Below are 57671 nucleotides of genomic sequence, written 5' to 3'. Positions count from 1 at the left end.
TATACACGGCGTGGAGAAGCCTTTTATAAAGTGAAAATTATTGAAGCGATTCGTAAAGATACCGTATTCGTTCCGTATCATTTCGGCCATGAGCAGTCGATTAATTTGCTGACGATACCCGCGCTAGATCCTATGTCCAGAATGCCGGAGTTTAAGGTGTGCGCAGCCCAGATTGAGAAGCAACCGGAGAGGGTGAACATCCGATGAAACAACATTTATACATCGAAATGGATAATTGCATCGGCTGTCGAAGCTGTTTGGCTGCCTGTACGCAATGCGGAGGCCACGATGAAAGAAATCGCAACTATGTCTATGATGTTAATCCGCTGGTCACTCGTCAAACCATTCCATTGATGTGTCTCCACTGTGTAAATCCGGCTTGCGCCCGAAGCTGTCCGGCTCAAGCCATTCAGATAACAGAAGAAGGCGCGGTGCTATCGGCCTTGGTCGAGAAATGTATCGGCTGCCAAAATTGTACCATCGCTTGCCCTTATGGCATCCCGAAATTCGATGAAGAGCAGAATCTGATGTACAAATGCGACCTTTGCTATGATCGGACCAAAGACGGCATTCCGCCCATGTGTGCATCCGTTTGCCCAACGAACACGCTTCAATGGCTAACCGAGGAAGAATTGGCGGCGAAGAACGAGCAGCATAAGCTGGGCAAATGGACGGCAAGCCATTCGCCTTTTGACCCATTAGAAGGGGAAACGAATGTCAAGATAAGCCTTCCGGGCATTCTGCAAGGAAAACAAAAATTGTTCTAATTTACTTGTGATGGGGTGAGCCTGTATGGAACAGGACAAGAAGCTGAAGCGTGACAACAATCATAGTCCATTTAAGGAAGACAATTATACGCACAATATCAGGAAAAATGAAGAAAGAAAATTGGATCGGCGAGGCTTTATGAAGACGCTGGTCGGGGCAGCCGGAGTTTTCGCCGTTTCTACGCTTCCATGGGGGACGCTCGCAGCCAAAGAATTGACCGGATTAACGAAAAAAGCGTATCCCCAACTGAAAATCACGGAGGTCAGCTCGCTGCAGGTCGGTGATGCGGTTGAATTTGCCTATCCGGGCGAGCACGATTCCGCGCTGCTGATTCGCCTTGGCGAAAACGAATACAAAGCTTATCAAAATGCGTGTACACACCTCAAATGTCCTGTGTTTTGGAGCAAAGAAAAGGATGAGATGGTTTGTCCTTGTCATCATGGGGTTTTCGATGCCAGAACCGGAGCACCCACAGCAGGGCCGCCAAAGAGACCTTTGCCGGAGATTCTCCTGAAGAAGGAGCAGGGCGCGATCTACGCGACTGGGGTGAAGCGATATGAAACGTAGTTATGTCGGTGTCATTTTATTATGTATCGTGTTGTTTCTTAATATCGTTTTTACCCAGAAAGCAGTGAATGCTTATTTCTTTGATCATTATCGTACAGTGCTAGTTTATGCTGCGTTGAATATTTTACTATTTCCTGCGGCCATCTGGATCTATCGTCGGGAGCGTGACGTCAAATGAATGTGAAAAAACTACAATTGCCTCTCCAAACAGTTTCTCTTGTATTAGGGTTTATGGTATGGGTCATTCTGTCTTCCTTAATGCCATTTATTAAAGAAACAATCAAGCTTACTCCCTCCCAGCTTACGTGGGTAACTGCAATTCCTGTCTTGTTCGGTTCCGTGATGCGTGTGCCTGTCGGGTATTGGACGAATCGATACGGCGCAAGAAAGCTATTCGCGATTTCCTTTATTTTATTGCTTGTGCCTGTATACTGGGTCAGTCAAGCGGATTCCTTCTGGGATCTGATCATTGGGGGATTCTTCCTGGGGATTGGCGGCGCCGTGTTTTCGGTGGGCGTTACCTCCTTGCCGAAATATTATCCCAAAGAACGCCATGGCTTCGTCAACGGGATTTATGGAATCGGGAATTTGGGAACCGCACTCTCTACGTTTGGAGCGCCCGTAATTGCCAATCATATTGGGTGGTCCAAGACGGTATTGTTGTACAGCATTTTACTGATTGTTATGGCTGTATTGAACTTTTTCGCGGGTGATCGCAAAGAGACGCCTGTACGAACATCGCTCGTCGAGCAAATCAAAGGAGTTTCAGGCAATTCCAAGCTCTGGTTCTTATGCTTGTTTTACTTTTTGACTTTCGGCTCTTTTGTCGCATTCACCGTGTATTTGCCGAATTTCATGGTAAGCAGCTTTCATTTATCGAAAGTAGATGCCGGCATGCGTACGGCTGGATTCATTGTGCTGGCAACGGCGATGAGACCAATCGGGGGTTACCTCGGGGATAAATTCAACCCGTTCAAAATTCTGATGTTCGTCTTCGCCGGCTTGACGGCTGCGGGAGTTCTGTTATCCTTTGCGCCGTCGATGACCTGGTACACGGTAGGCTGTTTAACGATTGCATTTTGTGCAGGTACCGGCAATGGCACGATCTTTAAATTGGTTCCCATGTATTTTACGAAGCAAGCGGGTATCGCGAACGGAATTATCTCAGCAATGGGCGGATTAGGCGGATTTTTCCCGCCGCTGCTGCTAACGTTCCTGTTCAAGCTCACAGGTCATTACGCCATTGGCTTCATGGCTTTATCAGAAGTCGCTTTAGCCAGCTTAATACTCATCGTTTGGATGTTCTATCAGGAGAAATTAGGCCTGTCGTCCAAAATTATTGAAAACACGGTAGAAGGCATTATGGTCACGGATACGAATGGCAAGATTCAATCGGTTAACGCTGCGTTCACGGAGCTGACGGGTTATGACGCCAAAGAAGTCATGGGACTAACGCCAAGCTTGTTGAAATCGGGCAAACAGGATCGCAGTTTCTACGATGCCATGTGGGATAAAATTCGCAATCAGGGCTTCTGGCAGGGCGAAATCTGGAATCGCAAAAAGAACGGCGATGTGTATCTGGAATGGCTTACGATCAGCGCAGTCAAGAATGACGCCGGAGATGTCGTCTACTATTCAGGAATGTTTAGCGATATTACGAAACAAAGAGGCTTTAAGTAGGAGGCAGATGAACCATGCTGAGTGAGTTTACGCTGGATTTATGTTTTATTCGCGAGCACGCCGAGTCGCCCTTCGATGCAAGGATCGAACAACTATTGGAGGCGCTTTTCGCCGGGAAAGGAACCTGGTATATCGATTCGCGGGTAGAAGAGGGACTTGATATCGCCGTCGCCGAGGTCAAGGGCATGGCGAGTTGGCAAAATGAAGATGAGCTTCTTCATTACATCGAAGAGTCCGCAGCGTCTGATCCAGCCTCTGGCTCCGATTGCTGGGACTCGCTTCAGGGCTACCAGGTGAAGGTAACGCCAAAAGAAGATGCTGGCTGCTGCAGCCTGAAGAAGGAGGCCACCGCATGAAATGGGAAGAATTATTATCGCAATGGATCGGCTCTCAGATTGAGGTGCACATTGAGGATCAGGCAGGGCTTGACCCGCTGGCGCCCCCGAAGAAAATGAAGCTGGAGAAGATACGTATTTCCGAAGATCGGGACTACATGCAAATGTATATGAATGAGCATCAATTCTTGGCCATTCCTCTGAGGGGAGAAGAGCATACGAGTCTCATCCATTCGGAGAATGGAGCGATTCTTAGCTCGTCCGACATCCCTGCGCAGCTGGTGTATAAAGTCCATTTCGGTTTATAGTTTTAGGATTAAAAGGGCTCGCCTCTTACAAGGAGTGGCATGAGGCTTGTTGGATCAAGCACTCATGGCCGTCTTGCTGGGCTTGCCCTGTTTTTCTTTTCTTAGTATTCATTTTATCCCTTTCCACCCAGAGTTTGCTGCATACATATTTTCAACCCTGTTGCATGCGTTATATTTAATTAAGTAGATATTACCTAGTTTTTTTCAAACTACGGAGTGTACTTTTTTTAGAATTCTGTGTATACTAATTATGTCGACAACTTCAGGTTGTCTGTCCGATTACGCGGATGTGGCACTCGCGCGTACCCGCTTGGGGGCACCTTAGGGTGAAAAAATTATACCATTCCTATCCCACAGGGAGATGATCTCTGTCGCTGCCAACTTATATGGATTAATTAATCGGGTCGACCTTGGCATACAAGGTCGATTCTTTATTTAGGGAGAACTATGCCATTAAGCATTCAAGAACTATTAAATCTCAAGGAGTTACCTTCAGAGGAAGAACTAAGTCTACAAATACTTGCTGAATTTTATGAACAGCTTCTTTGTAATCGAATTTTCCATTACAAAGTGAGGCATAAGGTCGGAGAGATCAAGTTGCATTTCAAGACCTCGGATCTACCGCATTTGCTTGGCATTCATAAAATAAAAACGGGTTCTACTCATCGAGGGAAACGTGGGTTTCCGGCACTAAAAAGCGGAAATTTAACCTTGCTGGATCTTAAACGAGCGAATGAAGGTAATTACGTAAGAATAATCTACCGTATCTTACATTTCCCTTTTATCAATCAACTTATGTATGATCCGGAAGCCATAATATTTAGACCAGATCTGGCACAAAGCACAATAGATGCTGAATTTATGTTTTACAATACATACAGCGGCCGCGTTCTCCATTTGGGAATTAAGAGAGAAACATCTACGGACTTATATATTCCAGTTACTTTCCTAGAAAGAAAAAATCCTTACTCCAACATGACCAAAGTACTTATAGACAAGATCCAAGTATATACCGAAGGTCAAAATCTTGAATTAATAAATTCGCCTACGCTGGCTGATAATATACAAATAAAAAGAGGCCTCTAGATTTTTGAAAAAATCGATTTTAAGCATTTGCGCCTTACGCTATAGTACCTCATCGCTCGCGGTACGCCTTTGATTTCCAAGGATCCATTGTAGACAAGCTGCCTTAACCGGTATTCAAAATAGCTATCACCAATGTATTGATCACAGTATCCGAGTGCTTCACCTATTACCCTTGCAGCCTTAATAAAATCATTATTTGACCTGCAGGTATGCAGTTTCTCAACAGTCTCCAGCAAATAGGAATCGAAATGCTGTTCTTCGACGTTAAGGATACGTTCACCATCCCATATCCGTAATACATGATATTGTTTCGCAAGCGATAACCATTCCTGTTCCAGCAACTGCCTTGTTTCGCATGTTATAGGCCCACTTTCCTCGGTTTCTCCAAAAACAGACCGAAGCTTCTCTGGAGGGATTTCTCCTGCGTGTAAATAGACGATTGACCGATCAGCAGTATTGAACCTTCTCTCACAAGCTTCTTCTACATTAAAAACAAATAGTTCATTCTGAATCTGAATTTCCCTCAGTAAATAAACGGCATATCGCAATCCAACTTGCTCGTGAGCGTTATTTCCGCTCCATATCACAATGGAAGCTTCAGCCGGAATAGTGGCAATTTGCTCGGTAAGTCTTTGATGATAAGTTTCCTCACCATACTCAGCATCCTCGTCCCCCTTGTTGATGTGGTCTCTGAACCACTCACCTCTATAGGCTCGTCCACCTTTCTCATGAAGTTGCCATAGAGGACCAATCGAATATTGATCCCGAAAACATATCACCTTGTTCGCATCCGCATATCCCATCTGCTTAATGGCCAATTTCAAACTTCCGGCAATAGAATCACCGAAAACTATGTGTACTTTCGTGGCGGCAGCATTCGGTTCCCAGTTCATTGTTCGATTATCTGGAACTAGAAGTTCACCGTAGAGTGCCTTCATGCTTTTATATAGATCTATTTTTGCTTCATTGTTCGCTTCATCTATAATATCCAGTTGAAGCATGATAAGCATGAGGAGCTTCTTTGCTTCTTGCGGGGAAAGTTCATCGATTGCCTTACGTATTATTGATAGATTGTTCAATTGCTGTAGCCTCCCTTCCACATAAGCATATTTCGCTTACTCTCTCCGATTATGTAATAAGTAATTATTCGAGTTAATGGTTTCTCTTCCCTTTTTTGCAAAAATCTTGACCTTATCGCAACGTCAGCCTTTATTCTATGAGAGAAGTTAAAATGAAGGAGGATACACGATGCCGGACCATACTGACATTTATAAGAATGAGGCAGCGAAGTATGAGCTATTAATTTCCAGACAGCCTAATTTAATCAAAATTATTGAGGAAATCAGGGCAGTAAAAGGATTGGATATAATTGATCTGGGGGCGGGCACAGGTAGATTGACTACTTTACTGGCACAAGAAGCAAAATCAATCATTGCTTTGGATGCTTCAGAAACTATGCTTCAAATAACAGAAAATAAATTAAAGAAGTTGGGCTATTCGAATTTCTTGACTAAGGTAGCTGACAATAGAAAGCTTCCTCTTGAAGATAGAAGTGCCGATGTCGTTGTTGCAGGTTGGACTATTGCCTATTTAGCTAATACAGATGTTCAGGATTGGAAACAAAACATTACTCAAATAATTTCAGAGCTGCAACGAGTTCTTCGCCCGGATGGAACAATTATTATTTTTGAGACAATGGGTACTGGAACGGAGGTGCCTGATCCTCCACATGTTCTAAAAGAATATTATCGAATATTGGTTGAAGAATATGGCTTTAATCACAAGTGGTTAAGGACTGATTACCATTTTGAGAGTATAAATGAAGCTGAGGAATTGACCCGATTTTTCTTTGGGGATGCGCTGGCAAACAAAGTTCGTGATGAAGATCTTGTTTGCTTGCCTGAATGCGCAGGTGTCTGGTGGCTTCAAATATAGACGTTTCGGAAGGGTGTATATTAAAAACAGCCATCAACTTAACGCATGAAAAAGTAGAGTTTGCAAGCAGACTTTACTTTTCCATTTATTTGCACTTGCTATGGCAGTGCTTACTCAGCTCGCAGGCAGCGCATTTACCTTGTTTACTCTTTCGATAATACTTAATAATTGTCCATAACGAATAGCCAAAAATCAACAATCCGGCAGCGATATTCAGCAGCATAATTAGCCCTCCTCCATCCAATCAGGCATACCCAAGCCAAATGCCGATTCTGTAAATGATGAGTGTGACAATGTAGGCCACCATAAACGAATAGGCCACAGCAAACCACGTCCAGCGGATGGAGGCCGTTTCCTTCTTAATGACACCGACAGTGGCTAAGCAGGGTACGTACAGCAGGATAAAGGCCATGAAACAATACGCTTGCAGCGGAGTGAAAAAGCCTGTCAACATATCTTGCAGCTGCGCGTCAGAAGGTGCATTGTAAATAATATTCATCGTGGAAACAACAACCTCCTTAGCGAAAAAACCGCTAACCAAGGACGCGCCTGCCTGCCAGTTGCCGAAACCTAACGGCGCGAGGAGAGGTGCCAGAACACCTCCGATGGCATGTAAAAAGCTTTGTTCCATAGGCAAATTCCACCCGCTCGGCCCCGTATAGCTCAGCAGCCAAATGACCACAGAGCCGCCGAATATGAAGGTGCCGGCCTTTTTGACGAAACCTTTGCCCTTCTCCCAGGTCCCTCGAAATAAGGTCGTCCATTGCGGAAGCCGGTAAGGCGGCAATTCGATCACGAAAATTGATTTCTCTTCTTTGAGTATCGATAATGAGAATACTTTCGCCAGTAAAAAGGCAATCACGATGCCGAGAACATAGAGTGAAAGAACAATGAGGGCTTGATGTTCGTTAAAAAACGTCCCGACAAACAAGCTATACACGGTTAGTCGGGCCGAGCAGGACATAAGCGGCGTAAGCAGTATCGTCATAAGCCGTTCCTTAGGCTGCTCAATGCTTCTTGCCGCCATAATTCCCGGCACATTGCACCCGAAACCAATAATCATGGGAATGAAGGCTTTCCCGTTTAGTCCGGCCATTTCGGCAACTTTATCCATAACAGTAGCCACGCGCGCCATATACCCTGAATCCTCGATAAATGAAATAATGCCAAATAACACAAAAATCTGCGGTACAAATACAAGAACACCCCCGACACCCTGCACAATCCCATTCATTATGACAGCTTGTATGAATTCGGAAGCGCCGATCCTACTCAGAAATTCAATCAATTTTTCATTGAAATAACCATGCAGAAATCCATCCAGAAGATCTGAAAGAGGCCCGCCGATCCATTCGAAAGTTAGCTTGAAGGTCAGATACATCGCAGCAAGAAATAAGGGAATGCCTAGATATCTATTCGTTACAATGCGGTCGATTCGTTCCGAAAAGGGAATAGAGCCATTGTTTTTTTGCATGAAGCATTTACGCAATATCGCGTCTATCGCTTCATTTCGAACATGTTGAATATATTGCCATAGCGATTTGCCGGTTTGTTCCCTTAGGGCTTTCTCGGTAAGCCTGAATAATGTATGCAGCTGATCAGTTGTGATCATCGACTCTAACAAGCGTTGTGCAACCAGATTACCCTCAAAATATTGCAGGACCAACCAACGCTTATACCTGGCTTCCGCCGGCAGTTGATTGGATATGCGTAGGATGGCTTCTTCCAGAATCTGACCATAATGCAGCTGAAGCGAGTGCTGACCATCAAGCCGGCTGCTCGTAAATGTCTGAGAAAGCTCTCTGCACCCTGCACCGGTGCGGGCTACTACGGGAATAATGGGGAGCTGGAGCAGTTCCGACAATGCTTGAACGTCAATCTGCATGCCGCGTCCCTTGGCAACATCCATCATATTTAAAGCAATCAGCAAGGGTTTGCCCATCTCTGCGAGCTGAAAAGTCAAATGCAGATTTCTCTTTAGTTGGCTTGCATCTACCACGTTGAGGATGAACGAGCAATCCTCTTGCGCCAAGAATTGTGTGGTGACGCCCTCGTCTTTCGACAAGGGACTTAAGGAATAAATCCCGGGGAGATCAACTAGTTGACCTTGTTTATTTTTTAAAATGCCGACCTTTTTTTCTACGGTAACACCCGACCAATTCCCAACATACTCGTAGGAGCGGGTCAGTGTGTTGAATAATGAAGTTTTTCCCGTGTTGGGATTGCCAATCAGGGCGATGGTCAGCATACGTCTTCCACCAGAATCCTGTTTGCTTCACGATGTCGGAGAGCTATCCAGAGCCCGCCTGCATCGATCGTGCATGGGCCTTTGAAAGGGAGGTATTTCTTCATGCATACCATAGTACCTTCGATGATGCCAAGATCACTTAAGCGTTTGCGCACCAATGCATGGGCGCCCGCTAAATCGCTGATTCGCACTGTTTGATCAATGCCTGTTTCGGTTAGCCGCATCTCTATCATCCTTTCTCGACTGAAAATGATTATCAATAAGAAGATTATAATCAAAAGAGAGCTTTTGGAATGTGATGTTGATCACAACGCCGCAGGAGTTAATACATACAAAATGTGGATATTTAATTCGCGATTTCCAACTGTGATACGTATAACATTTTCGAGGAAAATCTTAAGCTACACTATAGTTTGAACGTTTGTAAGTGAGCAGAAGGGAGAGGCGGGAATGCTAAAATTCTATACAAAGATGGTTCGAACGTTTGATGATCTGCCTGGTTACACGTCGTTATTGATCCATTCGCTTGCCGGGTGTAATTTACACTGCTGCGGGTGCCATAACTATGCGGAATTGGTTGCCGCAGATCATGATTTTTTTTTGACATCCACCGATATCATCGAGCAGATCAAGAAGAACGGTTATTTATTTGACGCCATTATTATTAGCGGCGGCGAGTTTCTCATGGGCAACCTCACAGAGATTTGCGAATTTCTATCGCTTTTGAAAACCGTGTTTGCGAAGACAATCATCATCAATACGAACGGCACTTTTCCGGAGAAGATCAATGCCTTGTTGGCAAACGATTGGGTCGACGGCATCCATATCGATATGAAAATGCCTTACCATTGTTTTGAACAAAAGCGTGATACGGCTATCTACCAGACGGTTCTGGGAATTGTTCCGACGAAGGAACTGATTCGAAATATGCTGGAATCGCTGCATACGGTCATTAAACATAACAGCCCAGTCAGCCAGGTTCGAACTGTCAAATACCCGGTTTTAAGTGGGGACTATTTTGAACAAATCGAGCACTATGTGAACTTTTTGAATCGCTGCTATAACAGCAAGGTTCCTTACCAACTAAACGAATTTTACTCGGAAAGAGAGATGCACGATGTTTAATCAACTGGAAGAAATCATCGATACGTTTACCTCGGGGGTAGATAACAAAAGATCGGATTACTTAAAGCATGAAAACAGTAATTTTGTGTACTCTTTATCGCTGCTCCGGCACAATCTCACGAATTTCGGCGAAGAGAAATTTTTGCTGTCGCACATTTTACCGCAGAAGCTGACGGAGCTTTATGAAGAAGGCATCGTGTATATTCATGATAAACAGTTGAGTCCTTATTGCATGAGCGTCGGATGTAAGGATATTGCTATGCTCGGAATTCCAAGTCTAGCCAAAAACATGCTGTCCTCCAAACCGGCAAAGAGGCTGGATACGCTGTTAAGACATTTCAGCAACGTGATTGTATTGATGTCGCAGCAAGTGTCAGGTGCGGTTATGTTATCGCAAATGACCACGATTGCGGCTTCCTATTTATACTTTGAGGAAATCGAGCAGGGCCGATTCTATACGGATGAGGAACTGAAGCAGTTGTTTCAAAGCCTGATCTGGGAAATGAACATGCCGCTGAGAGGGGGATCCCAATCAGCTTTCTCCAACATTACGATGGAATTCGGCAAGCCTTCTGAGGAAATCAAAGATGATTTCGCGGTTGTCGGGGGAGAGGCCAAATCGGTCCAATACAAGGACATTCCATCCTCCTATTTCGATCGAATTAACCGAGCGGTTATTGATGTTATGCAGGAGGGGACCGGTTCAGGCATTCCGTTCACCTTCCCTTTAATGACGGTTCAAATTGATGATGCATTTAATTTCGAAAATGAGTTGTTTTTATATATGCTGGAGAAGATGTATTACTGGGGCGGCGTCTATTTCGAGAACTTCCGGACCAAGCCGTTCCTGGATGAAACGTACAGACAGTTCAATCCAATGATTAAACCGCGCGATCCGGAAGTGAGCCGAAGCTTATGCTGCCGCTTGCAGATTGATCTTTCTGTGCTCTCCCAGGTGGGCAGTGGCATATTTGGCAGTTCCACCGGATCGACCGGGGCTGTTCAAGTATTGAATTTAAACCTGAACCGCGTCCTCATGGAGTTCGGCGAGAACGAAGCTCTGTTGCGAGATCAGATGAGAGCCTATCTGGAAATCATGCAGGCAGGACATCAGGCCAAAAGAGCCTGGATTGAGAATAATAAAGAATTGTTCCCGACTTTCTATGCATTCAACAAGGATTTGAAAAATTATTTTAATGTCTTTGCCGTTACGGGGATGCACGAAGGATTACATAATATGGGGTTTGAGGGCGGATTGAATAACAGCGAAGGGAAGGATTTTGCCCATCGTCTTATGCAGTACATGACGGAGATTATTAACGAATTCATCGTCCGCGACGGGGTAGCTTGCGGGATTGAATTTGCCCCAGGGGAGAACGCCGCGATTAAGCTGGCAAGGCATGATGTGAAGTGGGCGGAGCAGCACGGACGCAGCATCTATGTACAAGGCTCCGGCGAGAACGTCTATTTAACATCCGGGTGCATGCTTCCCTTCAGCGAAGACGATTTCATCAGACAGATTGAAAATAGCGCTGAATTTCAAGGATATGCCACGTCGGGCAGCATTCTGCATCATTTTGTGGAAAGCAAAATTGCCCCGAGCCGGCTTGCGCAATATTTGAGCAACATCTTCGAAAAGCCTATCCACTACATTACACTAACGCCCACGATGTCCAGCTGTTTAAGCTGCAGCCGGCAGTTAGTGGCAACGGATGGGAAGAGCATTAAGAATTGCCCGGCTTGCGGAAGCGATGATATCGCAACCTACAGCAGGGTTATCGGGTATGTGAAGATGATTTCAAGAAAGAAAATTAAAGTGGATCAAGACGGTTATTACGGCGGTGAGTATAATTTCTGGAGTAAAGCAAGAAGGTATGATTGGAATACCAGAAAAAGGATGGGTACGTGTGATTTAAGTAACACCGCAAGCTCGGAGCTTCGTGTAAACTAGAGGAGAAAGGTTGTACACGAATAGAAGGTTGAGGCGAAGCGCAATCATGGAACTCTATGAATATATGGGTGGAGAGCAAACAATTAGACAGATCGTGAATACATTTTATCCAAAAGTCCTGGCGCATCCTTTGCTTGCGCCTATTTTTCCAGATGATATGGAACCATTGATGGAAAAGCAGTTTCAATTTCTGACGCAATTTTTTGGAGGGCCTTCCTTGTACACGGACTTACACGGCAATCCCATGATGAGAGCCCGGCATGCGCCTTTTCCGATCACCAGGGAGCGGGCCGAAGCGTGGTTGGCCTGTATGCAAAGCACCCTCGAGGAAGTTGTGCCTTCCAATGAGCTGCGGTTGGTCATTTTGGATCGTTTGAAAGGCCCGGCTTATTTCTTTGTCAATAAAGAAGAGTAGAGTGGGGTGGGGTGGGGTAGGACAGGGTAGAGCAGAGCAGGGCAGGGCAGAGTAGGGTAGGGCACAGGGTAGAGGAGAGTAGGGCAGAACAGAGCAGGGCAGGGCACGGCAGAGCAGAGTAGGTAGATACGAACAGGGGCGTTCCACGATGTGGGCGCTCCTTTTTTGATCTCTTTTGATGCAGGTATTCCTCACCTGTGCGGTGATGAGCGGATCGTGGGTGCCTTATTGGGAGTCATATTCGGCTATTTGGCAATTTCGCGGAACGTCAGTTCGCTATTAGGGGGAAATGATGGGTTTTGGGTGGACTTTTGCATAAATAGCGTACCATAGTTCCGTCTCGTGAATCAAAACGAGCTATTTTTGAGGAATAGCGAACTGTAGTTCCGCATGCAGGGCTCATAGCTCAGCCGAACCGAGTCGGCTGATGGGCGAAGCGGAGCTGGGGCCAGTGCATCCCCGCGCTGCCCGCCAATGAGCTGCGGTTGATCATTTTGGATCGTTTTGAAAGACCTGGCTTATTTCTTTGTCAATAAAGAAGAGTAGAGTGGGGTAGAGTAGGACAGGGCAGAGGAGAGGAGAGGAGAGGAGAGGAGAGGAGAGGAGGGCAGAACAGAACAGAACAGAGCAGGGCAGGGCAGGGCACAGGGTAGAGCAGAGCAGGGAGATACGAACAGGCGAGTACCACGATGTGGGTGCTCCTTTTTTGATCTCTTTCGTTGCAGGAAATTCCTCGCCTGCTCGGTGATAGATGAGCGGATCGTGGGTGCCTTATGGGGAGTCATATTCGGCTATATGGCAATTTAGCGGAACGTCAGTTCGCTATTAGTGGGAAATGATGGGTTTTGGGCGGACTTTTGCTTAAATAGCGCACCGTAGTTCCGTCTCGCGAATCAAAACGAGCTATTTTTGAGGAATAGCGAACTGTAGTTCCGCATGCAGGGCTCATGGCTCAGCCGAACCGAATCGGCTGATGGGCGAAGCGGAGCTGGGGCTGGCTCATTCCAGCCGCCCCGCGCCACCGCTGTCCGAGCTCTGGCCGAGCCGCCCCGGCCGCCCCGCGTATCCGCCGCGCGATCGCAGTCGAGCCACCCGCGCCCCCGCGCCACGCCGCGCGATCGCAGTCGAGCCGCCCGCGCCCCCGCGCCACGCCGCCCGATCGCAGTCGGGCCACCCGCGTTCCCGCGCCCCGCTGCGCGATCGCAGTCGGGCCACCCGCATCCCCGCGCCCCGCTGCGCGATCGCAGTCGGGCCACCCGCGTTCCCGCGCCACGTCGCCCGATCGCAGTCGAGCCGCCCGCGTCCCCGCGCCACGCCGCGCGATCGCAGTCGGCCGCCCGCGCCCCGCTGCGCGATCGCAGTCGGGCCACCCGCGTTCCCGCGCCACGTCGCCCGATCGCAGTCGGGCCACCCGCGTCCCCGCGCCCCCGCTGCCCGAGCTCCGGCCGAGCCGCCCGCGTCCCCGCGCCGCGCCGCCAAAGCCGCGGCTAGTCGGTGCCACAATCCGTTGCGCTTCACCTGGCATGGATTTGCTGAAACAAGCGCTCAGCGGCTTTGCTGCCCTGAGCGATACAATCGGGAATGCCAACGCCGCGGAACGATCTGCCGGCAACGATCATATCCGGGAAATGGGCTTGGAGCTCCTCTTCCATTTCCTGAAGCCGCTCAAGATGACCGACCAAATACTGAGACATGGCCTCTGAGTGTCTTGTGAGTTCTGTGAACAACGGAGTTACCTTCTCTCCGGTGATATGGTTTAAATCCCTGTTTGCGACTTCGATCAGCTCATGATCGGCAAGCTGTTGGTGGGTCTGATCTTTGAAGTGGCCGATGTAGACTCTTACTAAAACTTTTCCTTCTGGCGCGGTATGCTGCCATTTGGCTGAAGTCCATGTGCAAGCTGTGACGTGAAGACCCTCTTGTCTGGGGACGACAACGCCTGAGCCTTGCAGAGGTTTACTGAACTGAGCTTGATCGAAGGCCATGACCACATTGGCGACGGACGCGCTGGGGATTTGTCCCAATTTCCTCGTCAGGCGTTGGGATGCGCCGTGAATCATGTGGACGGCTTGTTCAGCAGGTGCCGCCATAATAATTCCGTCTGCCTGCAACACCTCACCGTCAGCAAGTCGAATTTCATACCCTTCCCATTGCCGTGAAAGGCTCACAACAGATTGGTTAAGGCGTATTCGGACGCCTGATCGCTCCAGTACTTCTTTTAAGCGTTCGACTAACGTGTAAAGTCCTCCCTTATAAGTAAGGAACATGGAGCCGCGCAGATGGGGAGGAAGCTCGACGCCACCAGCATGCGGCGGGGGCGTTTGCTGGTTTTTCCGTGAGGCGAGCATCCCCAGAATGAGGCTGCGGTGCTTATTTTCCATTTCAAGCAATTGGGGAAATGTGGCTGCCGTGCTTAACATATGCAGGTCTCCCGCGTAGATGCCGGCGAGGACAGGGCTGACTAAACGTTCGGTAACCTCTGAACCCAGTCTGCGCTCAATTAAATCGCCGAGGGACTCATCAACGTATACAGGTTTCCTGGGCAAGAAAAAATCCAAAGCTGCTCGGGTTTTTCCTGGTAGCGACAGCAGAGAAGTACTAATGAAAGGTTTAACTTGGGTCGGAATCCCCATGGCCAGCCCTGCAGGCATGGGATGCAGCCGTCCCTTCAAGAAAATAAAGCTTTTTGAAGCCGTTGCGGATAGACGGGTCAAATCACCGAGCAGACCCAGTTCCTTGGACAAGGTTAACACCGAAGGTTTTCGTGACAAGAAAGAATCAGGGCCTTTTTCTATGATAAAGCCGTCACGCTTTGAAGTTTGGATGGCGCCGCCCAATGTAGGGCTCTTTTCGATGAGCGTGATTTGAATGGACTCGTTGGTGGCGGCGAATTGCTTGTGTAATTCGTAAGCGGCTGTTAGCCCTGTAATGCCTCCGCCGATAACCACGATATGATTAGTTTTCATGCGAGAGCCCTCCTGCCTTCATTTTTTCCAATGTAACATGGGCGGGGAACCTAAGATATGACGTAAATCACTCTTGTTTTTTTATAAACGTGATATCCATCACATTCTGCGGCTGCGTCCTCTCGTATACTGAAACTGTGATTGAGAACGAGTCTTCTAGGAGGATGGTTAATGATGGACCAATTCGCAACGATAATCAAAGCTCCCGAGTACCCCCCACAGCTCAAACATAAAGTGATTTTTGAATCCTTCGATCGACTGGCGCCCGGAGAAGCGATGCTGCTCATTAATGATCATGATCCGCGCCCATTGCGCTATCAATTTGAAGCAACACGCCCCGGATCGTTTCAATGGGAGTATTTGGAACAAGGACCTGAAACCTATCAGGTGAAAATCGGGAAGCTCAGCTAAAGGAGGACCGGCAGATGGCAGAAGTGGAAGTTCTTAACCCTACTACACTCCGGATCACAGCAACGTTGGAAGATGCTTTAACGATGATTAATGAGGCATCGGAACATGTGGAACAATACGCCGAAGATATCCTAACCATATGCGATAAGATGCCTGAGTTTGACTACACCTATTTCTGCTTCTATGCCTACGATACAGCCTCTCTGTTTGAGAACATGCTGGGAATTGATCCTAAGCAGTATTTATCTTTTAGCATGAATGCTCCTGATGCGTTCTTCTATACCCTGTATGGAGGTATGCGGGGATTGCATAATCTGGCAAGCCGTTATTTGCAGCAGAAGGAAGCAGTCTAAAGCAAGATATGAGGTGCCGAAATGATGAAAAAAGTGAATATTGTTGAGCTAGAGGTACGCCCTTTTTTGAGGAAAAAGTTGGACCCGTTTAAACTCATTATGGAAGCTGTGGCTTCTCTAAAAGATGAAGATTTGTTTATTTTGCACGTCATGTTCAAGCCAGTTCCTTTATTTGGCGTTATGAAACTCAAGGGGTATGCGCATAAGGCAGAGGAGATCGATGAGCAGTACTGGATTGTCGCTTTTGCCCGCGGCACGCATCTAAAGGCTGAACTGGAGGCTTTGCAGCTGCGAGAGCTTGCCAAACAGGAGGAAGTGGGGGAGCTGGCTCATGAGCAAAAAGGTGATTGAACTTGATAATCGCGGGCTAACGCCTCCTGAACCGATGGTTCGTACAATCCGGGTCCTGGAAGAAAGTGAAGTCGGTGACCAGGTGAAGATCCACAATGATCGGCTGCCGATGTTTCTAATTGAAGAACTGCAGCGATTGGGGTTCCCGTATCAAGTGGAGCACCAGGCTGACGGATCTGCCATAGTCACGATTAACAAGGCCAAATAGGCTGGAAGGATGGAGAGTGATGGTTGTATGGAGTTAACCATTGAGCAAATCCGTGAGCAGTTGAAACGCGTATTGGATCCCGAGCTAGGCGTTAATATCGTAGATTTAGGTCTTATCTATGAGATCGGCCTGAAGGATGGAGACGTCACGATCCGGATGACGCTGACAACGCCCGGCTGTCCTCTGCATGATACGATTGTAGGCGGCGTTCATCGTACGTTGGAAGGCGAGCCGGGGATCGCCAACGTTCAGGTTGAAGTCGTTTGGGAGCCGCAATGGACGCCAGCGTATATGTCGGAGTCGGCTAAAACGCAGTTGAATTATGTTTAAAATGGCAGGTGAGCCGGAGTAAAGTCTGGCTCTTTTTTTGCATGTTATCTACCCAAGACATGAAACGAAAAGAGGAATACGAATGAAAGATAAAAACATAGATGCTGAGGAAATCCTGCGCCAAGTGCCTTTGTTTCGGGATTTGTCTGAGGAAGAACGAGCAGGTCTTAGCAGGATAATGATTCAACGCTCGTACCGCAAGAAAACAATCGTTTTTACGGAAGGCAGTGAAAAAGAAGCTGTTTATTTCATTCAAAATGGCTTCATTAAAACGTATAAGACGGACGAGAATGGCCATCAAAACATTGTGTCCTTTCTGAAAACCGGGGATATGTTCCCTCATACCGGTTTGTTTCATGCGAATCAGTATCCGGCTACCGCAGAGACCATTGTCCCGACGCTGCTGCTTGCAATGCCTATCAAGCCGTTCGAAATGTTTCTCAGTAAAACGCCGGGGATTGCGGTTAAAATTTTACGCGTGATGAGCGAGAAAATTCTTGAACTTCAGGCCAAGCTGCAAGAATTGACGGGACAAGATGTACAAAACAGAGGGCAATTATTTTTGCTCAAGCTCGCAGAAACGAATGGGAAAGTGAAGAACGGGAAGCTGCATATTGAAATACCGATGACGCATCAGGATATCGCCAACGCGATCGGCACGACCAGAGAGACGGTCAATCGTCTGCTGAACCAGCTCCGCAAACAGGGAATCGTAGAGGCAGATCGTTCGGGGTTTGTGATTCACGATATTGAGGCGCTTCGGCATTGGAGAGAGAATTAATGCGGCTGACTCTTCATATCGAGACTTCTTCAGTGGGGAAGGACTGGCTGTTTCTGATACATGGCGGCAAGGCGCATATCGGAGCAATAGCTCTCGCATATCCCCACAAGGATAACATTCATAGCGAATCACTAACTGTCCCGGGACACAGGGAAGAGCAGTTAGCGATGGAAATAGCACGTTATGCCGCTCATGAGCTTAGGCAAGCTGTAACGGTAGTCATGGGAATCCACATTGACGATGCAACAAAAGAAGAGATTGTTGAGATCGTCGAATCCGTGCATCTCGCTATGAAACAAGAGCTTATGCGGATCAAGGCTTGTTGAAGCTCGTCTTCCATCCCAAGATAGCAATTCCCATCAACATTAGCAAACTTGCAGCAAGTAAAGAAATCGAGACGAACGGGAAGCTGCTGGCATACATCCAATTAAACAGCCCATCTAAGAAGAGGATCAGCTCGTTAGTCATAAATCCCGCGATAAACAATACGCATCCAAGGATTTTCAGCCTGGCACGGACATTGAGCCATTGTAGATGAAACGCTATCGCCAACATCGCACAGCTGACAAACCCGAGCAAGACCAAATGGAGATAGCCGATAACGATGCTGCGGGTGGAGAAAACGAGCGCCTCAAGGGCAGGGATGGCCGAGGTGGTCTCCAACACCATTTTGACCGCAAGGGCCATAAGAGCTAAGTGAAGCAAAACTTTGGCGGACCCATCGGTGAACAAGGTGCTGATAAAGGCGCGGGAGCGTATCCACATGATGAAAAATGCTAGCACAGAGGCTAACTGCAAGAGACCGGAAATGACGGCTATGGTGATCCAAAAAGGTGATAGGTTCATCCACAGCAGAGACAGCAAGAAGGAGGGCAGCAAAGATAGCGTGTAACCCCAGTAATGGAAGCTGGTCAATCGTCGAGAGAGTATGATCTGCTTTTGCTCGAGTAAGGCGTACAGCACGGCAAACAAACCGAGCGTAAACCAGCCATTATACTGGCCATGCAGATAAAAGTAGAGCGAAGCGTGATACCACGGGCTTTCTGAAAGATGCTTGGCGCTCAGTACGGCTAGGCACCAAGGTCCAGCAGAGGATAACACCATGAATAACAAACTTGCTTTGGCAAACCGGATGGCTATTGGATAGCAGGTTGTTTTTTTGAATTTTCGCCACATCCAGACAACCTGAACATAGGATAGCAAAATATGTATCGTAGAGAACAAGATGGAGTAGAAGCCATAACCTTGCAAAAGGAAGGCCAGAAACATCAAAACGATGGTGCACTGCGTCAGCAGCCAAATCGTTCGGAACAAGCGAGATCGGAGATCCTCTCGGGACAGAAACAGAGCAGCCAGAAGCAGAATGAGCGCTGAATACCCCCAACCAAGCAGGGCTATGTGGGAATGAGCATGAAGCAGCGGTTCGTATCTGCTTTGCCATGCGGGAAGGAATGCCATTCCTCGCAATACCGCTCCAGCAGCAGCTGTTAGGAGCAAATACAGCATGGGATACCGAAACAAAGCATTTGGCATGGCGCAGCGCCCTCCTTAGCAATAGCTAGCTTTATTAGTTATGCATGGATCTCCATGGCAGTTCGGGAATGTAGGCGCAGGTTGGATCACTTTCCAAATAATCGCCTGTGAGCGCGTAGGCTCTGGCTCTGGACCCGCCGCAGATCTCTTTGAATTCACACACGCCGCATTTGCCCTTAAGCAGCGATTTGTCCCGTAATTGGCGCATGACCGGCGAATTCCGATAGATGTCAAGAAGCGGCATCTGCCTGATATTCCCGCAGGAGACGGGGAGGAAGCCGCTAGGGTAAACATCTCCTGTATGGCTGATGAATACGAAGCCGTCACCGTCGTTCACGCCTTTGGGGGCCCGCCCCAAACGATCGAAATGCTTAATCTGCACAGCATCGCCAGATTCCGTTGCTTGCAGATTTTCCAGGCTTCTTTCTTGCGCAATGACCCTTCTATAATGTGGCGCTTCTGTCGTCTTAATGCCGAACGGCATCTGAGGCCCGAGCTTGTAAAGCCACTTCATCACTTCTTCATGCTGCTCAGGGGTGGTCATGTCCTTTTGCATCCCCCTGCCTGTAGGAACGAGAAAGAACAAGCTCCACAGAACAGCTCCCATGTCTTTAACCTTATCCGCAATCGCTGCTAAATCGTGCACATTATAGGTGGAGACCGTTGTGTTAATCTGAATGGGAATTTGCAACTCCTTGAGGTAGGAGATTCCTCTCATAGTCATCTCGTAAGATCCTTTTGTTCCGCGAAAATGGTCATGAATGTCAGCGGATGAACCGTCTAGACTGAAAGCCCAGCGGGATAATCCGACCTCCTTGGCCTTAACAATCGCGTCCCTTGTAACTCTGGGTGTGGCGCTGGGCGTCATGGAAACAGGCAGCTGCTTCTCACGTATCGCATAGTCAGCCAGCTCAAACAGATCAGGCCGCATAAGAGGGTCACCGCCAGTGAAAACAAATAGCGGCTGATGCATATCGGCAATTTGGTCGATTAATCGTTTGCCTTCTTCCAAACTGAGTTGTCTCGGGTCAGGCTTGTATTGCGCTTCAGCGCGGCAATGCAAGCATTGCAAGGCACAGGCGCGGGTTACTTCCCATATCACAATAAATGGATACTCATGGTAATCGCGGGTTTGCGGGAAAGATGATCTCATGAAGACGTCCTCCTCCAGATTCATTCGTTGCCGATGTTACCATCATAATGAAGAAGAGGATGTTTGAATGTGAGGGGGATCACAATTAACGGATTGAATAGTCGAATCGCTTGTTTTACTGCCAGGGTCTCATCATTTACTTCATGATAAGGATCGTTTGGTTAAATTTTTGTAATAACGCCGCGAAGTCCTGGCACTCCTCATCCGACCAGTTTTTCAAAAACTCTTCCATTCGGGTCGAGCGCAGCTTTTTATAGTCGACTAATTCTTGTTTTCCCAAGTCTGTCATTTGAAGCGAATAGGCCCTTCCATCTTGCGGATCGGGGATTCGGTAGACGTAACCTTTATGTTCAAGTGCCGCGGCTTGACGGCTTACGGTGGAAATGTCCAGATGGAAAGCCTCGGCTAAAGTCTTTACGCCTGAACAACCGCAAGTATATATATGATGCAAGAGCAGATAGGCGGAACGGTCGAGATTCCCCTTATTTTCAGCAGAAATAGAAGTAAGACGACGAACCAGCAGAGCCATTTCCAGCTCAAGGCTTTCTAATGATTGTTTGTGCATTTCTAAACCACCTCCAGATGAACTTTTCATGAAAAGTATATTGACACTTATAAAAATAGATGTATAATGCAATAATATATAGTTTTACAATACAACTTGTTTGGAAGGGAGTCAATCCATATTTGCTAGCAACTGGTTCCAATCCTTGTTTTAATTTTTGGCAGTGTTCAAAGGGGATGATGAGGCATTTATCTGATTTTGCGTAATGGCTTGGAAGGTGTTCGATGTTACATGGGATGAGAAGTGGCATGCACGTTCCCATATTTCATATTCTATGAAGAAAATAAGGTGTGAAGATGAGTCTTGAAACTAGTATTGCCAAACTCCTGAGACAATTTACTCGATTCCAAAAAGAGAAATCATCAAAGAGCATGACTATGGGCATAACGCCATCTCAATTCATGACTTTGCATCAAATTCGTAAGGAACCCAAGACGATCGGCCAAATTGTCAAAGCTGTAGATTTATCTTATAGCACGGTTTCGAGTATTATTTCCCGATTAGAGCGGGATGGATGGATTAAACGGGTCAGGGACGAAGAAGATCGCCGCGTGATTTGGATTTGCATGACGAATAAAATGCAATCCTCCTTGGTGGAAAATTCCTTTTTCCAAGATACGTATTCCTCTGAATGTTTTGATGGGTTATCGGAAGAAGAAATAGGCTTTTTTAGCAGTTCCATTGATTTGCTTACTAGACATTTGGAAAAGAAGGTAGAGGAGAACCATGAAGCGTAAAGTAATGTTATATATCATATTGACAGCTTTAGTCGTCGTCGGTGGAGGTATCGGCGGTTATTTTTGGTACGAGGGGCAAAATTACATCTCTACCGATGATTCGCGGCTTGCCGGCGATATCTACAAAGTAATGCCTCGTATTACAGGCAAGGTTACATCCCTGGATGTGACCGAAGGCGATCATGTGCTTGCCGATCAGATTATCGGTCAACAGGATAGCAATAATTTGGCGACAAGCTCCCTCGATTCAGCAGCACTGCGTTCACCGATTGCGGGAACCGTCATCAAAACTTTGGTGAAAGCAGGGGAAGTTTCGTCCCCGGGCCAAACCGTTGCGATGGTGGTTGATACGAACAAATTGTATGTTTCAGCCAACATTGAGGAAACCGAGATCAATAAAATCCAGGAAGGCCAAAAAGTAGAAATTCATTTGGACAATTTCCCAGGCAAAGTTTTGCTAGGCAAAGTGAAAGAAATCAGCAAAGCTACCGCATCGACGTTCTCGCTGCTTCCATCTACGAATACCAGCGGGAACTTCACGAAGGTGACACAACGCATTCCGATCAAAATATCGATCGATGACAACCAGGGCATGGATTTGTCTCCAGGCGTCAGCACGACGATCAAGATTCATTTGAAGGGCAATTAAAAAAGAGGAGTTTGTCAACGATGAAAAAAATAAATAAATTAATCGTTCCTGCAGTTCTCATGCTTGCGGTAGTCAGTGTTCTTCCTGGATGCGGAGATCAAGCCGCAGGCCAAACGAGCGCTGCCGCCGTACCCGTCCAAGTGATCAAGCTGGGGCAGCCTGTAGCTGCCGGGTTGAGCGGGAAAATCATACCGGATCAAGATATTAAAATTGTTTCCAAAGTATCGGGCAAAGTAGCCGAAGTGAACGTGCAGGAAGGCAGCAAGGTTAAAAAAGGCGATGTGCTGGTTCAACTGGAAACAACGGATCTGACCCAACAAGTGAAGCAAGCTCAATCCTCTATTGAGGCGGCAGAGGCCAAATTGGTGGATACGCAAGCAGGCGCTCGCAAGCAAGAGATTCAAGGGCTTCAAAGCGCAGTGAGCGCAGCCCAGGGCTCTTATGAGCAAGCATCCGCCGCTGTAGACCAAGCCAAGGCTGCATTCGATCTTTCGACTAGCACTTATAATCGTTTACGTAATGCATTCGACAGCAACTCCGGCGTAACGCAGGAGGATTTGGATAAAGGCACACTTGATTATGAGAAGGCGAAAGCTGCTTATGATCAAGCGCAAGGCGCGCAGAAAGCCGCGGCAGGCCAGTTGCAGGGAGCAGACGCGAAGCTTCAGCTGGCGAAAATTGGCCCGACGGACAACACCATCAAAGCGATGCAATCGGATGTCGATCGTTTGAACGCAGGTTTGGAACTTGCGAACAGCAGTCTGAGCAATGCGACGATTACGGCGCCGATTGACGGCGTTATTGTTAAGAAAAGCATCTCCGCAGGCGAAGTGGCTCAGCCAGGCGTGCAGATCCTGTCTCTGGTTAATATGGATCAAGTCCAAGTAGAGCTGAGCGTTGCGGATAGCCAAATCACGCAAGTGAAAGTGGGCATGCCGGTTGACGTTGCGATTCAGAATCTGCCAGGTAAAAACTTCCAAGGCGAGATCTCATTCGTGAGCCCTGTTTCTAATGCGAACAGCAATACTTTCCCTGTCAAAGTAAAAGTGGACAACAAAGATGGCCAACTGTTTGCCGGTATGGTGGCAGAGGTCAAAATGAGCCAGACCGCTCAGCAACAGAGCCGTCTGGAAGTTCCGAAGAGTGCCATTATTAAAAAAGACGAGAAGCAATATCTGTACACAACCGAGGACAACACTGCTCATCTTGTTGAAGTGAAAACAGAAGAGAAAAACCAAGACTGGCTGTATGTACAGCCTAACGATAAGCTGAAAGCCAATCAACAAATTGTCGTGAATCCTACAGACAAGATTGCTGAAGGGACGAAGGTAAAAGCCGAATAGGAGGCGCAGCTATGGCCGATGCATCGGCAATTAAACAACAAGAATCAGAAGGCAGCAGCAGGATGTGGCTCACCCTTATTGCCATTGTCATGGGTACCTTCGTGGCCGTTTTGAACAGCAGCTTAATGAATGTAGCGATGAATAAATTCGTAGCGGTATTCGGTTCGGATATCAATACGATGCAATGGGTCATTACAGGGTACACGCTTGCTTCTGCGATGGTCATTCCGATGAGTGGCTTTCTGGGGGCGAAATACGGCAATAAAAACTTATTTCTGTACTCCGTAGCCGGATTTACCCTGTTTTCCGTAGTTTCCGGTCTGGCATGGAGCGCCAGCACGATGATTCTCTTCCGGATTATTCAAGGATTCGCCGGGGGATTCATTATGCCGGTCGGGATGTCCATTATTTATTCGACATTCCCACGGGAGAAAACGGGAACGGCGATCGGCCTGTGGGGGGTTGCGGCGATGGTTGCCCCTGCCCTCGGCCCGACGTTCGGGGGATATTTGATCCAGAACTTCAGCTGGCGGCTTCTGTTCTTCATCAATGTTCCAATTGGGGTCCTTGCCGTTATCCTTTGTAAAGTATTGATGAAAGATACCCCTCGCACAGAAGGGGTGAAATTCGACACGGCTGGAGCTATTTTATCCATGATTTTCTTTGGCAGTCTGCTGCTGGCGCTGAGTAAAGGGCAAGCGGAAGGCTGGACATCGCTGTTCATTGTCTCTCTATTGTTCGTTGCCTTCTTCAGCCTTCTGCTATTGATCTGGGTCGAACTCGGGCAAAAGCAGCCCGTGCTGGATTTGAAGCTTTTCAAGAATCTTAAATTTACCATTAGTGTTATTGCCGGTAGTTTGGTTATGATGGGGATGATGGGCGGTACGTTCCTGACTCCGCTGTATTTGCAAAATATCCAAGGACTTTCGGCGATGGAGACTGGACTTCTTATGATGCCTCAATCCATTGCGATGGCGATCATGATGCCGATTAGCGGCAAGCTGGCCGATAAATTCGGGATTGTTCCCTTATGTATTACAGGGTTAGCCATTCTAGGCATTACGACGGTGGACCTTCATCATTTAACGACAGATACGCCTAATCATTGGCTCAATGTGGTGCTGACGATCCGCGGTATCGGCATTGGCTTATGTATGATGCCTCTAACCTCAGCAGGCATGAGTGCCGTGACTCCGCAGCAGGTGAGCAATGCATCGCCTTTATCCAATGTATGCCGTCAGGTGGCAGGTTCCCTGGGGATTGCGATATTTATGGCACTAATGAGCAATCGCCAAACTTCGCATTATCAGCATATTAACGACAGCGTGCCTGTCGATTCGCTGACAGCAAACAGCACTGTGTCGATGCTCACTGGCGCGATTTATTCGTGGTCGGTCGATACGGCAACGGCGACTGGCACAGCAGCAGCGTATCTGGCTGGTTTTATGCAAAAAGAAGCTTTGGTTCGGTCGATCGCAGATACCTTTTTCATATCAGCCATTCCGGCGTTTGCTTGCATTCCGTTTGTGCTTTTCTTTATTCAGAGAAAAAAAGCGCCAGTCGAAATCAAGGAGTAAATATATACATCAGAGAGTAAGATTGTTTTATTTTGGGAGGCATACGAAAATGAAAAAAAGTTTAACCGTGATAATGAGCTCGGCTTTTGCCTTAACCTTGTTGTCTAATGCTGCTCTAGGAGCGACTGCCCCTAAATCCTCTTCGAGTTTCAGTGATTTAAGCAATTTGGATGCAGGTACGAAGGCCAAATTTGATGCTATGATCGCCGCAGGTGTTTTTGACGGTGTCAGCGATGGGGTATTTGGTCTGAATGATAACATGAACCGCGCTCAATTCGCGAAGGTAGCCGCTTTGATCTTCGGATTGAATGTCGATACTTCGCTTAGCGTATCTAGTTTCTCCGATGTGCGCGCAGATGATCCGGCTAATGGTTATGCGCTGCCTTATATTGAAGCGCTCAAAGCTGCGAACCTTACGGACGGTTTTGGTCCAGGCACATATAACCCGGCCGGTGAAGTGACGAAGGAACAGCTGGCGGCATTCCTTTTGAGAGGCTTGAATAAAGATGGGGAAGCCAGAGCCAACGCGGGTGTAAATGACAGCACCGTATCGGATTGGGCAAAAGGATATGCGGCTCTGGCCCTGCAATTGAATTTGCTGAGCAACCAGGCAGACAGCTCGTTCGGGGGAACTTCCGCCGCAACGCGCAGCCTCTTGGTGACCTCCTCTTATCAAGCTAAGCAGCTTTATGCCAGTGGCAATAAGGGCGGAAATACGAACGCAGGAACGATTCCGGCAGAAGATCTGACCACGTATACTCTGATCGGGAATACGCAGGCTCAAATCAAAGGCGTGCTGCAGGAGAAAACCATTGACGGCTGGCGCGTTGGGGCTGTCATCAAGCTGAACAATACGTCAGGCTCGACCGTGCGGATTCCGGATTATGAGCTTCGCGTCAAAGCGGCAGACGGAACGGTCTATACCCTGCAGCCAAGCGCAAGCAACGTTCGTTCCATCTTGCCGCAGAGCGATGTCACACTCAGCTATATGGCGGATATCAGCGTCAAAACCGATATCCAGTTGAAGGATCTTCTTTGGGTAGATGTTGATCAAAAGGTGTATCCTAAGCTGGAAACCCTTCTTGCCGATGCTCCAATTGAATCCATCGTTTGGAAGGGCAAAGATGCAGTTGTTAAAGATTCCGCTTTGCTTGGAAATTGGGGCGCAACCTTTTCGGCGCCTGGCGTAACCTCAGCGCTGAAATATGCAGCGACAGATCTGTCCACGCAATTCACCGGACAATCGCCGACCTACATCGTTCAGGTCAAAGTCGTGAATACAGGCAGCTATACGGAGACTGTGCCTGATTTTACCTTGAGCGGTAAAGCGGAAGGGCAGTCATTTATCGGCAAGCGCGTTGAAGAGGGAGCTATTAGCCTGAATGCCGGAGAGCAAAAATATATCCATTTCGCGATTACGACGGATGTGGATACCAAATTGAACGCTTTCTACGTGCTATCGCCTGCGAGCTACTTGAAACAAGGGCAAACAACACCGATCTCTTTCTACACAGGACGCATCGGATTCCATCTTCCAGCTAATGGCGGTGCAGGAACAAACACAGGAACATCGGGCGGTGCGTATACCTATGGCACGCCAATGGTATTCAAACAGTCCAATGAATTCGTTAACCCGAGTTTGGCCGTTTCCTTGCAAGAACTGCATGTGACACAAAACGAAGAGACAGGAAATAAAACCGGTCTTGCCAAGTTCAGCATCATCAATAAAGGCGACAAACCGATTCCAGTGCCTGCTATCGATACTGAATTATCGGGTAAAGACGGCTACACTTACTCGGGTGTCCGCCAAACAGTCAGCAACCAATCTATTGCTCCAGGCTCGGGGGTTGTCGTTAGCTATGGCTATACCATTCCGGCTTCGGATCAAAGTGATGCATACCAATTGAATGTGCAGGGCGTTCTGTCCGGCAGCGCGCAAGGACAATCCGCGGGAACGACTTATAAGACGACGATTGCCAGCTACAACGTGAATGTTCAACCTGCGGACGATCATAACAGCATTTCCTTGTATCCATTCAATCTCAATCTGAAAAGCTGGACGTTATCGCAACTGACCATGATGGGGTCTACCGGATTCGCATATACGTATAAATTGAACTTGGATATGGACGTTGTCCGGAATTCCGAAGTGGAGATCGATAATAATTTCTCCAAGCTGAAATTTGAATTGGTTGACGCTACAGGAAAATCATTAGGCTCCGAATCCTTCTCATTCAGCGGTGCGAATCGTTTGGTGAGCGGAAACCAAGTGCTAAGCTTCCCTAATTTGACGCAATCCCAAATTCAAAGCAATGTGTCCATTAAAGTCTATGAAGCAGTGAACACGCCAAGCGGCGAAGTGGACAGATTTATTACGGATTTGAAATAGTCCTACAAGCATCAGGCTATTCCGAACAGACAAAACAGTATCGCTTCTCTTAGGAGAGCGGTGCTGTTTTTGTTTTATAGATATGAAAGCAGATATCGTCACGAATGTGCGTGTGGCGACCTCGCAGAGTGGAGAGATTCCGCACGCATCGTGTGGTATGAACATTCGACTGATGGACGTGGCGTGGAAGATCCGGAAGTGCCATAGATGTTTTGCCACAGCAGTTTGGATCGCCCCATACCGCCTCGATCTGCGATAGATCGTCATTTTGCACGGTTGAGCGGAACTTGGATGCGTTATGAAGCGGTATTTTCGGTTGTAGGGGTATTTCGCGGAACTACCGTGCGTTATGAGCAGGAAATGCTGGGTTGCAGGCACGTTTTGGCTCATTTAACGCACCCTAGTTCCTCTCCAGGGGGAGAAAAAGGCCGTTACCGTGGAATAAGGCATCGTAGTTCCGTCGATATCGCTGTGCATGGGGAATAGAAGGTTCCGGCAGTACCTCCTCCGTTTTCTTGCGAAGCTTATGGAGGCGGAATGTACCCGGAATCTTACAAAGGCATTCATGGATAGGAATACCGGATGGAGGATCGGGTAGGGAAAAAGAAGAAGAAGGCAGCACAAAAGTCGAACAGGGGGGATGGGTGTGGGGTGGAGAAGCGTTAGCGCCCGTATTTGAAATGTCGGAACCCCATTCCCATCCCCTCCCATGCGCCAACATATTGTTTATACCAAGGACGCCGCTGGGCGGTTTTCTTATGTGCGGAAGAAGACCGATCGATGATATGATAGGGAGAATGGAAGAAATTCATGTACAAAACACGATGAGAACAGGAGTTTATGATGAAACTACAAATAGGCATTATCGGTACCGGCTGGTTCAGCAGGGTTCATGCGCAAATTTTATCCGAGAGGGAAGATGTGCAGATTGGGGCGGTATGCGGGACGAGCAAGGCCAAGGCTGAGGAATTTGCAGCGGGATTTAACATTCCTGCAAGCTTTGCGAGTGTAAGCGAGATGCTGGATTCCGTTCGGTTGGATGCCGTATACCTGCTGGTGCCGCCTATGTCACATGGAGACATCGAAATGCAGCTTATCGAGAGAGGCATTCCTTTCTTTGTGGAAAAGCCGATTGGAGTGAATGCAGAGCAGCCCTTATCTATTTTGAAAGCGTTGCGCAAAAAGCCCTTGATCACTTCCGTAGGTTATCATTTTCGCTATACGGAAACAGTGAATCAGATGAAACAGGCGCTCGACGGACAAGCTCTCGGCATGATTACCGGCCAATGGATGGGAAGTATGCCGCAGGTGGCCTGGTGGAGAGACCAAGGGAGATCGGGCGGACAATTTATGGAACAGACGACCCATTTGGTTGATATCCTGCGTTACTGTACGGGGGAAATCGAGGAGGTGTACGCTTTGTATGACAACCAAGTGATGCATAAGCATTTTGAAGGTGTCACGGCTGCTGATGTGGGAACGGTTACCCTCAGGCTTCGCAGCGGTGCCATCGCTAATCTTTCCAATACCTGCGTTTTGCCTGAAGGAGTAGGGAAGGTGGGTATTACTTTCTATACGTCGGAGGGTATGCTTGAGTGGGATCCGGAGCGATTGATACGGACAGAAGCTCATTCGACGTCTGAAATCAAAAAAGTGGCGGATCCGTATGCCACAGAAAATGAAGCGTTCATTCATGCGGTGAAAACAGGCGATGCTTCGGGTATTCTCTCGGACTATGAGGATGCTTTTATGACGCAGCAGGTTACCGTTGCCGCCCTGCAATCTGCGCAAACGGGTGTGCCTGTCCGCATTGCATACAACCAATGCTTTTAAAGAAAGGTGCTGTCCCTAAGGTCACTTTTGATCCTTATGCGACAGCATCTATTTTTTCATTTAATTCTCAGAAAACTGGGGTATAGTATGCCTAACTTAACGAGAGGAGACTTTGACATGCTTTCACAGGAAGCCAATTCAAAGAAACTACCATGGATCCCTCAGAAAGAACGAATAGGGGTAATGATTGCGGTACTGGTATCCGTACTCTTCGTGGTATGGGAAATCTGGAGTATCCTGCATCTTCCGCCTGCAACGCTGCACAATCGCAGTTTCGAACATACGTATAAGAACTTTGGCTCGAATGCAAGATTAGCATTGTTCTTTGTGCTAGCTAATTATGTGCTCGCATTTGCAGTCAAACAGCGCATTTGGGATCGAATGGGCAGTCTGAAGGTCTGGTTGGTAGCTTTGCTTCGATTCGTACGCAGGTGGCATACCGCCATTGCCATCCTTGCGATTGCTCTTATTTGTCTCCATACTTTTGCCGTGTTTATGTATGGCTTCAAATTTGATTTCAATAATATTAGCGGGCTGCTTGCGCTATTCGTCTTGTTGCCGGTGCCGGTTTCAGGCTTGTTTCGATATAGGAGGCTGGACAGAAAGTGGCATTTACGGTCCGGACTGGCTTTTGCAGTATTATTTTTGATTCATGCCTTTCTATAGTAAACATGCAGGCTAGCTGGTTGTTCAGCAAGCTTTACAATATCTATACATGGTAATGATATTCCATTGACAATTGTGCTCTAAAATAAATCTATCAATTAAATAATCAGCACCTAACTGGTAATGATGGGTTGAGAATAGGAGAAAACCCTTGTTCAAGTAAAGTGTGAAAATAAGCCGGAGCATGCTTACTCAGCATGTTGCGTCACGCTTGTTTTTACATTTTCGAGCAAGGGTTTTTATTTTTGTCGAAAAGGGGTAGAGCTGTGTCAGAGCACGTTGCACATCATAAGAATGGATTCGCACCTTTCTATGGAGAAGCAGCAAAACGGGAACAAACGAAGATTCGCAAAGGGCTTAGCTCCTTTGAAGGTTATTTGTTCGATTTGGATGGAACCGTGTATTCGGGAAATCAGATATTGCCAGGCGTGCTTCCCACATTGAACAAGCTGCGGGAAGCAGGGAAATCGCTCCTCTTCGTGACGAACACGACGACGCATACACGAGAAGGCGTACATGATCGCCTCGAACAATTGGGCATTGCATGTGAAGCAGAACATATTTTAACCGCTTTATGCGTATCGCGGATGTACTTTCAGGAATATGAACCCGAGGCGAAAGTATTGATGATCGGCGAGCAAGCGATGCGGAGCGAACTGGAGTACTATGGCGTTGAAACGACGGAGGACGCTCTGAGCGCCACACATGTTCTTGTTGGACTGGACAGGCAGTTTACGTATGAGAAATTGACGCTTGGCATGAATGCACTGCGTAACGGAGCGCAATTGATTGCCGCTAACCCGGACCCGTTCTGCCCGCTTGAAGATGGGGTTATCCCTGATACCTGGTCGCTCGTCAAGGCGCTGGAGACAGCCAGTTTGCAGCCTGTGTTTAAAGTGATCGGCAAGCCTTCCGAATACTATGCGAAGCAAGCGTTTGACAAGCTTCATATTGCGCCGGATGCCATCTTGATGGTGGGCGACCGAGTTTCAACCGATATTTGTTTCGGCAATGCCAACGGTATGTATACGGCACTTGTATTGACCGGAGCGGATTCGCGCAAAGATATTTTACTGCAGGGCATTGAGCCCGACTATGTACTTGCTTCACTCAGCGAAATTGTAGGCGGCCAAAGGCGTTTTGGCTAGCAGATTCGGCATTAACCTCCATCGCATGGAGGAAATCATACATAACCTAATCTTGGGAGGACATGAACAATGAAAAAAGTATTTCTAACACTAGCTGCGGCAGCTCTAGTCACAACGGCATGCGGACAAGGCGCAGGCACTGAGAAATCGGCTCCTGCTGGCGCAACAACCTCTTCAACGCCGGCAGCAACCGCGAAGCAGGAAGCGAAGCCCGTCGAGTTGCAGTTCTATTTTCCGGTGGCCGTAGGAGGTCCCATTACGAAATTAATCGATCAACTGGCATCTGATTTTCACAAAGAAAATCCGAATATTACGGTGAAACCCGTTTACGGCGGCAGCTACCAGGATACGATGACCAAAGTCGTGACATCCGTGCAAGGCGGTACTTCCCCGGACGTAGCCGTGCTGTTGTCGACGGACTTGTATAGCTTGCTTTCCATGAACGCCATCGAGGATTTGACTCCGCGGTTTAACAAAGACTATTTCTCCGGGTTTTATGAAGCTTTTATGGGGAATACGAAGTCGGGGGATACGGTATGGAGCGTTCCTTTCCAACGCAGCACAATTGTTCTTTATTATAATAAGGATATGTTCAAAAAAGCAGGACTCAATCCGGACAAGGCGCCGGCAAGTTGGGCGGAAATGCGTGAAGCTGCAAGCAAATTGACGGTGAAGGACAGCGCAGGCAAAACCTCACAGTGGGGAATCGAGATCCCAAGCACCGGCTACCAATATTGGATGCTGCAGGCCATGTCGCTGCAAACGGGCACGAATATCGTGTCTGGTGATGGGAAAAACGTATATTTCAACAAGCCTGAGGTTCAGGAAGCTCTGCAATTCTACACGGATTTAGGCCGTAAAGATAAAGTGATGCCAGAGGGTGCGTTGGAATGGGCGACGGTCCCGTCTGATTTCATCAGCGGTAAAACGGCCATGATGTATCACACAACCGGGAACCTCACGAAGGTGAAAACGGATGCCAAGTTTGATTTTGGCGTATCGTTTCTGCCGGCTAACAAGAAATACGGCTCACCGACAGGCGGAGGCAACCTCTATGTGTTCAAGAACATTGCTGAAGACCACAAGCAAGCAGCTGTGAAGTTCATTCAATTCTTAACGCAGCCGCAGCGTGTTGCGCAATGGTCGATCGATACCGGATACGTGGGCACGACGAAAGCCGCATATGAGACGGACTTGCTCAAGAATTACGTGAAGGACTTCCCGCAAGCGGCCGTAGCCCGGGACCAGCTTCAGTACGCAGACAGTGAATTATCCACCTATCAAAACGGTCAAGTAACGAAGCTCTTCAACGATAATATTCAAGCTGCTCTGCTTGGCAATATGTCGCCGAAAGAAGCGTTGGATAAAGCGCAGCAGCAGGCTGAGGATATTTTGAAAAATTTCCGTAAGTAATCGCACAGACGGAAGGTAAATCCGCTTTTCGCGGTGCAAAAAAAGCTGCAGGGTCTGATTTCAGACTGCAGCTTTTTTTGCTACCCACTAGCGGGGCGCTCCAGCTTCTCGACGAAAGCTGCTGCCGCGTTGGAGAGCGGCATGTTCTTTAAAGTAATAATCCCGATTTTGGTTGAGGGGATCTTGGCGTTCAGCTTGACCTCAAATAGGCTGCCTTCTTCCAGCTCCTTGGCGACAAACTCTTTGGTTACGAAAGACACACCGAAGCCGATTTTAGCAAATTCAATGAGCAAATCGACGCTGCCAAGCTCAATTTCCGGCTCTAGCACAAGGCCGTGCTCCTGGAACAAGCGCGTGATGAACTTGCGTGAGCTGCTGTTCCGTGAAAACAAAATAATCGGGTAGGCAAGCAGTTGGGTTAGCGTTACTTGCCGCTCAATCAGCTCGCGGTATTTCGGCCCGGTGACGAAGCAATCTTGAATCGTAATGCCTTCCCGCACTTGGAGCTGCTCATCGAGAATCGGCGTGCGCACGATGCCGATGTCGATCTTCCCATCCTTCAGTTGCTTAACAATCTCCGGCGTCGTCCCATGCACCAGGTTGATTTGCACATGCGGATACTGCTCGTGGAACGATTCAAGAAACGGCAGCAGATAATGTTTGCATAGCGAGTCACTGCCGCCGATTTTGATTTCACCGCTGGAGAAATTGCGCAGCTCGCTTAATTTCAGCTCCGCCAGCGAAATAAAATTGTAGGCTTGTTCAATATAGGAGAACAGCACAGCGCCTTCCTTCGTGAGTTCGACACCTTTGGACGTACGGGCGAACAGCTGAAGCCCAAGATTATCTTCCAGCAGCTTGATGGAATGGGAGACGCTGGGCTGGGTAATGTAGAGCTCTTTGGCTGCTTTGGACAAGCTGCCAGACTTGGCAGTCAAATAAAATACTTTATACAGTTCGAAATTTATCATATAGACACCTTCTATAGCGAGTATCGAAACTATCAATTATTTGAATGCTTATCCTATCATTATAATAAAGAGTAAGTAAGGATTACAAATCCGAGGCAATGGAGGAGTTTGTCATGAATCAGACATCAGTAACCGTAGAAGAATTAAGTATCAATACAATTAGAACGCTTACAATCGACGCTGTCGAGAAAGCAGCCATGGGTCATCCTGGCATGCCGATGGGCGCAGCGCCAATGGCTTATGCGCTTTGGACGCGGCACTTGAAGCATAATCCTGCGAATCCGAAATGGACGGATCGCGACCGGTTCGTCTTGTCGGCAGGCCACGGCTCTATGCTGCTCTACAGCTTGCTTCACTTGAGCGGTTACGATGTAACGCTGGATGACATCAAGGAATTCCGCCAATGGGGCAGCCGCACACCGGGGCATCCGGAGTTTGGCCATACGGCTGGCGTCGAAGCAACAACAGGTCCGCTCGGTCAAGGCGTTGCGATGGCGGTCGGCATGGCAATGGCCGAAGCGCATCAGGCTTCCGTTTACAACCAAGAGGGCTTCCCGCTTGTTGATCATTACACGTATGCTATTTGCGGAGATGGCGATTTGATGGAAGGCGTTTCCAGCGAAGCCGCTTCACTAGCAGGCCACCTGAAGCTTGGCAAGCTTATCGTGCTCTATGATTCCAACGATATCTCGCTGGATGGCGAGCTTAACATGTCCTTTTCCGAAAATACTCGCACACGCATCGAATCTTACGGTTGGCAGTATCTGCGCGTTGAAGAACAAAACAATGTGGATGCGATTTCCGCAGCCATCGAAGCAGGGAGGGCGGATCCGAATCGTCCAACCCTGATCGAGATCAAAACGACAATCGGCTACGGCAGTCCGAACAAAGCCGGCAAAGGCGGACACGGCGGGACGCACGGCAGTCCGCTTGGCAAGGAAGAGCTGCTGCTGACGAAGCAGGCGCTGGGTTGGCCGCTCGAGCCGGACTTCTATGTGCCGGCTGAGGTTATTGAACATTTCGCCAGCTATAAACAGTTGGGCGCTGAGGCTGAGGATAGCTGGGAGCAGCTGTGGAAAAACTACCAAGCAGCTTATCCTGAGCTTGCAAAGCAATTTGAAATCGCCGCTTCCGGAGATCTGCCGGCGGATTGGAATGCCGAGGTGCCTCGCTTTACCCCAGAGGACGGGGCGATCTCTACGCGTACGGCGTCGGGTAAAGTGATCAATGCCTTGGCGAAGCGTGTGCCTAGCTTCGTAGGTGGCTCAGCTGACCTCGCAAGCTCTAATTTCACCATGATTAATGACGCTGACGCTTTCAGCGCAAGCAATTACAGCGGCCGCAATTTCTGGTTCGGCGTTCGCGAATTTGCGATGGGCGCAGCGCTGAACGGCATGCTGTTGCATGGCGGTTTGCGCGCTTTCGGCGGCACGTTTCTCGTGTTCAGCGATTATCTGCGGGGAGCGATTCGCTTATCTGCACTGATGAAGCTGCCTGTTGCGTATGTGTTCACGCATGACAGCATCGCTGTTGGGGAAGACGGCCCGACGCATCAACCGATCGAGCAGATCCCCTCCCTGCGGATGATTCCCGATCTGACGGTCTTCCGCCCGGGAGACGCGAACGAGACGGCGGCGGCTTGGGAATATGTGCTCCAAGCGAAGCAAGGGCCGTTCGTATTCGCGCTGTCGCGTCAGAACCTGCCGGTGCTTCCAGGCACGGACAAGCTAGCGTTCGCGAACATACACTACGGCGCTTACGTCCTGTCAGATGCACCAAGCGGTGCAACGCCTGATGTTCAACTGATTGCAACAGGCTCCGAAGTTGCTTTGGCGCTTGACGTTCAAAAGCAGTTGGCGCAAGATGGAATTGGGGCACGCGTGATTTCGATGCCGAGCCGCGAGCTGTTCGAGCAGCAATCCTTAGAGGTGCAGCAGTCTATTCTTTTGCCTCAAGTGAAGGCTAATGTCGTTATTGAAATGGCTTATCCGGCAGGCTGGGAAGACATTACAGGCGGTGAAGGTTTCGTCGTCGGTATCCGTAAATTCGGAGCATCGGCCAAAGCTGACAAAGTAATTCGCGAATATGGGTTTACAACAGAAGCGATCGTCCAACAAATTAGACAGAAGTATTTCCAATAAGAACCCATTGTGGGAGAAAAGGAAGGGATACGTCATGAAATTGTTTATCGACACAGCTAATGTAGAGGAAATTCGCAAAGCCCACGATCTGGGCGTTGTCGCAGGCGTAACAACGAATCCGTCACTCATTGCCAAAGAAGGAAGAGATTTTTTTGAAACGGTGAAAGAGATCATTTCGATTGTCGGCGATGTGCCGATTAGCGCAGAGGTTATCTCGCTTCGAGCAGATGAAATGGTTGAGCAAGGAAAGAAACTGGCTGAACTCGGCTCCAGCGTAGTCATTAAACTTCCGATGACACTTGATGGACTCAAAGCGACGAATGTATTCAGAGAACTGGGCATTCCTACGAATGTGACTTTGATCTTCACCTCCACGCAAGCACTCCTTGCCGCTCGCGCAGGCGCGACTTACGTTTCGCCGTTCATCGGACGTTTGGATGATATTAACCAGGTGGGCATGAACCTGATCAAAGAAATCAGTCAAATTTTCCAAGTGCATAACATCAAATCCGAAATTATTGCTGCCAGCGTGCGCCATTCCGCACATGTTATTGAAGCTGCGCTTGCAGGCTCGCACATTGCAACGGTTCCTTATAAAGTTATCGAATCCATGTCCAAGCATCCGCTGACGGACGCTGGCATCGAAAGATTTTTGGCTGATTGGGAAGGCGCGAACCAAAGCAAGTTCTAATAGAAACGCAGGCCCGCTGCCCGAAGCGGGTAAGATTGTTGAGAAATTTAGTTCGTTGCGTGCTTCAGCAGATTTTCTCCGATCACTGTTGTCATTTTGTTGTTTGATTGCAATTTTAAATGTTCAGCGGTTACAACAAAATGACAAAGGTGAGCGCTAACGCTTCTCCGAAAACTGCTGAGCACTCCACTCCCTTTTCTCAACAATCAGGCCCGCTGCCCGAAGCGGGTCTTTTTTTGCGCAAAATAAGGCAATTCGTTAAAATAAAGGTTAGTATGCCTTCAAGAATAGAAAGGAGTCATCGTATGATTATCAGCGACGTTCAGAACTATGAGAAAGAGCGCCATCTATGGCCGGATGCGGTGCAACGGGGGATCGACTATATTTTATCGCGTCATTTGGGTGAGGCAGAGCTGGGAAGGTATCCGCTTGAAGGTGACGATGGGGAATTGATGTATGCCAACGTGCAGGAAAGTGTGACTTGCCCGAAAGCGGAGCAAATGCCGGAATCCCACGCGGTGTATACGGATATTCAATTTCTGGTGAGCGGGGCAGAACGGTTATGCTTCTATAAGCTCGAACCGGACGTTATCGTAGTTGACAATAAATTCGAAACCCATGACATAGCCTTCTACAACTTGAATGATACACAGATCGAAACGGACATTATACTGAAACCTGGCATGTTCGCCGTGTGCTTCCCTTCCGATATTCATCGCCCTAACTGTTCTGTTCAAGATCAGACGATCAATAAGAAGATTGTTATCAAAATTCATAAGAATCTGCTAGCGCTATAGCGCCGTCTCCTCTGAACCTTTCGAAGGTCATCTTGTATGATTTCGGAAGGTTTTATTCATTTACGCATTAGGCATATAGCGGGTTTTGAATAGAGAGGTGAAGGCCTCAAGAGCCATTGGTTCAGGTTCTTGAGGCTTTTTTCAGTAGACAATGATGTATAAGTTTTATACTTTGCTTCGCCTCTGCCTTGAAAATCGCGCTCGTCCTTGAAGGACGACGGAGTCGTTTATCCTTATGACTGCTGAGCAATATACGTTTTACGATAGTCAGTCGGGGTCATGTTCTTTAACGCTTTGAAGGTTTTAATAAAATAACTCGGACTTTCAAATCCGACATCGCTGGCGACATCGATAATTTTGATATGCGGATCTTCGAGCATTTTCATCGCTTTCTCGACGCGCAAAAAGTTGAGGTATTCGACAGGCGTTTTTTTCACAATGGATTTGAAAAAGCGGCAAAAATGGCCTTCGCTCATCGGAATAAGGGCTGCCAGCTCCTGAATAAGCATCCGTTCCTTATAATGCTCATGCATGTAGAGGAGAACGGGCTTGATTCTCTCGATTTTCCCCGTATCTGCGTTGCTTCGAGTGGAGTCAGAGGAGTGTTCGCCATATGGAAGCAGCTCGGCGAATATCGCCAGCAAATCTGCTTTCATTCTCAGCTCGAAGCCGCGCGGCTGCTCAGCGTACTGTTTGATCATGTCCCTGAGCAAAAGAAGAACGCGCTCCTCCCAAGAGCTGGAAGGCCGGATGATATCTGGCAAAAGGAGCCGTTTTTCTATCCATGGTTCAATGTATTTGCTTTGTATCGCATCATAGGCGCTGCTGCTGAGCAAATGAGAGTCGAAGACGATCGCATGGAAGTAAGCTGGGAGATCTCCCGTCGGATAGCAGGCGTGCAGCTGCCCGCTTGGAATGAGCAGCGCTTCGCCTTGCAACAGCTCAATGACAGACGAGCCAATGTGGAAGACAGCACTCCCTTCCGTCATGTAAATGAATTCGATTTCCTTGTGCCAGTGGTAAATGAAAAAGACGTCATTGATTTTCTCGACTTTGTACACGCAAAGCGGAAACATGAGGTCGCCGTGAATCCGGCCTTCTTGCAGATCTTCAAGTTCCATCGAGGAGCTCCATTCGCATCAAAATTGTTATATATCAATATCAGTATTCTTGGAGACAATTACCGGGTAAAGCGATTACTATTTTATTAAGGAATACTGAATAGGATCAATATAATTATAATATCAGATTATGAGGAGATGACCCCATTGAAATTTAGCAACGGCCAATGGATGACCCGCAAAGGCTACCAAATTATTAGCCCGGTTGAAGTGCATGACGTAACTGCAACGAATGGCTCACTTACTTTGTTTGGTCCGCCGAAAGCAATCGTCGATCGATCAGGAGAGTTGGACACCCCTTTGATCGAGGTGAAGCTGTCCTCCCCAATTAAGGATGTCATTCGCGTTCAAATCTTTCATCATAAAGGCAAAAGGCAAGTAGGGCCGTTCTTTGCCATCCATACGGATGAAGATCTTGCGGCCTCCGTAGTGGCGAATGAGCTGGAAGCGAGCTTAACCAGCGGCAATTTACGCGCAAGCATTCGCAGAGACCAGCCTTGGAATCTCGTGTTTGCGTATAATGGGCGCAAGCTCACTTCAAGCGGCTTCAGAGGCATGGGCTATGTCATTTCCGAAAATGAGGGTACCTTCGTTAGAGATCAACTGGATCTGGGTGTTGGCGAAAGCGTATATGGACTGGGCGAGCGGTTTACTCCGTTTGTGAAAAACGGCCAAAGCGTAGAGATTTGGAACAGTGACGGCGGGACGAATTCTGAGCAGTCGTATAAAAACATTCCTTTTTATATCACGAATAAAGGATACGGCGTTTTTGTGAATCACCCTGAAAATGTTTCCTTTGAGGTCGCCTCAGAAAAAGTATCCAAGGTGCAGTTCAGCGTAGAGGGAGAATACTTAGAGTATTTTCTCATTGGCGGAGCGAATTTAAAAGAAGTGCTTGGCAACTACACCACATTGACTGGCAAGCCTGCACTGCCGCCAGCTTGGACATTCGGTCTCTGGCTGACGACCTCGTTCACAACCAATTACGACGAATCGACGGTAACGGGCTTCATTGATGGGATGGCAGAGAGAGAACTGCCCCTGCATGTGTTCCATTTCGACTGCTTCTGGATGAGGGAATTCCATTGGTGTGACTTCGAATGGGATACACGAATTTTTCCAGAGCCCGAGCGCATGCTGCAGCGCCTCAAAAGCAAGGGACTAAAGATTTGCGTCTGGATCAACCCTTATATTGCGCAGCGTTCGCCGATGTTTGAGGAAGGGATGCAGGGTGGATATTTATTGCAACGACCGAACGGCGATGTTTGGCAATGGGATATGTGGCAGCCGGGCATGGGGATTGTGGATTTTACAAATCCGGAGGCATGCGAATGGTATGCAGGTAAGCTGAGACGGCTTGTTGATATGGGCGTTGACTCGTTTAAAACGGATTTCGGCGAGCGCATTCCGACAGATGTTGTTTATCATGATGGCTCTGACCCTAACAAGATGCACAATTACTACACGCAGCTATATAACAAAGTCGTCTTCGAGGTACTGGAAGAGAAGCTCGGCAAGGGCGAAGCCGCCTTGTTTGCCCGTTCCGCAACCGCAGGCGGACAGCAGTTCCCCGTACACTGGGGCGGCGATTGCACGGCAACCTATGAATCCATGGCCGAGAGCTTGCGTGGCGGTCTATCGCTTGGTTTGTCCGGCTTCGGCTTCTGGAGCCACGATATCGGCGGCTTCGAAAGTACTTCCAGCGCGGATCTGTATAAGCGCTGGGCTGCGTTCGGCTTGCTCTCCAGCCACAGCCGTCTGCACGGAAGCCGCTCGTACCGCGTTCCCTGGCTGTACGATGAAGAAGCAGTCGACGTGCTGCGTTTCTTCACCAAGCTTAAGAGCAGGCTGATGCCTTATATATTCAGCACCGCAGTTGAAGCTTCCCAGCTTGGGCTACCGCTTATGCGCGCCATGCTGCTGGAGTTCGGAAACGACCCGACCTGCGATAGCTTGGATCGCCAGTATATGATTGGGAATTCGCTGTTGGTGGCTCCAATTTTCGACGAATCGGGTGAAGTATCCTATTATCTGCCTGCCGGCATTTGGACGAATTTCTTAACTAGGGAAAAGGTTGAAGGAGGCAGATGGTTCAAGGAACATCACAGCTACTTGAGCATTCCGCTCTTCGTACGCCCGAACACCCTGCTGGCTGTTGGCAACGTGGACGAGAAGCCGGATTACGACTATACGGCGCATAGTGAGTATCATCTCTTTGAACTGGAAGATGGGCAGGAAGCGGTATCGCGAGTTTATCATCCGGATACAAAAGAAGAGAACACCGTTATCGCCACACGGAGCGGCAATGTGATCCAAGCGGCTAGATCTGGAGCTGGGGCAACCGATGGAAGCCCATGGAGGCTTGTACTTAGAGGCGTATCATCGTCGGCAGCCAGGGTAGAAGGCGGGACGCAGGAAGCGTACGCATTCGGCTTGCGAGTTACCGCTAATACTGCAGGTGGCGTTGTCCGCATAACGCTGTAAGCAAATGTCTGTATGAAGATTGCACCTGGATTTAAATCCTGTGCAATCTTTTTTTCGCCTTGGGGCTCGGTGCCAAGCCCTGCCCCTAACGCCCCTCAGGGTCGTTACGGCTCGAAAAAGAAGCCGCCCCCGCAGCCGGAAGCGGCCGAAAGGCCCCATACGGCCCTTACAGAGGCCGTCCCGGTGCCAAGCCCTGCCCGTAACGCCCCAAAGGGTCGTTACGGCTGGCAAAGAAAGCCGCCCCCGCAGCCGGGCGCGGCCGAAAGGCCCCATACGGCCGTTACAGAGGCCGTCCCGGTGCCAAGCCCTGCCCGTAACGCCCCAAAGGGTCGTTACGGCTCGCAAAAGAAGCCGCCGCCGCCGGAAGCGGCCGAAAGGCCCGATTCGGCCCTTACAGAGGCCGTCCCGGCGGCAAACCCTGCCCGTAACGCCCCAAAGGGTCGTACGGCTCGCAAAAGAAGCCGCCGCCGCAGCCGGGGGGCGCGGCCGAAAGGCCCCATTCGGCCGTTACAGAGGCCGCCCTGGCGCCAAACCCTGCCCGTAACGCCCCTTAGGGTCGTTACGGCTCGCAAAGAAGGCCGCCGCCGCAGCCGGGCGCGGCCGAAAGGCTCCTTCGGCCCTTACAGCGGCCGAATAGGGCCAAGCCCTGCCCGTAACGCCCCAAAGGGTCGTTACGGCTCGCAAAAGAAGCCGCCCCCGCAGCCGGGCGGGGCCGAAAGGCCCTTTTCGGCCCCTACAGAGGCCGCCCCGGCGCCAAGCCCTGCCCGTAACGCCCCAAAGGGTCGTTACGGCTCGCAAAAGAAGCCGCCCCCGCAGCCGGGCGGGGCCGAAAGGCCCTTTTCGGCCCCTACAGAGGCCGCCCCGGCGCCAAGCCCTGCCCGTAACGCCCCAAAGGGTCGTTACGGCTCGCAAAAGAAGCCGCCCCCGCAGCCGGGCGCGGCCGAAAGGCCCCATACGGCCGTTACAGAGGCCGTACCTGCGCCAAGCCCTGCGGGTAACGCCCCAAAGGGTCGTTACGGCTGGCAAAGAAAGCCGCCCCCGCAGCCGGACGCGGCCCAAAGGCCCCATACGGCCGTTACAGAGGCCGTACCTGCGCCAAGCCCTGCCCGTAACGCCCCAAAGGGTCATTACGGCTGGCAAAGAAAGCCGCCGCCGCAGCCGGGCGCGTTCGAAGGCCCTATTGACAAGATGAACAGGAATATCATCTTGTCAATAGGGCCTTCGGTTAAGTTGGGCTGCTCTTTTTTTTATACGATATCAGCTTCACTCATGCTAATTTATACAATATCGCCCATTATTCAGAAATTTCCTTGCGGAGTCTGCCGTCAAGAACAAAAGGCCCGAGGGGGAGAAAGGCAGCGATAAAAGCAATAAATAGACGTGTAAAGGACCAACGGTGCTTGACCATGACGAGCGCGAGCGCCAAAAGGTATAAGACGAACAAGAATCCGTGTAACGAGCCGAAAATTTGTACAGCCTGCGGTAGGTTCATAGCATATTTAAGCGGCATGGCAATGCATAACAACAGAAGAAACGAAGCACCTTCAGCTAAACCAACATAATGCAGAAATTTCAATGAACGCTTGCCCATGATACAACAACTCCTTATCAATTCATATCCATTCATGTCTGTAGGAAATTACAACCAGTATAGTATGGAATTATGAACGCTGTATGAACAATAGGTTTCAATTAAATCGACTCCCTCTATTGGACACTCTCTTTATTTTTTAGTACGATATTCATAGAGAGTTAGATGATCTTACAGTTTTTATGAGGTAGGGGGAGTTCCGATGCTTCGTCTTGGTGAAAAAATAATCGTGATTGCCGATAGCTTGGAGCAGAATCTGCCCATCGGCCAATATGGATATATTATTGCTTATGATCGGAATGCGGATAATATCTTTGATTATGTCGTTCGTATTCCCAAGGACAATAAGCACTACTACGTAACCGCTGAGGATATCGAGCTGGAAGAAGTTCTTCTCAGGCAGGAAGCGGATCAGATTGAGAAAGAAGCGCTCATTGATTACGCGCTCGCAACGAAGAATGAGGATATGTTCAAGAGAATCATGAACGGGGACGCCTTAGAAGAAGTTCAGACAGAAATAAATAAAGAAGTGCAAACCAGCGAAGATTTCATTCGACAAGTCGGCCTTAAGGCCTGGATATGAACGCGAATGCGGCGGCTCAATATGAGCTGTCGCATTTTTTTATTGATAAAAAAAGGAAACAATGCTATATTAATTTCGAACATAAAACTATATTAGTATTTTAGTTCTGGAGCGTGCAAACATGGACCCGAAAAAAATAATCATTATGGATTCCGCCAAAAAATCATTTTCCCTGTTTGGGTACAAAGGCACAACGATGGATCAAATCGCGAAAATCGCAGGCGTCGGGAAAGCGACGATTTATACGTATTTTGCCAATAAAGAAATCCTGCTTCATGACATCGTGCAGTCGCTCGTTAACGAAATGAAGTCGAAGGCAGAGCAAGCGATTCTAGAGGGCAAGACGGCTTTTGAGAAAATCCATGGGGCTATTTATAGTATTCTGGTTTTCCGCAAAGAGCATGAGCTTTTGATTCTTTTAGCTCACGAAGTTCAGCAGCATGGCAACCAGGTGATCCAGGAAATCTTGTCGGGCATTGAAGCGGAAATCATTGATTTTATTACTAAGCGGATTGAAATTGCGATACATAACGGCAGTATGAAGGCCTGTGACCCGAAAATAACAGCATTCATTATGTTTAAGCTCTATGTCGCGCTCGTTTTTGATTGGGAGAAGAAAAATGCCCCATTGTCTAACGAAAAAATATCGGAATTGCTCAAGTTCTATCTGATGAACAGTCTAGAGATCTCCTAAACAACTAATTTATCATTTGGACTCTTTAATAATTGGAGGAGTAGTTATGCGTTTTATACGACCCTTAGTTTATGTTGTGATGGCAGCGGTCATCGGCACAAGTACGTTTCTTTTATCGTCCAAACAGGCTATCAGTCAAACTGATCCAGCTAATCGACTGCATCCGTCGGCTTATATAGAAACGAATGAAGTTAGCGCGAGCTTTAAGGTAGGCGGACGAGTGACGGAAATTCTTGCAAAAGAAGGAGACACCGTGAAAAAGGGGCAGGTGCTGGCGCATTTGCAAAGCACGGAGATTGAAGCGAAGGTCGAACAAGCGAAAGCAGCCGTAGCGCTTGCGCAAGGTAAAATTGCCGAAGCTCAGGGAGCCTCAGCGACTGCGGAAGCCAAGAAACAGCAGGGAATTGCCGGTGTCGAGGTGACGGCCGATACGGCAGATCAGCAAATCGCGCAGGCGCAAGCTGCAGTGAGTGCAGCACAAGCGAAAGTGGATGGGCTGCATAACGGAGCGCGTCCTGAAGAGAAGAAGCAAGCAGAGATTCAACTGGATGCGGCCAAAGAAGTTTACACCATCGCCGAGCAAAATTTAAATCGAATGAATGCGATGTTGACGCAAGGTCTAGTGTCGCAAGCGGACGTGGATAAAGTAAAAGTGAGTTATCAAGAAGCGAAGACAAAGCGCGATCTCGCTGAGCAGCAGTACAATATCGCAAACATCGGTCCGCGTGAGGAAGAGATACGTGGAGCCGAGGCGCTTTTAGAGCAGGCTAAAGCTTCTTTGAAACTGGCGGAAGCGAATCGTGAAACCGTAAAGGTCAGGCAAGGCGATGTAGCCGCCGCCGCTGCCGCTGTGCAGCAAGCTCAAGGGGCGGTTAAGTCCGCGCAATCCGGCGAGCAGCAAGCGAAGGCAGCACAGATGGAGGCAGAAACTTATTTGAGTTATACCGAGCTGTTAGCTCCGAGTGACGGCGTCATTCTCTCCCAATCGGCACAAGCCGGTGAGCTGGTAGGATCTGGATTCCCGGTATTCACAATGAATGCCATCGATAAGTTTTGGGCGAAGTTTTATTTGCCTGAGACAGCAATCGGCGGCTTAAAGGCGGGAGATAAAATTAGTCTGCAGCTTGTCTCCTCAGGTGAAAAAGTGGAAGGTGTCATAGCTACAATAGCAGCTGCTCCTGATTTTGCAATTAAAAAAGCGACACAAACATCAGGAGAGACGGACATCCGTTCATTTGGCATCAAGGTTGATTTGAACAGCTTGCCAGACAACGCAGCGACGGGAATGACTTTAATATGGAATGGCAAAACGGAAGGATGAGGCAGGAGATGGATCTTCGGATTGGCAAATTAATAACAGAAGAATGGATGCACATTCTGAAGGATCGACGTCTATTCCTTATCTTGTTTTTCGTTCCCGTTATGTACACGTTTCTTTTCGGATCCATTTATGTGCATCACAAAGTGACCGAAATGGCGACTGTCGTCATGGATGCAGATCAAAGTCCGCTTAGCCGTCAAATTATACAAGCCTTTGAAGAAAGTGAATCGTTTCAAATCACGAAAGAATATCATTCCGAGGAGGAGGTCAAGCAAGCGCTATCGAGCGGCGAAGCCAAGGTAGGGCTTGTTATCCCCTCTAATTTCGAAGCGAAGCTGAAGCATGGCGAAACACTGCCGCTGCTCACGCTAATTGATGGAAGCAACATGATGATTTCCAACTCCGCGACCAAAGGCGCCAATGAAGTTATCACGACATTCAGCATGGGCTTCTCGCAGAAGAAGCTTCAAATGCAGCAGGGTCTTCAGAGCGAGCAGATCATGAACACGTTGTCGCCAATTCCGTTTCGTTATCGCGTGATGTACAATCCAGCCTTTAATTACAGCGATTTTATGCTTTACGGTTTGACGGGCGCCATTTTGCAGCAGGTGTTATTCCTGGGCATTGCTCTAACGATCACACGGGACAAAGATAACGGTACCTGGCAGCGGTTTGCAGCTTGGAAGCGGGAACCTTGGCGGATTGCCTATGTGAAAACAGCGCCATATTTTATCATCAACATGTTCAACACCGTCATTGCCCTGGTTATTGCGTTTCTCGTTTTTGGCACGCCGTTCAACGGAAGCTTGCTCCTGGGCTTAGGCTTGACGCTATGCTTCACCTTTGCGGTTAGCGGCATCGGCTATTTCATCAGCCTTTTTTCCGGCAATCAACTTGGCGCTACCCAAACGGCGATGCTCATCGCGGTGCCATCTTTCATGCTTTCCGGATTTACCTGGCCTTTCGAGGCGATGCCCAAGGCGCTTCAAATATTCGGTCACATGCTTCCGCTTACCTATTTTTTGGACGGGATGCGAAACATTTTTGTCAAAGGGAACGAGCTATCTGCCATTTGGCATGACGGCATCGCTTTGGTTTTAACAGGTGCGATTACCTATTTCCTTGCGATGCTGTTCACCCGGTTTGTTGTGTTTTCCAAGCATAAAGTGAAGGACACAGTGATCGACAGCCAGCCAACGCTTCCTTCCGGCACCAATATGACCATGTAACGATAAGAGAAAGGATGCGATACTTGTGAAAAAATCACTGATCAGCCTTACAGCAGCCCTGTTGCTCTTTTCAAGCTCGCAAGCAGCTGTTTTTGCCGATAGCATCGTCTACGATGACGACGAAGATATTACCCAGAACCTCTACGTGAGTACGGAGGTCCTGGATACGGTTTCTTTCATTGACTTGAACTATGTGCTGGACAAAGCACTGAAGGATTCGCATAACTTGAACCTACTGACCTTAAAATATGCAGCTCAAGCCGGCAAGCAAGGCGATCTCGAGGATCAAAAGGAACGCTTGGTCGGAACCGCGGTTCCAGCCCCGCAATACTTGCCAACGACCCCTGGCCAAGTCGTTATACCTGGGGTAGATCCTCTGGATCCGATGACGGCAATCTCGAATACAGCGATTAATAAATTGATGGATTCCATGGGCGCTTTGGCAGGGGGGATGAATACCATAATTCTTACCCAACGCGAGCAGGCGAGAATGGCGATTCATCAGCTGGATACGGATAAAAAAAATACGCTGCTGCAGACGGACGAAGCGAAAGCCGGAATTCGTTTGCAGACAATTGCACAGTATGTTCAGTTGCTGGGCCAGAAAAAACAGCTTGATTTTATGAAAGAATACGAATCTGTTATGGAAAAAGATCTTTTGAAAGCGACGCTTTTTCAACAGCAAGGTCTTGCTTCCGCCGATGATGTTCAGACGGTCCAGAAAGCGATTAGCAAACAAAAAGATGATATCGCATCACTGACCAACAATTACCGCTTAGGGATTGTGCAGCTTTCCGCAGACATTGGCATTTCTTATGATCCCAACTTAATTATTAGGGACATTGAACCCATTGTTGTAGAACCAATCGTAGAAAAGGACACAAAGACCTTATTAGAAAGTTCGTATCAAATGAAGACGACCGCTAACAACATAGATGAATCGGTTTGGCAGTCTGGCAATACAGTGACCAATAGTACATACGGTAGTGAGTATTTAGGCGCGAATATTGCGATCGCAGGGCAAAAGAACCAGCAAACCCAGCTCGAGCTTACGAAAAAGATTCAGGCTGCGTATAACGATGCCAAAAATGCGTATCAATCGGTTCTGACCGAACAGCGCAACTTGAATGACATCAATGCGGATTTGAAGAACGTTCAATTCCGATACAACGTGGGTGTGATTTCGAAGCATGACCTCACTAAATTCATGCTTAAGGTGCATCAAAATGAAACGACGCTGGCTGCAGCGAAGCTGAAATACTACACGTTAAAAGAAAAGGTGAAAGCAATGGATACCGGGTTTATCCAATAGTCCATGCAAAAGCCGCGAACCCGATCTACGGACAGTGCAGTTGGTCTAGATCGGTTTGCGGTTTTTTTGCATGAACAAGAAACGTTCACCATAAGCTTGCTTCACTTTTGGGTGAAAGTTGGGATATAATGAAAAGAATGACCAGACGTTGATAAAAGGGGTGTAGAAACGTGAGCATTACAAAAACGGATGTCGAGCATGTTGCAAAGTTGGCTAGACTCGATCTCACTGACAAGGAGAAAGAGCAGTTTACCGAGCAATTGAATGCGATTTTAAAATATGCCGAGCAATTGAATGAACTTAACACGGATGGTGTTGAACCGACCAGTCACGCGATGCCGCTTGTGAACGTCATGCGTGAAGACGCCACGAAGCCGTCGCTGCCTATCGAGAAAGTTATGTTGAATGCGCCGGACGAAGAAGATGGTCAATTCAAAGTGCCAGCTGTACTTGAATAGAAATACATATATGAAAGGGAGTGCCTGTCGTTGTCTTTGTTTGATCTAAACCTACAAGAAATCCACGCGAAGCTTCAAGGCAAAGAACTCAAGGTTGCCGATCTCGTGGATCAATCCTATACACGAATTGGGGAAGTCGAGTCGAAGGTTCGCGCTTTCCTTACACTCGATGAAGAAAATGCCAGAGCGACAGCCCATCAATTGGACGAGTTGTTAGCAAGTGACAGCAATCGCGGCAACTTGTTCGGCTTGCCGATTGGGATCAAAGATAATATGGTTACCGAAGGCTTGACGACAACTTGCGCGAGCAAGTTCTTGGCTAACTATAATCCAATCTACGACGGTACAGTCGTAAGCAAGCTGAAAGAAGCACAAACCGTAACCATCGGCAAGCTGAATATGGACGAGTTCGCCATGGGTGGTTCCAATGAGAACTCCGCGTACCATCCGTCCCACAATCCGTGGAACACAGCTTACGTGCCTGGCGGATCCAGCGGCGGCTCGGCAGCGGCAGTTGCTGCCGGCGAAGTGTACTTCGCGCTGGGCTCCGACACCGGCGGCTCGATTCGCCAGCCGGCCGCCTACTGCGGTATCGTCGGCCTGAAGCCGACGTACGGGCTCGTGTCCCGCTATGGTCTCGTCGCTTTCGCATCATCGCTCGACCAGATCGGGCCGCTGACGAAAAACGTTGAAGACGCTGCGTATCTGCTTCAAGCCATTGCAGGCTATGATCCGAAGGATTCCACTTCGGCTAACGTGGATATCCCCGATTACCTCAGCGCTTTGACCGGAGATGTCAAAGGGCTTCGCATCGGGGTACCGAAAGAATATGTGGGCAAGGGGATCGACCCTGCCGTGAAAGAGAAAGTGCTCGAAGCGCTGAAAGTGCTTGAAGGCTTGGGCGCTACGTGGGAAGAAGTAACACTGCCTCATTCTGAGTATGCAGTGGCTACGTACTACCTGCTCGCTTCTTCGGAAGCTTCTTCGAACTTGGCGCGCTTTGACGGCATTCGTTACGGCGTTCGTTCCGACAACGCTCGCAACCTGCTCGATGTGTATCACATGTCGCGAAGCGAAGGCTTTGGCCCGGAGGTCAAACGCCGCATCATGCTTGGCACCTACGCCCTAAGTTCAGGCTATTACGATGCGTATTATTTGAAAGCGCAGAAGGTCCGTACATTGATTAAGCAAGATTTCGATCAAGTGTTTGAGAAATACGATATTATCATCGGGCCGACGGCGCCTACGCCTGCTTTCAAGATTGGTGAGCAGAACGAAGACCCGTTAACGATGTATTTGAACGATATCATGACCATTCCTGTCAGCTTGGCTGGCATACCGGCGATTAGCGTGCCTTGCGGTTTCGTGAACGGACTTCCGGTCGGACTGCAAGTAATCGGCAAAGCGCTCGATGAAGCTAAGCTGCTGCGCGTCGCCCATGCATTTGAACAACATACAGATCACCACAAACAACGCCCGCAATTGTAGAGGAAGCTTAAAAAGTCCACTTTGATAACGAAGAGAAACGGGAAGTATCTCGACATCGAATCTTGGACGAATCTGGGAAGTCCGGTACTCTCGTAGAAAACCTCTACGCTCCGTTCCTCCTTCTCCAGAGTTCCTCCAACCTTCTCGGTTCTGAAAGCGGACTTTTTAAACTCTCAATGGGGATGTTTTATACGAAGGAGGCTGTTATTTTGACGGCAACGGATACCCAATTTGAAACGGTTGTCGGTTTGGAAGTTCACGTAGAGCTTCATACCGCTTCCAAAATATTTTGCAGCTGTGCGACTTCTTTCGGAGACCCTCCGAATACGAATACATGTCCGGTGTGCCTTGGGCATCCGGGCGTCTTGCCCGTACTGAACCGTCAAGCTGTGGAATACGCGATGAAAGCAGCTATGGCACTCAACTGCACCATCGCGACCCATAGTAAGTTTGATCGCAAAAATTACTTCTATCCGGATTCACCGGATGCGTACCAAACTTCGCAATATGATCATCCGATCGGCCAGAATGGATGGATCGATATCGAAGTGAACGGCGTGATTAAGCGTATCGGCGTAAACCGTGTTCATCTCGAGGAAGATGCAGGCAAATTAACACACGTTGATGGCGGCTACGCCTCGCTCGTCGACTTGAATCGCGCGGGAACGCCGCTGATCGAAATCGTATCCGAGCCGGAGCTAAGCTCGCCTGAAGAAGCGCGGGTTTACCTCGAGAAGATTAAAGCAATTATGCTCTATTGCAACGTTTCCGACGTGAAAATGGAGGAGGGCTCACTGCGCTGTGACGCGAACATCTCCTTGCGTCCTGTCGGGCAGGAGAAGCTCGGCATTAGAGCCGAACTGAAGAACATGAACTCCTTCCGCGGCGTCCAAAGAGGACTTGAGTACGAGGAATACCGTCAAGCGGACATCCTCCGCAGCGGCGGCGAAGTCGTGCAGGAAACGCGCCGCTGGGATGATACGCAAGGTAAAACCTTGGCGATGCGCGGCAAGGAGCAGGCACACGACTATCGCTATTTCCCGGACCCGGACCTCGTCAGCCTTTACATTGACGATGCTTGGAAAGCCAGCGTCCGTGCAACAATTCCCGAGCTGCCGGATGCGCGCAAAGCGAGATATGCCAGCGATTATGGCCTGCCGGGCTATGACGCTGAGGTTATCACCGCTTCTGTGAAGCTGGCTGACTTCTTCGAAGAGAGCCTGCAGTATACACAAGACGCTAAAGCGGTCTCGAACTGGATCATGGGCGATCTGCTTGGCTACTTGAATGCGAATAACCTTGAGCTTCAAGACGTGAAGATCACAGGCAGAGGCTTAGGCGAAATGATCGGACTGATCGAGAAAGGCACGATCTCCACGAAAATCGCCAAAACCGTATTCAAGGAAATGATCGAATCCGGCAAAGATCCTCAGAAGATTGTTGAAGAGCAGGGACTTGTACAAATCAGCGACGAAGGCGCCATCAAGGCGATTGTGGAGCAGGTTGTTTCGAATAGCCCTCAATCCGTTGCCGATTTCAAGGCTGGGAAAGAAAAGGCCGTAGGCTTCTTGGTTGGACAAGTCATGAAAGAAACCAAAGGCAAAGCGAATCCAGGACTCGTAAACAAATTAATTGTGGAGTGCCTGAACAGCAAATGATAATGTATAAAGTGGTGATCCTTATTTAAAGGACACCACTTTTTCTCTTATGAAGGAGGATTCTATCTGTCGATCCAGCCGATTTCTCTTCATACCAATGAAGAAATCTTACTATTGCTCTCCTTGCAAATTGCATCGTACCGCGTTGAGGCGGAGCGGATTGGATTTGACGATATTCCGCCGTTGAAGGAAGGGATCGCCTCCATCCGCGAAGCGGATGAGATCTTTTACGGCTATTACACTGCAGACGATGACGGATCAACGATGCTCGTTGGGGCAATTTCCTACTCTTGTGAAGGAAGCGTTGTAACGATCTGCCGAATGATGGTGCATCCGGATTATTTTAGGCGCGGTATAGCTCGTGCGCTTCTCAAGCATGTGCTGACCGTTCAGCAGCGCAGCGGCGCTTCGCGATTCATTGTTTCTACCGGAACGGCCAATCTCCCTGCTGTGCGGCTGTATGAAGACTTCGGCTTTGTCCAGCGCAGAGTTTTCACAGTGCCGCCGGGCGTCTCCCTAACTACATTTGAGAGGCCGGCGCTGCTTTAACTGAATACAACATCTGGCGATGTCGGAGTTACGATTGAAAGAAACAGTGAAAATTTGAAGGGGACTATTGGGCGTCGTCGTCTAATTAAGCGTATCGATAGAAAGGGGGGAAGTCAGCATGGATAATTTGACGGATGAGCAGTTAATTGAACGTGTCCGTCAAGGCCACTCCGATGCCTACCGTGTGCTGGTAGAACGGCATAAGAGCTACATTTATACGCTCGTTTACCGAATGGTAGAGCACAAGGAGACTGCTGAGGACTTAACCCAGGAAGTTTTTGTTAAGCTGTTCCGCTCTCTTTCCAACTTTCGTGGGGAAGCGAAGTTTACAACTTGGCTTTATCGCATGACGACGAACCTAGTAACCGACTATCGGCGTTCTCAGAAGCGAAGGCCTTATGATGCTTTGTTGGATAAAATGAAAGGTTGGCTAAGCGACACAAGAGAGCAGCCGGAGGAGAAGTTGTTGCTGAAGGATGATCAGGAGCGGATGCAAGCTCTGTTGTCAGAGCTGCCCGATAAGTACCGACTGATTATGTACTTGTTTCATTATAAGCAGCTCACGTATCAGGAAATGTCGGTAGTTACAGGACTGCCTGTCAAAACCCTTGAAACAAGGCTTTACCGGGGCAAAGCGATGCTCAAGGAAAAATGGTTGGAGGTGAACCCGCATGAGGCTGAATCGGCAGGACGACGAACGGCTCACGCAATCCCTAAATAAGCTTTTGGATGAAATGCCGCTCATCGAACCTACTCTTTCATTTACAGACCGTGTAATGCGGAGCATTCAAGAGCCGGAAATTGGCTCTGTCATCAAGCCTAAGAAACCTCGATGGAGGAATGATATGGTGAATGGGCTTGTAGCGGCAGCAGCAACAGTACTCTTGATACAATCAGGCATTGTAAGCAAAATACTAACCATTGATACGGAGATAACTCACCTAACGGCATACCTTCAGCAGATTTCACAATTGTTGCAATCCTGAAATATACAGACAGATCGGAGGCCAATTATCATGAACGTTCCCAACGACAACAATCGTATGCATGAGTTTCCACACCATGAAGATTTGTTGCAAGACCCTTTCTTGCGGCAGCCTTCTTCCAATTATACGAACATGCCATACCCGCCTTATTATCAAGTCCCGAAGAAGCGTAAATGGATCGCTGGTGTATTTTCACTCCTCATCCCAGGTACGGGCCACTTTTACTTAGGGTTGATGCAGCGAGGTTTGTTTATCATGGCGATTCTCATTCTCGACATTTTTACGATAACCACGATTGTTTCCCATAATGATCAACCATCTAATGTGCCGATGGTCACGCTTTTCGCTTTAATCATTCCGGTTATTTATTTCTATAATGTTTTTGATGCTTTGCAGGCCACGGATAATGTTAATCGCCGGAACGAGCTGGGAGAATTCGCGACAGGTCAGGATCCCTTGCAAAAGCTTTTCCGCGGCAGTAATCTGGGTGTCATGCTTATTACGCTAGGTGTTTTGTTTTTCTTGTTAAGCTCCAAGCCTGACTGGTTTACAGGGCTCTTTAGTTTTATGGGTTCTTACATGGGTTCGGTCGTTCTTATCGTTGCGGGACTGGCCATGTTTTTATGGGATACGCGCAAAAATAAATCGGAATAATGCCCCAACTGTGCAACCATCATTGACAAAAGTCGAGTATCGCACGTACAATATAATGTAAAGCTTTAACGACTAACATCAGGTGGTGAGTATCATGACAGTACATTTAGAACAGGCTTTAGCCAAGTTAAAAACAACAGGCGTTCGGATGACCCCGCAGCGGCATGCCATTCTATCCTTTTTGCTGGATTCCATGACTCATCCGACCGCAGATGACATCTACAAATCATTAGAATCGAAATTTCCTAACATGAGTGTTGCGACTGTATACAACAATCTCAAAGTTTTTATTGAAGCTGGGCTTGTTCGCGAGCTCACTTATGGAGATAGCTCAAGCCGTTTTGATGCGGATATGACCGACCACTATCATGCGTTATGTGAAGTGTGCGGCAAAATCACGGATTTCGAATACCCGCCTCTTCACGACGTAGAGGAAACCGCTGCGCATCAGACAGGTTTTCAGGTACGCGGTCATCGATTAGAAGTTTATGGCGTTTGCTCGGATTGCACAGGGATTACCAAGCACTAGCTAGAGCAGAATTCCTCTTTTTCTGCTTCTATGTTGTATAATGAAACGTGTTCGAACCTTCATGAAGAAGGTAGAACACGTTTTTATTTTTGTTTGTAAATTATTAAAAGGAAGTGAAGATTTGCATCCAACGCAGCAGCCTCACCGCAGAAACTCAGCAATGAGATGGATAGTTTTAAGCCTTATTATCGTACTATGTATAGCATCAGGCGTGGGCGTCTTCCTATGGAAGCAATTTGCTCCGAACAAAATGCACGTGGAAACCGACTTCCACGACCTCAAAAAACCGGTTTTTTATCATGGAACCTTTTTTCAAACTAGCGCCATTGGAGAGAAAGAAGGGCTTAAGCTTCCCCTTGAACTCATTCAAGAATGGATGGATCCCTCGATTATATATGAAAAAGCAAGCGATTCCGTCATCATCACTACCAAAGATAAAGTACTGCGGTTCAAGACGGCTCAGCTGTCAGCGCTTATGAACGAGAAGCCTGTCACGTTATCGTTTCCGGTCGAAAAGAAGGACAACACGATTTATGTGCCGATAGAACCTCTTCGGGAATTGTATCCTTTTGAAATCAGGGAATCGGATCAAACAGGTGCTATTATTTTACTTAAGCAAGGGGATCAGTTGAAATGGGGCAAACAATCGAATGCGGATGGATCGCAGCTACGAACAGAAGCATCAATTAAAGCGCCAATCCTTGCTACGCTTGCACCAAATGAACCAGTGATGATTTTGGAAGAAGCGGAGGGGTGGTACAAAATCCAGCAGGAAAGCGGCCCTATTGGATACGTTCGCAAAGCGGATATCAATGAAGAACACCAAGAGAGCATACCGGTAAAGGAACAGACTTCATCTTTTATGCCATGGAAGCCTCCCGGCGGCAAGCTTAACATGACATGGGAACATGTCATTACGAAGAATCCGGATACGGCCAAAATAGGTGATATGCCAGGTCTAAACGTGATAAGCCCAACTTGGTTTTCTTTATCTGATGGGGAGGGGCGTGTTAAGAATTCGGCAGACGCCACCTATGTCAAATGGGCACAAAGCAGAGACTATCAAGTATGGGCGCTGTTTAGCAACGGTTTTGAGCCCGATCGCACTTCGCAGGCACTTTCTACCTATGATCGAAGAATGACGACGATTAAGCAGCTTCTGGGCTTTGCACAGACCTATAAATTGCAAGGCTTCAATATTGATTTTGAAAATGTTTATCTGAAGGATAAGGATAATCTTGTTCAATTTGTACGCGAACTGACGCCTTTTCTGCATGAACAGGGACTCTCGGTTTCCATTGATGTAACGCCGAAATCTACGAACGAAATGTGGTCAATGTTTTACGATAGACCGGCCCTTGCCGAAGTTGTCGACTATATGATGGTCATGGCCTATGACGAATATTGGGCGACAAGCCCTAAATCGGGTTCCGTTTCTTCGCTGGCATGGACAGAGAAATCTATTTCTACGCTGCTTAATGCGGAAAAGGTTCCACCTAATAAGCTTGTCCTGGGAGTTCCGTTTTATACACGCTTGTGGACGGAAGAGACTAAGAGCGGGAAGACGCAAGTAACCTCCAAGACGCTAACCATGGAAGCTGCTCAGAAGATCATTAATGACAAAAAACTGACACCTGTCTTTTCTCCTGAAACTGGCCAGAACTATGTGGAATACAAAGAGGGGACTAAGCTTCAACGCATTTGGCTGGAAGATGATACATCGGTGAAATCGCGAATCGAACTCGTGAAGAAATATGGTTTGGCGGGAGTAGCTTCTTGGCGAAGAGGCTTTGAACAGCCTGCTATGTGGAAAGTCATCCAGGATTCGCTTGAGAGCAAATAATTTCTAAATAGAAAAGCCGACCCTCTCGAGGATCGGCTTTTTCTTTGGCTGCATCAATGGGATTTGTGCTCCTGCCCCTTGTCTAAATCTATTTGAAGGGCTTGACCCGCGGAGTTTTCGGCTTCTGCGGCTGGTTGATATTGAGGATCTATAGTCAAAATCGTTTTACAGAACATGCATCGATCGGTCTTGCCCAGCATTTTTGTTCTTCTTCCACATTCAGGGCAATCAATCACCGTAGCGGAAGTCGAGAGCATACCTGCCCAGAAGTATATCCCCATACTGACTAATACGCTGATCATACCTATAATCATAAAAATAATGGCGATGATCCTTCCGGCTTTGCCCCAATCAAAAACAATACCGGCAAGACCTATGATCATAAGCAGCATCCCGCCCATTGTCATGGCAAGTCCCCATAAACGGAATTCATTCACTTTACTCGATCTCAAACGCACTTTTTTTGTTCCTCCCCTTATGTCTAAAAAATTGGTTTTTGTGTGATTTTTCACAGAAATCAGCAGGAAACTCCGTCTTCGATGTAGAACTATCTAAATAAACAATTCGAGACAGGAGATTCTGATACCCATGGGAATCGATAGAGAGCAGCTTTTGCTTAAGTTCCGAAATGACCAAAGAGTTATCAGTATTATGGTAGTAGATAACCCTAAGCAGCTTCCCGTGCTGACAGACGGATTCGATACATTGCTGCTAATCATTACGAACGACCAGAGCCTGAACAATCATACGTCTAATTATATAAGAGACGATTCTAGGATACAAGAAAGATGGGCGGACCCCTCCTCTCTTGAAGAATGGATTCGACACGGAGTAAATCGAAATATCATTCATTGGCTGCTGAAAGGGGAGATACTTCTGGATCAGAACACGTACTTGGAAGGACTTCGCCACAGAATGCTTGAATTTCCGATTGATTTACGTGAACATAAGCTTCTTATTGAATTTTCTCATTTTCTACGCAAATATTTGCAGAGCAAGGAGTACATCCTGGATGAACACTTGCTTGATGCCTATAACAACATTCTAGAGGCCTTGCATCACTGGGCGCGTATTGTCATTATTGAAGACGGATACCATCCCGAAATCACCGTATGGAGGCAAATTCGTGCCATCAATCCCGGGGTTTATAAGCTTTATGAAGAACTGACAACGAGTAAAGAAACGTTAAAACAAAGAGTTCAGTTGGTTTTGCTTGCCTGTGAATTCTCCGTCATGTCCAAAATGGAACGCTGCTGTGAAGCACTCATTCACATATTAGCTGAAAGTGATCATCCGATGAGCGCTGATGAGCTTCAACAACATTCACAGTTGCTAGAGGTAAAAGTAGAACTTCCACTTTTGTTGAATAAGCTGGTTAAAAAAGGATTAATTAAAGAAATAGCAGTGCCAGTGGATGAAGAATTAACCGAATTAGAGCTCCAGTATACAGCCGTTTAATGCTGCTTCTCTTGAAGAATTGGAGTTTACTCCTATTCTTTTTTTATTGCTTGACTTTGTTAAGGAATCTATGATAAATTAACTTTCGCCGCCAAAAACGGTTTGCCTTCGAAACAGACAATGTGAGACAAGCAAAAAATAAAAACGAAAAAAAAGCTTGCATTGAATGAGTTGAATGTGATATATTATAAAAGTCGCCGCTAAACGGTCGGTGAACAAAAACGAAAGAAATTGTTCTTTGAAAACTGAACAACGAGTGAAGAAGCACGAACGAGCAATCGTTCAAAAA

General features: G+C 48.1%; 58 protein-coding genes (1 of these 58 running past the window's edge). 46 read left to right on the top strand and 12 right to left on the bottom strand.

From position 1 onward, the window contains the following. The 7 genes from ABRS97_RS18845 to ABRS97_RS18815 all read left to right on the top strand — a co-directional run. Positions 1–207, top strand: partial view of a molybdopterin oxidoreductase family protein gene (locus ABRS97_RS18845; protein ID WP_367816586.1) — the 3' portion only. Its footprint begins 1965 nt before the window's first position; the window shows 207 of its 2172 coding nt (coding positions 1966–2172); the start codon falls outside the window, past its left edge; it ends in the stop codon at positions 205–207. After that, complete coding sequence (locus tag ABRS97_RS18840) at positions 204–767, top strand: 4Fe-4S dicluster domain-containing protein (RefSeq protein WP_367816588.1); 564 nt, start codon at positions 204–206, stop codon at positions 765–767. The genes ABRS97_RS18845 and ABRS97_RS18840 overlap by 4 nt, the downstream gene beginning before the upstream one ends. Positions 768–792: 25 nt before the next feature. Next, on the top strand, positions 793–1335 hold the full coding sequence (locus tag ABRS97_RS18835) for a Rieske 2Fe-2S domain-containing protein (protein WP_367816590.1): 543 nt from the start codon (positions 793–795) through the stop codon (positions 1333–1335). 174 nt (positions 1336–1509) lie between these two features. After that, positions 1510–3015 carry an MFS transporter gene (locus ABRS97_RS18830; protein WP_367816592.1) on the top strand — a complete coding sequence of 502 codons (1506 nt, stop codon included), beginning with the start codon at positions 1510–1512 and terminating at the stop codon, positions 3013–3015. Positions 3016–3029: 14 nt separating this feature from the next. After that, positions 3030–3371 (top strand): hypothetical protein, encoded by a 342-nt coding sequence (locus tag ABRS97_RS18825; protein WP_367816593.1) that lies wholly within the window; start codon positions 3030–3032, stop codon positions 3369–3371. Beyond that, the gene (locus tag ABRS97_RS18820; protein WP_367816595.1) at positions 3368–3658 is read left to right on the top strand and encodes a hypothetical protein; all 291 of its coding nucleotides are present in this window, start codon (positions 3368–3370) and stop codon (positions 3656–3658) included. Before ABRS97_RS18825 ends, ABRS97_RS18820 begins: the two co-directional genes overlap by 4 nt. A gap of 447 nt (positions 3659–4105) precedes the next feature. Continuing rightward, positions 4106–4744, top strand: a complete 639-nt coding sequence (locus tag ABRS97_RS18815) for a PBECR4 domain-containing protein (protein WP_367816597.1) — start codon at positions 4106–4108, stop codon at positions 4742–4744. On the opposite strand, the gene ABRS97_RS18810 is transcribed toward ABRS97_RS18815, so the two are convergent. Then, positions 4741–5745, bottom strand: a complete 1005-nt coding sequence (locus ABRS97_RS18810) for a DUF1835 domain-containing protein (protein WP_367859125.1) — start codon at positions 5743–5745, stop codon at positions 4741–4743. The genes ABRS97_RS18815 and ABRS97_RS18810 overlap by 4 nt on opposite strands. 247 nt (positions 5746–5992) lie before the next feature. Between ABRS97_RS18810 and ABRS97_RS18805 the strand changes: the two genes are divergently transcribed. Beyond that, positions 5993–6679, top strand: coding sequence for a class I SAM-dependent methyltransferase (locus ABRS97_RS18805; RefSeq protein WP_367816601.1), 687 nt, complete (start codon positions 5993–5995; stop codon positions 6677–6679). Between the two features lie 85 nt (positions 6680–6764). On the opposite strand, the gene ABRS97_RS18800 is transcribed toward ABRS97_RS18805, so the two are convergent. Genes ABRS97_RS18800 through ABRS97_RS18790 form a run of 3 tightly spaced genes read right to left on the bottom strand, consistent with a single transcriptional unit; the run spans position 6765 to position 9151 of the window. After that, positions 6765–6902, bottom strand: a complete 138-nt coding sequence (locus ABRS97_RS18800) for a FeoB-associated Cys-rich membrane protein (protein WP_367816603.1) — start codon at positions 6900–6902, stop codon at positions 6765–6767. 21 nt (positions 6903–6923) lie between these two features. Next, positions 6924–8927 carry a ferrous iron transport protein B gene (gene feoB, locus ABRS97_RS18795; RefSeq protein WP_367816605.1) on the bottom strand — a complete coding sequence of 668 codons (2004 nt, stop codon included), beginning with the start codon at positions 8925–8927 and terminating at the stop codon, positions 6924–6926. Further along, positions 8921–9151, bottom strand: coding sequence for a FeoA family protein (locus tag ABRS97_RS18790; protein ID WP_367816607.1), 231 nt, complete (start codon positions 9149–9151; stop codon positions 8921–8923). The genes feoB and ABRS97_RS18790 overlap by 7 nt, the downstream gene beginning before the upstream one ends. 226 nt (positions 9152–9377) lie before the next feature. On the opposite strand from ABRS97_RS18790, the gene ABRS97_RS18785 reads away from it, so the two are divergent. The 3 genes from ABRS97_RS18785 to ABRS97_RS18775 are packed head-to-tail and all read left to right on the top strand — an operon-like array spanning position 9378 to position 12418. Continuing rightward, a complete protein-coding gene (locus tag ABRS97_RS18785) occupies positions 9378–10052 on the top strand; it encodes a radical SAM protein (RefSeq protein WP_367816609.1) in 675 nt (224 codons plus the stop codon). Beyond that, a complete protein-coding gene (gene nrdD / locus ABRS97_RS18780; protein ID WP_367816611.1) occupies positions 10045–12003 on the top strand; it encodes an anaerobic ribonucleoside-triphosphate reductase in 1959 nt (652 codons plus the stop codon). The genes ABRS97_RS18785 and nrdD overlap by 8 nt, the downstream gene beginning before the upstream one ends. A gap of 46 nt (positions 12004–12049) precedes the next feature. After that, positions 12050–12418 (top strand): globin domain-containing protein, encoded by a 369-nt coding sequence (locus ABRS97_RS18775; RefSeq protein ID WP_367816612.1) that lies wholly within the window; start codon positions 12050–12052, stop codon positions 12416–12418. Positions 12419–13932: 1514 nt separating this feature from the next. Here ABRS97_RS18775 and hemG read toward each other — a convergent pair. Then, entirely contained in the window at positions 13933–15384 is a 1452-nt protein-coding gene (gene hemG / locus ABRS97_RS18770; protein ID WP_367816614.1) for a protoporphyrinogen oxidase, read from the bottom strand. A gap of 174 nt (positions 15385–15558) precedes the next feature. On the opposite strand from hemG, the gene ABRS97_RS18765 reads away from it, so the two are divergent. The 7 genes from ABRS97_RS18765 (at position 15559) to lpdD (ending at position 18144) form a co-directional block, all read left to right on the top strand. Continuing rightward, on the top strand, positions 15559–15795 hold the full coding sequence (locus ABRS97_RS18765) for a DUF2249 domain-containing protein (RefSeq protein ID WP_367816703.1): 237 nt from the start codon (positions 15559–15561) through the stop codon (positions 15793–15795). Positions 15796–15809: 14 nt separating this feature from the next. Continuing rightward, a complete protein-coding gene (locus ABRS97_RS18760) occupies positions 15810–16148 on the top strand; it encodes a hypothetical protein (RefSeq protein ID WP_367816615.1) in 339 nt (112 codons plus the stop codon). A 21-nt stretch (positions 16149–16169) separates the two neighbouring features. Further along, positions 16170–16499, top strand: coding sequence for a DUF2249 domain-containing protein (locus ABRS97_RS18755; protein ID WP_367816617.1), 330 nt, complete (start codon positions 16170–16172; stop codon positions 16497–16499). Further along, a complete protein-coding gene (locus ABRS97_RS18750) occupies positions 16480–16707 on the top strand; it encodes a DUF2249 domain-containing protein (protein WP_367816619.1) in 228 nt (75 codons plus the stop codon). The genes ABRS97_RS18755 and ABRS97_RS18750 overlap by 20 nt, the downstream gene beginning before the upstream one ends. Positions 16708–16734: 27 nt before the next feature. Beyond that, on the top strand, positions 16735–17037 hold the full coding sequence (locus tag ABRS97_RS18745; protein WP_367816621.1) for a metal-sulfur cluster assembly factor: 303 nt from the start codon (positions 16735–16737) through the stop codon (positions 17035–17037). Positions 17038–17119: 82 nt separating this feature from the next. After that, positions 17120–17818 (top strand): Crp/Fnr family transcriptional regulator, encoded by a 699-nt coding sequence (locus ABRS97_RS18740; protein ID WP_367816623.1) that lies wholly within the window; start codon positions 17120–17122, stop codon positions 17816–17818. Further along, a complete protein-coding gene (gene lpdD / locus ABRS97_RS18735) occupies positions 17818–18144 on the top strand; it encodes a prenylated flavin chaperone LpdD (protein WP_367816625.1) in 327 nt (108 codons plus the stop codon). The genes ABRS97_RS18740 and lpdD overlap by 1 nt, the downstream gene beginning before the upstream one ends. On the opposite strand, the gene ABRS97_RS18730 is transcribed toward lpdD, so the two are convergent. The 3 genes from ABRS97_RS18730 to ABRS97_RS18720 form a co-directional block, all read right to left on the bottom strand. Then, positions 18131–19351: a hypothetical protein gene (locus ABRS97_RS18730; RefSeq protein WP_367816627.1), complete on the bottom strand. Its 1221-nt coding sequence runs from the start codon at positions 19349–19351 to the stop codon at positions 18131–18133. The two genes, lpdD and ABRS97_RS18730, sit on opposite strands and share 14 nt — an antisense overlap. Before the next feature lie 34 nt (positions 19352–19385). Further along, the gene (locus tag ABRS97_RS18725) at positions 19386–20504 is read right to left on the bottom strand and encodes a TIGR04053 family radical SAM/SPASM domain-containing protein (RefSeq protein WP_367816629.1); all 1119 of its coding nucleotides are present in this window, start codon (positions 20502–20504) and stop codon (positions 19386–19388) included. Positions 20505–20640: 136 nt separating this feature from the next. After that, a complete protein-coding gene (locus tag ABRS97_RS18720; protein WP_367816631.1) occupies positions 20641–21069 on the bottom strand; it encodes a MarR family winged helix-turn-helix transcriptional regulator in 429 nt (142 codons plus the stop codon). Between the two features lie 296 nt (positions 21070–21365). Between ABRS97_RS18720 and ABRS97_RS18715 the strand changes: the two genes are divergently transcribed. From ABRS97_RS18715 to ABRS97_RS18675, 9 genes are all read left to right on the top strand, one after another. Then, a complete protein-coding gene (locus tag ABRS97_RS18715) occupies positions 21366–21806 on the top strand; it encodes a MarR family winged helix-turn-helix transcriptional regulator (protein ID WP_367816633.1) in 441 nt (146 codons plus the stop codon). Further along, the gene (locus ABRS97_RS18710; protein ID WP_367816635.1) at positions 21796–22455 is read left to right on the top strand and encodes an efflux RND transporter periplasmic adaptor subunit; all 660 of its coding nucleotides are present in this window, start codon (positions 21796–21798) and stop codon (positions 22453–22455) included. Before ABRS97_RS18715 ends, ABRS97_RS18710 begins: the two co-directional genes overlap by 11 nt. A 20-nt stretch (positions 22456–22475) precedes the next feature. Continuing rightward, the gene (locus ABRS97_RS18705) at positions 22476–23798 is read left to right on the top strand and encodes an efflux RND transporter periplasmic adaptor subunit (RefSeq protein WP_367816637.1); all 1323 of its coding nucleotides are present in this window, start codon (positions 22476–22478) and stop codon (positions 23796–23798) included. Between the two features lie 11 nt (positions 23799–23809). Next, a complete protein-coding gene (locus ABRS97_RS18700) occupies positions 23810–25375 on the top strand; it encodes a DHA2 family efflux MFS transporter permease subunit (RefSeq protein WP_367816639.1) in 1566 nt (521 codons plus the stop codon). A 49-nt stretch (positions 25376–25424) separates the two neighbouring features. Beyond that, positions 25425–27764 carry an S-layer homology domain-containing protein gene (locus ABRS97_RS18695; protein WP_367816640.1) on the top strand — a complete coding sequence of 780 codons (2340 nt, stop codon included), beginning with the start codon at positions 25425–25427 and terminating at the stop codon, positions 27762–27764. 840 nt (positions 27765–28604) lie between these two features. Continuing rightward, the gene (locus ABRS97_RS18690; protein WP_367816642.1) at positions 28605–29597 is read left to right on the top strand and encodes a Gfo/Idh/MocA family protein; all 993 of its coding nucleotides are present in this window, start codon (positions 28605–28607) and stop codon (positions 29595–29597) included. A gap of 117 nt (positions 29598–29714) precedes the next feature. Next, on the top strand, positions 29715–30263 hold the full coding sequence (locus ABRS97_RS18685; RefSeq protein WP_367816643.1) for a hypothetical protein: 549 nt from the start codon (positions 29715–29717) through the stop codon (positions 30261–30263). A 266-nt stretch (positions 30264–30529) separates the two neighbouring features. Next, entirely contained in the window at positions 30530–31411 is an 882-nt protein-coding gene (locus ABRS97_RS18680; protein ID WP_367816645.1) for an HAD-IIA family hydrolase, read from the top strand. 69 nt (positions 31412–31480) lie between these two features. Next, entirely contained in the window at positions 31481–32824 is a 1344-nt protein-coding gene (locus tag ABRS97_RS18675) for an ABC transporter substrate-binding protein (protein WP_367816647.1), read from the top strand. Positions 32825–32904: 80 nt separating this feature from the next. Here ABRS97_RS18675 and ABRS97_RS18670 read toward each other — a convergent pair whose 3' ends face one another. Continuing rightward, positions 32905–33795, bottom strand: coding sequence for a LysR family transcriptional regulator (locus ABRS97_RS18670; RefSeq protein WP_367816649.1), 891 nt, complete (start codon positions 33793–33795; stop codon positions 32905–32907). A gap of 113 nt (positions 33796–33908) precedes the next feature. Between ABRS97_RS18670 and tkt the strand changes: the two genes are divergently transcribed. From tkt to ABRS97_RS18655, 3 genes are all read left to right on the top strand, one after another. Continuing rightward, complete coding sequence (gene tkt, locus ABRS97_RS18665; protein WP_367816651.1) at positions 33909–35936, top strand: transketolase; 2028 nt, start codon at positions 33909–33911, stop codon at positions 35934–35936. A gap of 34 nt (positions 35937–35970) precedes the next feature. Continuing rightward, positions 35971–36627, top strand: coding sequence for a fructose-6-phosphate aldolase (gene fsa, locus ABRS97_RS18660; protein WP_367816653.1), 657 nt, complete (start codon positions 35971–35973; stop codon positions 36625–36627). A 305-nt stretch (positions 36628–36932) separates the two neighbouring features. Next, a complete protein-coding gene (locus tag ABRS97_RS18655; RefSeq protein WP_367816655.1) occupies positions 36933–37424 on the top strand; it encodes a NanQ anomerase/TabA/YiaL family protein in 492 nt (163 codons plus the stop codon). Positions 37425–37657: 233 nt separating this feature from the next. Here ABRS97_RS18655 and ABRS97_RS18650 read toward each other — a convergent pair whose 3' ends face one another. Continuing rightward, positions 37658–38545: a helix-turn-helix transcriptional regulator gene (locus ABRS97_RS18650; protein ID WP_367816657.1), complete on the bottom strand. Its 888-nt coding sequence runs from the start codon at positions 38543–38545 to the stop codon at positions 37658–37660. Between the two features lie 147 nt (positions 38546–38692). On the opposite strand from ABRS97_RS18650, the gene yicI reads away from it, so the two are divergent. Beyond that, on the top strand, positions 38693–41029 hold the full coding sequence (yicI, locus tag ABRS97_RS18645; protein ID WP_367816659.1) for an alpha-xylosidase: 2337 nt from the start codon (positions 38693–38695) through the stop codon (positions 41027–41029). A 1294-nt stretch (positions 41030–42323) separates the two neighbouring features. Here yicI and ABRS97_RS18640 read toward each other — a convergent pair. After that, positions 42324–42620 carry a DUF3817 domain-containing protein gene (locus ABRS97_RS18640; RefSeq protein WP_367816661.1) on the bottom strand — a complete coding sequence of 99 codons (297 nt, stop codon included), beginning with the start codon at positions 42618–42620 and terminating at the stop codon, positions 42324–42326. A 202-nt stretch (positions 42621–42822) separates the two neighbouring features. On the opposite strand from ABRS97_RS18640, the gene ABRS97_RS18635 reads away from it, so the two are divergent. The 14 genes from ABRS97_RS18635 to ABRS97_RS18570 all read left to right on the top strand — a co-directional run bounded on the left by ABRS97_RS18635 (position 42823) and on the right by ABRS97_RS18570 (position 55924). Continuing rightward, the gene (locus ABRS97_RS18635) at positions 42823–43203 is read left to right on the top strand and encodes an ATPase (protein WP_367816663.1); all 381 of its coding nucleotides are present in this window, start codon (positions 42823–42825) and stop codon (positions 43201–43203) included. A 121-nt stretch (positions 43204–43324) separates the two neighbouring features. Further along, entirely contained in the window at positions 43325–43897 is a 573-nt protein-coding gene (locus ABRS97_RS18630) for a TetR/AcrR family transcriptional regulator (RefSeq protein ID WP_367816665.1), read from the top strand. Positions 43898–43943: 46 nt separating this feature from the next. Further along, positions 43944–45218: an HlyD family secretion protein gene (locus ABRS97_RS18625; protein WP_367816667.1), complete on the top strand. Its 1275-nt coding sequence runs from the start codon at positions 43944–43946 to the stop codon at positions 45216–45218. Positions 45219–45226: 8 nt separating this feature from the next. Then, the gene (locus tag ABRS97_RS18620) at positions 45227–46447 is read left to right on the top strand and encodes an ABC transporter permease (protein ID WP_367816669.1); all 1221 of its coding nucleotides are present in this window, start codon (positions 45227–45229) and stop codon (positions 46445–46447) included. Between the two features lie 25 nt (positions 46448–46472). Beyond that, positions 46473–47759 carry a TolC family protein gene (locus tag ABRS97_RS18615; RefSeq protein ID WP_367816671.1) on the top strand — a complete coding sequence of 429 codons (1287 nt, stop codon included), beginning with the start codon at positions 46473–46475 and terminating at the stop codon, positions 47757–47759. Positions 47760–47929: 170 nt separating this feature from the next. Next, complete coding sequence (gatC, locus tag ABRS97_RS18610) at positions 47930–48217, top strand: Asp-tRNA(Asn)/Glu-tRNA(Gln) amidotransferase subunit GatC (RefSeq protein WP_367816673.1); 288 nt, start codon at positions 47930–47932, stop codon at positions 48215–48217. 30 nt (positions 48218–48247) lie between these two features. Then, positions 48248–49705, top strand: coding sequence for an Asp-tRNA(Asn)/Glu-tRNA(Gln) amidotransferase subunit GatA (gatA, locus tag ABRS97_RS18605; RefSeq protein WP_367816675.1), 1458 nt, complete (start codon positions 48248–48250; stop codon positions 49703–49705). Between the two features lie 182 nt (positions 49706–49887). Continuing rightward, on the top strand, positions 49888–51363 hold the full coding sequence (gene gatB / locus ABRS97_RS18600) for an Asp-tRNA(Asn)/Glu-tRNA(Gln) amidotransferase subunit GatB (protein ID WP_367816677.1): 1476 nt from the start codon (positions 49888–49890) through the stop codon (positions 51361–51363). A gap of 114 nt (positions 51364–51477) precedes the next feature. Continuing rightward, entirely contained in the window at positions 51478–51912 is a 435-nt protein-coding gene (locus ABRS97_RS18595; protein WP_367816679.1) for a GNAT family N-acetyltransferase, read from the top strand. 118 nt (positions 51913–52030) lie between these two features. Further along, positions 52031–52633 carry an RNA polymerase sigma factor gene (locus ABRS97_RS18590; RefSeq protein ID WP_367816681.1) on the top strand — a complete coding sequence of 201 codons (603 nt, stop codon included), beginning with the start codon at positions 52031–52033 and terminating at the stop codon, positions 52631–52633. Further along, positions 52584–52898 carry a hypothetical protein gene (locus tag ABRS97_RS18585; protein WP_367816683.1) on the top strand — a complete coding sequence of 105 codons (315 nt, stop codon included), beginning with the start codon at positions 52584–52586 and terminating at the stop codon, positions 52896–52898. Before ABRS97_RS18590 ends, ABRS97_RS18585 begins: the two co-directional genes overlap by 50 nt. Before the next feature lie 30 nt (positions 52899–52928). Beyond that, the gene (locus ABRS97_RS18580) at positions 52929–53552 is read left to right on the top strand and encodes a hypothetical protein (protein WP_367816686.1); all 624 of its coding nucleotides are present in this window, start codon (positions 52929–52931) and stop codon (positions 53550–53552) included. A 94-nt stretch (positions 53553–53646) separates the two neighbouring features. Then, the gene (perR, locus tag ABRS97_RS18575; protein WP_367816688.1) at positions 53647–54081 is read left to right on the top strand and encodes a peroxide-responsive transcriptional repressor PerR; all 435 of its coding nucleotides are present in this window, start codon (positions 53647–53649) and stop codon (positions 54079–54081) included. A gap of 160 nt (positions 54082–54241) precedes the next feature. Further along, positions 54242–55924, top strand: coding sequence for a glycosyl hydrolase family 18 protein (locus ABRS97_RS18570; RefSeq protein ID WP_367816689.1), 1683 nt, complete (start codon positions 54242–54244; stop codon positions 55922–55924). 53 nt (positions 55925–55977) lie between these two features. On the opposite strand, the gene ABRS97_RS18565 is transcribed toward ABRS97_RS18570, so the two are convergent. After that, complete coding sequence (locus ABRS97_RS18565; RefSeq protein ID WP_367816691.1) at positions 55978–56382, bottom strand: DUF2614 family zinc ribbon-containing protein; 405 nt, start codon at positions 56380–56382, stop codon at positions 55978–55980. A 130-nt stretch (positions 56383–56512) separates the two neighbouring features. Between ABRS97_RS18565 and ABRS97_RS18560 the strand changes: the two genes are divergently transcribed. Next, positions 56513–57382, top strand: coding sequence for a nucleotidyltransferase-like protein (locus ABRS97_RS18560; protein WP_367816693.1), 870 nt, complete (start codon positions 56513–56515; stop codon positions 57380–57382). Positions 57383–57671 lie beyond the last annotated feature (289 nt).

It is taken from the genome of Paenibacillus tabacirhizosphaerae, assembly GCF_040812395.1.
In the GTDB taxonomy this organism is placed as follows: Bacteria; Bacillota; Bacilli; order Paenibacillales; family NBRC-103111; genus Paenibacillus_E.
This window is presented reverse-complemented; position numbering and strand designations above follow the sequence as displayed.

Bases quoted from the DNA above. Each gene is read 5' to 3' on its own strand.
- ABRS97_RS18840 (WP_367816588.1), top strand. From the start codon at position 204: ATGAAACAACATTTATACATCGAAATGGATAATTGCATCGGCTGTCGA.
- ABRS97_RS18835 (WP_367816590.1), top strand. From the start codon at position 793: ATGGAACAGGACAAGAAGCTGAAGCGTGACAACAATCATAGTCCATTT.
- ABRS97_RS18830 (WP_367816592.1), top strand. From the start codon at position 1,510: ATGAATGTGAAAAAACTACAATTGCCTCTCCAAACAGTTTCTCTTGTA.
- ABRS97_RS18825 (WP_367816593.1), top strand. From the start codon at position 3,030: ATGCTGAGTGAGTTTACGCTGGATTTATGTTTTATTCGCGAGCACGCC.
- ABRS97_RS18820 (WP_367816595.1), top strand. From the start codon at position 3,368: ATGAAATGGGAAGAATTATTATCGCAATGGATCGGCTCTCAGATTGAG.
- ABRS97_RS18815 (WP_367816597.1), top strand. From the start codon at position 4,106: ATGCCATTAAGCATTCAAGAACTATTAAATCTCAAGGAGTTACCTTCA.
- ABRS97_RS18810 (WP_367859125.1), bottom strand. From the start codon at position 5,745: ATGCTTCAACTGGATATTATAGATGAAGCGAACAATGAAGCAAAAATA.
- ABRS97_RS18805 (WP_367816601.1), top strand. From the start codon at position 5,993: ATGCCGGACCATACTGACATTTATAAGAATGAGGCAGCGAAGTATGAG.
- ABRS97_RS18800 (WP_367816603.1), bottom strand. From the start codon at position 6,902: ATGCTGCTGAATATCGCTGCCGGATTGTTGATTTTTGGCTATTCGTTA.
- feoB (WP_367816605.1), bottom strand. From the start codon at position 8,927: ATGCTGACCATCGCCCTGATTGGCAATCCCAACACGGGAAAAACTTCA.
- ABRS97_RS18790 (WP_367816607.1), bottom strand. From the start codon at position 9,151: ATGCGGCTAACCGAAACAGGCATTGATCAAACAGTGCGAATCAGCGAT.
- ABRS97_RS18785 (WP_367816609.1), top strand. From the start codon at position 9,378: ATGCTAAAATTCTATACAAAGATGGTTCGAACGTTTGATGATCTGCCT.
- nrdD (WP_367816611.1), top strand. From the start codon at position 10,045: ATGTTTAATCAACTGGAAGAAATCATCGATACGTTTACCTCGGGGGTA.
- ABRS97_RS18775 (WP_367816612.1), top strand. From the start codon at position 12,050: ATGGAACTCTATGAATATATGGGTGGAGAGCAAACAATTAGACAGATC.
- hemG (WP_367816614.1), bottom strand. From the start codon at position 15,384: ATGAAAACTAATCATATCGTGGTTATCGGCGGAGGCATTACAGGGCTA.
- ABRS97_RS18765 (WP_367816703.1), top strand. From the start codon at position 15,559: ATGGACCAATTCGCAACGATAATCAAAGCTCCCGAGTACCCCCCACAG.
- ABRS97_RS18760 (WP_367816615.1), top strand. From the start codon at position 15,810: ATGGCAGAAGTGGAAGTTCTTAACCCTACTACACTCCGGATCACAGCA.
- ABRS97_RS18755 (WP_367816617.1), top strand. From the start codon at position 16,170: ATGATGAAAAAAGTGAATATTGTTGAGCTAGAGGTACGCCCTTTTTTG.
- ABRS97_RS18750 (WP_367816619.1), top strand. From the start codon at position 16,480: ATGAGCAAAAAGGTGATTGAACTTGATAATCGCGGGCTAACGCCTCCT.
- ABRS97_RS18745 (WP_367816621.1), top strand. From the start codon at position 16,735: ATGGAGTTAACCATTGAGCAAATCCGTGAGCAGTTGAAACGCGTATTG.
- ABRS97_RS18740 (WP_367816623.1), top strand. From the start codon at position 17,120: ATGAAAGATAAAAACATAGATGCTGAGGAAATCCTGCGCCAAGTGCCT.
- lpdD (WP_367816625.1), top strand. From the start codon at position 17,818: ATGCGGCTGACTCTTCATATCGAGACTTCTTCAGTGGGGAAGGACTGG.
- ABRS97_RS18730 (WP_367816627.1), bottom strand. From the start codon at position 19,351: ATGCCAAATGCTTTGTTTCGGTATCCCATGCTGTATTTGCTCCTAACA.
- ABRS97_RS18725 (WP_367816629.1), bottom strand. From the start codon at position 20,504: ATGAGATCATCTTTCCCGCAAACCCGCGATTACCATGAGTATCCATTT.
- ABRS97_RS18720 (WP_367816631.1), bottom strand. From the start codon at position 21,069: ATGCACAAACAATCATTAGAAAGCCTTGAGCTGGAAATGGCTCTGCTG.
- ABRS97_RS18715 (WP_367816633.1), top strand. From the start codon at position 21,366: ATGAGTCTTGAAACTAGTATTGCCAAACTCCTGAGACAATTTACTCGA.
- ABRS97_RS18710 (WP_367816635.1), top strand. From the start codon at position 21,796: ATGAAGCGTAAAGTAATGTTATATATCATATTGACAGCTTTAGTCGTC.
- ABRS97_RS18705 (WP_367816637.1), top strand. From the start codon at position 22,476: ATGAAAAAAATAAATAAATTAATCGTTCCTGCAGTTCTCATGCTTGCG.
- ABRS97_RS18700 (WP_367816639.1), top strand. From the start codon at position 23,810: ATGGCCGATGCATCGGCAATTAAACAACAAGAATCAGAAGGCAGCAGC.
- ABRS97_RS18695 (WP_367816640.1), top strand. From the start codon at position 25,425: ATGAAAAAAAGTTTAACCGTGATAATGAGCTCGGCTTTTGCCTTAACC.
- ABRS97_RS18690 (WP_367816642.1), top strand. From the start codon at position 28,605: ATGATGAAACTACAAATAGGCATTATCGGTACCGGCTGGTTCAGCAGG.
- ABRS97_RS18685 (WP_367816643.1), top strand. From the start codon at position 29,715: ATGCTTTCACAGGAAGCCAATTCAAAGAAACTACCATGGATCCCTCAG.
- ABRS97_RS18675 (WP_367816647.1), top strand. From the start codon at position 31,481: ATGAAAAAAGTATTTCTAACACTAGCTGCGGCAGCTCTAGTCACAACG.
- ABRS97_RS18670 (WP_367816649.1), bottom strand. From the start codon at position 33,795: ATGATAAATTTCGAACTGTATAAAGTATTTTATTTGACTGCCAAGTCT.
- tkt (WP_367816651.1), top strand. From the start codon at position 33,909: ATGAATCAGACATCAGTAACCGTAGAAGAATTAAGTATCAATACAATT.
- fsa (WP_367816653.1), top strand. From the start codon at position 35,971: ATGAAATTGTTTATCGACACAGCTAATGTAGAGGAAATTCGCAAAGCC.
- ABRS97_RS18655 (WP_367816655.1), top strand. From the start codon at position 36,933: ATGATTATCAGCGACGTTCAGAACTATGAGAAAGAGCGCCATCTATGG.
- ABRS97_RS18650 (WP_367816657.1), bottom strand. From the start codon at position 38,545: ATGGAACTTGAAGATCTGCAAGAAGGCCGGATTCACGGCGACCTCATG.
- ABRS97_RS18640 (WP_367816661.1), bottom strand. From the start codon at position 42,620: ATGGGCAAGCGTTCATTGAAATTTCTGCATTATGTTGGTTTAGCTGAA.
- ABRS97_RS18635 (WP_367816663.1), top strand. From the start codon at position 42,823: ATGCTTCGTCTTGGTGAAAAAATAATCGTGATTGCCGATAGCTTGGAG.
- ABRS97_RS18630 (WP_367816665.1), top strand. From the start codon at position 43,325: ATGGACCCGAAAAAAATAATCATTATGGATTCCGCCAAAAAATCATTT.
- ABRS97_RS18625 (WP_367816667.1), top strand. From the start codon at position 43,944: ATGCGTTTTATACGACCCTTAGTTTATGTTGTGATGGCAGCGGTCATC.
- ABRS97_RS18620 (WP_367816669.1), top strand. From the start codon at position 45,227: ATGGATCTTCGGATTGGCAAATTAATAACAGAAGAATGGATGCACATT.
- gatB (WP_367816677.1), top strand. From the start codon at position 49,888: ATGTTTTATACGAAGGAGGCTGTTATTTTGACGGCAACGGATACCCAA.
- ABRS97_RS18590 (WP_367816681.1), top strand. From the start codon at position 52,031: ATGGATAATTTGACGGATGAGCAGTTAATTGAACGTGTCCGTCAAGGC.
- ABRS97_RS18585 (WP_367816683.1), top strand. From the start codon at position 52,584: ATGAGGCTGAATCGGCAGGACGACGAACGGCTCACGCAATCCCTAAAT.
- ABRS97_RS18580 (WP_367816686.1), top strand. From the start codon at position 52,929: ATGAACGTTCCCAACGACAACAATCGTATGCATGAGTTTCCACACCAT.
- perR (WP_367816688.1), top strand. From the start codon at position 53,647: ATGACAGTACATTTAGAACAGGCTTTAGCCAAGTTAAAAACAACAGGC.
- ABRS97_RS18570 (WP_367816689.1), top strand. From the start codon at position 54,242: ATGAGATGGATAGTTTTAAGCCTTATTATCGTACTATGTATAGCATCA.
- ABRS97_RS18560 (WP_367816693.1), top strand. From the start codon at position 56,513: ATGGGAATCGATAGAGAGCAGCTTTTGCTTAAGTTCCGAAATGACCAA.